We start from the raw sequence: 56361 nt of genomic DNA, 5'->3' as shown, positions 1-56361 counted from the left end.
CTCCTCTCAGTACGACATCATCGCGGTGGCCTTCGCGGACGCGACCACGACGCCGGGCGCCGTCACCTTCAACCTCGACTCGGCCGGGCTGGGCGGCTACACGGTCGACCAGTTCAAGGCGGACATCCGCGCCAAGCAGGCGGCCGGGAAGAAGGTCATCATCTCGGTGGGCGGCGAGAAGGGCACCGTGTCGGTGAACGACTCCGCCTCCGCGACGAACTTCGCGAACTCCGTCCACTCCCTGATGCAGACGTACGGCTTCGACGGCGTCGACATCGACCTGGAGAACGGCCTGAACGCCACGTACATGACGCAGGCCCTGCGGGCGCTGTCGACGAAGGCCGGCCCGTCGATGATCCTCACGATGGCGCCGCAGACGATCGACATGCAGTCGACGTCCAACGCGTACTTCCGGACGGCGCTGAACGTGAAGGACATCCTCACGGTCGTCAACATGCAGTACTACAACAGCGGTTCCATGCTGGGCTGCGACGGCAAGGTCTACTCGCAGGGGACGGTCGACTTCCTCACCGCCCTGGCCTGCATCCAGCTGGAGGGCGGCCTCGACCCCTCCCAGGTGGGCCTCGGCCTTCCCGCCTCGACGCGGGCGGCGGGCGGCGGCTACGTCTCACCGGCCGTGGTGAACAACGCCCTGGACTGTCTGACGAAGGCCACGAACTGCGGCACCTTCAAGCCGTCCAGGACGTACCCCTCCCTGCGGGGCGCGATGACCTGGTCGACGAACTGGGACGCGGCGGCGGGCAACGCCTGGTCGAACACGGTGGGCGCGCACGTGCACGCGCTGCCCTAGCCCCGGCCGAACCGGCTCCGGCCCCTGTCCGCGGTGACGCGGGCAGGGGCCTCGCCCTGTCCCCGCCTCCGTACCAGCGCCCGGAAGGGGAAGGCCGGGCCACCTCCTGTGCACTCCGTATGAAACATTTCCCGCGCCCCACCGCATCAATGAGGTGAAGGCGGCATGAGGGGGGCACACACATGAGGCAGAGGCGGGCCGACGAGTACGCCGAGTTCGCGGCGGCGCGGGCCGGGCATCTCTACCGGTCCGCGTGCCTGCTCACCGCAGGGGACACGCATCTGGCCGAGGATCTCGTGCAGGAGACCCTCGGGCGGCTGTACGTCCGGTGGGGGCGGATGACGCGGGTCGGGAACCCGGCCGGGTATGCCCAGACCGTCCTGACCCGGGCCTTCCTCGCCCACCAGCGGCGGCGCAGCAGCGGTGAGCGGGCCACCGACGTGTTCCCCGACCTGCCCGGGGCCGCCGACGGGGACGCGTCCCTGCGGCTGACCCTGCTGGCCGCGCTCGCCCGGCTGCCCGCCAAGGACCGGGCCGTCATCGTCCTGCGGTACTGGGAGGACCGCTCGGTCGAGCAGACCGCCGACGTGCTGAACGTCAGCTCGGCGGCCGTGCGGACGCGGTGCGTCCGTGCGCTCGGCCGGCTGCGGGAGCTGCTGGGCGAGGACCTCTCGGAGTACGCCAGACCCTGACGCCGCCGCTTCTCGACGCTCTCTCATCTCACACCTTGCGGAAAGGGTGTTCGCCATGCCCGAAAACCAGCCCCACGACGCCTTCGAGGACCGGCTCACCGCCGCCCTCCGCGACACCGGGGACCAGTTCGATGCCGACCGGGCGGCGCTCGTCGCCGGCGGTCACGCCCGTGGGCGGCGGGCCCGGATGCGGCGCCGGGCCGGTGTGCTCGGCGGGGCGGCCGGGATCGCCCTGGTCGGGGTGGGCGGGGCGATGCTCCTGCCCGAAGGCAGCCCGTCCGGCCCCGAGCGCTCCTCCGTGGCCTCCTCGGCCACCGCGCGACCGTCCGCATCGGCCACTTTGGTCCCCTTCTCCGGCGACGACCTCCTCCGGGAGCTCAAGAAGCTCCTTCCGAAGGGCCGGTTCAGCGAGGAGGCGGCCAGTGGTGGGGTCAACGCACCGGGTGCGTACGCGCACCTGGTGTACGACGACGGGAAGGGCGGTGCCGCGATCGGCGTGAGCTTCGCCCGGGTCGAGCCGGGCAGCCGGCAGGTCCGTGAGCTGACGGAGTGCCCGGACGAGACGTTCGTCGAGTACGACGACTGCTCCACCAGCCGGCTGCCCGACGGCTCGCTGCTCAAGCTGTACCGGGGCTACGAGTATCCCGACCGGCGCGTGGACACCAAGTTCTGGTCCGCCGACCTCGTCACGGCCGAGGGGCAGCACGTCACCGTGAGCGAGTGGAACTCCCCCGCGGAGAAGGATGCCCCGATCACCCGGCAGGATCCCCCGTTGTCGACCGCGCAGTTGAAGGAGGTCGTCACGGCCGAGGTGTGGCGCCGGGTGGTGGACTCCTTGCCGGATGACCCGAAGAAGCCGTCGATGTCCGCCGCGCCGGACACCCGGCCGCCGGGCGCTTCGGGCGAGGCGGTCGTCGAGACGCTGGCCGGGCTGCTCCCCGAGAAGCTGAAGGTGGTCACGCGGGGCGGCCAGGAGACCGAGTACGGCTATGTCGTCGTCGACGACAGCAAGGGCAGGAGCCTGGTCCAGATCAACGTCCAGCACGGCATGGCCGACGTCGCCGGTCAGCTCTACGGCAACGGCGAGACCCTTCCCGACGGCACCCGCGTCACGACCCGGCAGGGGCCCGGTGAGAGGGGCGCCGCGGGCGTCGTCATGTGGACGGCCGACACCATGCGGCCCGGCACCGACGGTTTCCGAGTGGTGATCAGCGCTTTCAACACCGGTGCCCAGCACGAGGACGCCACTCGCGACGCCCCCGCGCTGACCGTCGAGCAGCTGAAGGAGATCGCGCTCAGCCCAAAGTGGGACCGGATGCGGTAGGGCGGAGCGTCGGCGTCAGAAGAACTCCGACCACGGCTGGTCCCAGATCTGCTTCACGCACAGGACCAGGAACAGCAGGCCCGCGATGGCGAGCATGGTGTTGCTCAGGGCGCCGTTGCGCCACTCGCGCGGCGTCCGGGCGGAGTTGAGGAGCCAGAGCAGGGTCAGGGCGAGGAAGGGCATGAAGGCCGCGCCCAGGACGCCGTAGATGATGATCAGGCGGAAGGGCTGGCCCTGGAAGAGGAGGACGATGGGCGGGAAGGTGAGCCAGAGGAGGTAGGCGCGGAAGGCCCAGGAGCGCTCCCGGCGTCCCGAGGCCAGCTCGTCGGCCCGCGCCTCCTTCTCGCCCCGCTGCCGGGCGACGAAATCGGCGAACATCAGGCTCACGCCGTGCCACACGCCGATGAGGGAGGTGAAGGAGGTCGCGAAGAAGCCGATCAGGAAGAACTTGGACGTCGCCGTGCCGTACTCCTCGGCGAGGATGTCGCCCAGCTGGATCAGGCCCTTGTCGCCGCTCGCGATCGCGATGTTCGCCGAGTGCAGCAGCTCGGCCCCGACGAAGAGCATCGCCACCACGAAGATGCCGGTCGTGGCGTAGGCGACCCGGTTGTCCAGCCGCATGATCTTCATCCAGCCGGTGTCGGTCCAGCCCTTGGCGTTGACCCAGTAGCCGTATGCGGCAAGCGTGATGGTGCCGCCGACGCCGCCGATCAGGCCGAGGGTGTTGAGGACGGAGTCCTTCTCGTCGGGCAGGACCGGGAGGAGGCCGGCGAAGGCGTCGCCCAGGTTGGGCGTGACCCTGATCGCCAGGTAGACGGTCACCACGAACATGACGCCCACGAGGACCGTCATGACCTTCTCGAAGACCGCGTACTTGTTGAACCAGACGAAGACCAGGCCGACGAGTCCGCAGGCCACGCCCCACCACTTGAGGTCCATCACGTCCGGGAACAGGGCCTGCAGCGGCAGCGCGCTGGACGACATCGCCGCGGCGCCGTAGACGAAGCCCCAGATCACGGTGTAGACGGCGAAGAACCACGTCGTCCAGCGGCCGAGGCTCGCCCAGCCGTCGAAGAGGGTCCGGCCGGTGGACAGGTGCCAGCGGCCGCAGGCCTCGGCGAGGGAGATCTTCACCAGGCAGCCGATGATCGCGGCCCAGAGCAGGGTGTAGCCGAAGTTGCTGCCCGCGATGAGCGTGGCCACGAGGTCACCGGCGCCCACACCGGTCGCGGCGACGACGATGCCGGGACCGATGTAGCGCCAACTGGACTTACGGGGAGCCGAGTCCGGGTCGCGGGGTGCGCCGGTGTCCCTGGTGTTGCCGGTGATGTCCGCCATGAAGGTCAAGAAAGCCCAATGGCGCCGGTGGGACAAGAGGGCGTGCAGGGATCTTCACCGGATTCTGGCGAGGATGCCCCGCGTTCACGCCGGGGAGGAATCGCTTCTCGCGGCCGTGACGCGGAGCGTCGCCGCATCTGCCGGGCCGGGCGCGGAGCGGCCGCACGGCTGCCGGCGGAGCCGGGGGATGCGAACAACCGTCCCATGAGCCGCCCGCCCATCGCCGGCCCCGCCGATGTCGTCGCTGGGGTGAACGTGCGCGACCGCGCACGCTCGGCGTGGGTGGTCGTCACCGCACCCGCACCCTCCCCCTGAACCTCGGGGAGAGGGTGGATGCGACCCGTGACCGTCCCGTCGTAGGGGGCAGTCGGGAGCGCGACGAGGTGTGAACGACCGAGTGCACAAGCTCGGCCGTTCACGGCCAAGAAGGTGACGTGATGTGCCTACTCGGCGCCCTTGCCGGCCTCCTCGGACTCCCCGGCCTCCTCGGACTCCCCGGCGTCCTCGGACTCCCCGGCGTCCTCGGACCGGTCGTCGCCGTCCTCGAAGTACGCGTCCAGGACCTCGTCCAGCGCGGACTCCCAGTCCTTGAAGCGGCTCCTCGCGGGCGCCTCGACCTCGATGGGGTACCAGCGGCGGTCGGTGGTGTGCACGGTGACGGTGAAACGCTTGCCGAAGCGGGCCGTCTCCGTCTCGACCGCCCCGATCTCGTCCCAGCGGAACTCGCACTCCTGGTCGTCGAGGGCGAGTCGGACGCCCTTGTGGTCGGCGACGATCCGGGCGCGGCGGTCGGCCGCCTCGAAGACGGGGCCGTCCTCGTCGTCGGACTCGGCTGCGCCGGTCTCCTCGGTCGCCTCGGCGGCCGCCGCCTTCTCGGGGGCCTCCTCCGCGTCACGGGGCTCCTCGGCCTCGGCCTTCGTCTCCGTCTTCTCCGGCTCCGCGTCCCGCGGTTCACCGGACGCGGGCTTCGTGAGCCCGGGGATGAAGGCCGGGTCGAATCCGGCGCCTTCCAGGGGCTGGCTGCTCGAACCTATGCGCTGCTCCACAGCGGAGCAGTATGGTCGACGATCCTGTGCCGGACACAGCCAGCCCCGACTTCGTTATCAGACTCCTACACGAACAGGCTGATCACCGCCGCGACCGCGAAGCCGCCGAGCGACAGCACGCTCTCCAGCACGGTCCACGTCTTGAGCGTGTCCCGTTCGCTGATGCCGAAGTACTTGGCGACCATCCAGAAGCCGCCGTCGTTGACGTGGGAGGCGAAGATGGAGCCCGCCGAGATGGCCATGATGACCAGGGCGACGAACGCCTGGGAGTGGTCGCCCTCGGCGAGCAGCGGGGCGACGATGCCCGCGGTCGTCACGATGGCCACCGTCGCCGAGCCCTGGGCGACCCGCAGCACGACGGAGATCAGGTAGGACAGGACGATCACCGGCAGGCCGACGTCGTTGAAGGTGTCGGAGAGGGCCTGGGCGACGCCGCTGGCCTTGAGGATGGCGCCGAAGACGCCACCCGCGCCGACGACCAGCAGGATGTTGCCGACCGGCTTGAGCGAGGACGTCGAGACGGTCTCCAGGGACTTGCGGGACCAGCCGCGCCGTACGCCGAGCAGGTAGTAGGCGAGGAACAGCGCGATGGTCAGGGCCACGAAGGGGTTGCCGAAGAACTCGATCACCGAGCGGGTGGTGGAGGGGTCCAGGGCGATGGAGGAGAAGGTCGCGGCGAGGATCAGGACCAGCGGGGTGCCGATGATGCCGAGGACCGTGCCGAGCGGGACGGGTGTCTCCCGCGGCTCCACGCCGGACGCGCGCTGCTCGGCGAGCACGGCCTGCTTGGCCTCCTCGGCGGCCTCCACCATGTCCTGGGGGACGGCGACGAAGATGCGGCGGCCGATCCAGGCCGAGAACGCCCACGCGGCGAGCACCGCGGGGATGCCGCAGACGATGCCCATGAGGATCACCCAGCCGAGGTCCACGTGCAGCAGGCCGGCGGCGGCCACGGGGCCGGGGTGCGGCGGCAGGAAGGCGTGGGTCATGGAGAGGCCGGCCAGCAGGGGCAGGCAGTAGAGCAGGACCGACTTGCCGGAGCGCTTGGCGGCGGCGTAGACGATCGGCGCGAGGACGAAGATGCCGACGTCGAAGAAGACGGGGACGCCGAAGATCAGGCCGGTCAGGCCCATGGCGAGCGGGGCGCGCTTCTCGCCGAACATCCCCAGCAGGCGCGATGCCAGCACTTCCGCGCCGCCGCTGACTTCGAGGATCGCGCCGAGCATGGTGCCGAGGCCGATGATGATCGCGACATGGCCGAGGATGCCGCCCATGCCGGACTCGATGGTGGAGACGGCGTCGGACTTCTGGACGGTGCCGAAGAGTTCGGTGACCGACAGGCCGGCGAGCAGGCCGACGGCTATGGAGACGGCGAGCAGCGCGACGAACGGCTGGAGCCGCACCTTGATGATCAGGAAGAGCAGGAGCGCGATGCCGATCGCGGCGACGGTCAGCAGGCCGGCCGTGCCGTCGATCAGGAGGAGCAGGCCGCCGGTGTGGGGTGGGGTCTCGGCGGGGGCGGATGCGGCGAGCGGGAGGGACAGATGGGACATGCGGGGGTCCTCTGCGTAAACACATACTGCTTTCGGGCAGGGCGGAGCGCGGCACGGCGCCCCAGGGGGGATGAGGGGGCGCCGTGCCGTCTCGGAAGTACGACGTGCGGGGGGGGAGGTGAGGAGCCGTCAGCCCAGTACGGCGAGGGCGTCGATCTCGATGAGGAGACCCGCGGGAAGGCCGACGTAGACGGTCGTGCGTGCGGCGGGCGGCTGGGTGAGGCCCTGCTCCGCGAAGTAGGCGTTGTAGATCTCGTTCATCTCGGCGAAGTGGTCCACGTCGGTGAGGTAGACGCGGATCATCATCACGTCGTCCCAGGAGGCGCCGCCCTCTTCGAGGATCGCCTTGACGTTGGCGAGGGTCTGGAGGGTCTGCTCGCGCAGGGTCGGGCCGGCCGGAGTGGGAGCCTTGCCCTCCTCGTGGGGGAGGAAGCCGACCTGGCCGGCGACCTGGAGGACGTTGCCCTTCTTGACGCCGTGGGAGAACTTCGCCGGCGGGACGGTGTGGGTCGCGGGGGTGAGGGCGATCTTGTCGGTCATGGGGTTTCCTTCTCGGGGTGGTGCAGGGGGTCGGCATGGTGCACGGGGGTCCTGCCGGAGTACTCGCCGCTGATGGCGTCCGCCGTACGGCGCACCAGCGGGAGCAGCGTGAGGAGTTCGTCGGCGGTGACGACGACGTTCGGCGCGGAGACCGACATCGCGGCGACCACGCGGCCGTCGGCGCCCCGGATGGGAGCGGCGACGCAGTTGATGGACTCCTCGTGGCCACCGAGGTCGGTGGCCCAGCCCTGTTCGCGCACCTTGGCCAGCTCCTTCAGGAAGGCCTCGGCGTGGGGCGTCGAACGGGCCGTGTACAGGGGGTAGTCGAGCTTCTCAACGACGGCGCGGCGCTCGTTCTCGGGGAGGTCGGCCAGGAGCAGCTTGGCCACGGCCGCGACGGTGATGGCGACGGGCTTGCCGATCCGGGAGTACATGCGGACCGGGTAGCGGCTCTCGACCTTGTCGATGTAGAGGACCTCGTCCTCCTCGTACACGGCGAGGTGGACGGTGTGTCCGCACTGCTCGTTGAGGCGTACCAGGTGGGGGTGGGCGATCTCGCGGACGTCGAGGTTCTCCATCGCCTCCTGGGCGAGGGCGATCAGCCGGGCGCCGAGGCGGTAGCGCTGGTCGGACTGGCGGTAGACGAAGCCGTGCTCGTGCAGGGTGCGCAGCAGGCGCAGGGCCGTGGACTTGTGCACGCCGAGGCGGTCGGCGACCCGGCCCAGGTCGGCGGGGCCCTCGGCGAGCAGCGGCAGGATGCTGAGCGCGCGGTCGACTGTCTGGCTCATGGCGTGCGTACCTCCTCGTCGGCCCCTTCGTCGGCCTGTGTCCAGCCGGGGCCGAGTCGAAGTCTCCCCCACGCGCCGTCGTCGAGGGCGGCCAGGCGGTCGGCGTGGTGCCGGGCGGGGGGCTCGGCGAGGTCGCCGGCCACGGTGAGGGCGGCGGCGGCCATCAGGTGGCCGTGGCGGAGACGGGCGCGGACGGGCAGTCCGCGCAGGGTGGCGGAGAGGAACCCGGCGGCGAAGGCGTCGCCGGCTCCGACGGCGGCGACGACGTCGACGGTGAGGGCGGGCACGAAGGTGACGTGCGGCCCGTGGAAGACGGTGGCGCCGGTGCCGCCCTGCTTGACGACCAGTACCTCGGGCTCGGGCAGCGCGGCGCGGACGTCGTCGGGGCCGCCGAGTCCCCAGGCCTCGTCCTCGCCGACGAACACGATGTCGGCGCCGCGGGCCAGTTCCAGCAGTACCGCGGAGCCGTCCGCGTCGCGCCACAGGCCCGGCCGGTGGTTCACGTCGAAGGAGACGAGGGGGCGGCCGGGGCGGCGGGCGGTGAGCTCGCGCATCAGCTCCAGGCAGTCGGCGGACAGCGCGGGGGTGATGCCGGAGAGGTGGAGGATCCGCCCGGCCCGCACCGCGTCCAGGTCCAGGTTCCGGGCCGTCATCGCCGAGGCCGCCGAGCCCGCCCGGTAGTACGCCACCTCGTGGGCGTCGGTGGCCCGGTCGCCGGCGGTGCGGAAGTACACGCCCGTCGGGCGGGCGGGGTCCCGGCGCACGGCGGAGACGTCGACGCCGTAGGCGCCGACGGCCTCGACCAGGTGGTCGCCGAAGCCGTCCGCGCCGACCCGGCTGACCCAGCGCGTGGAGTGCCCGGCGGCGGCGAGCACGCAGGCCACGTTGGACTCGGCGCCGCCGATGGCCCGGCCGAAGGAGGGGACGTCGGCGAGCCGGCCGGGGCGGGAGGGCAGGAAGGTGACCATGGACTCGCCGAGCGCGACGACGTCCACGACGTCGGGGGCGGTGGTGCGGGGTCCGTCGGCGGTCACGATGGTCGTAGCTCCTCGTAGGTCTCGCGGGTCGCGGCGGCTTCGTTGACCCCGCGTTGGCCGAGATGTTAGACAGCAGTAAGCGACATACGCAATGGACGTTGCAGATATTGCAACGCACCAGATCAGGAGGCTCCATGGCCCTCGACACCGGAACCGAAGCCCTCGCCCGCCTGGCCGAGGAGCACATCGACCACCGTTTCAAGGGCCTCCCGCCGGACGCCGCCGGACTGACCGTCGCCGAATTGGCCGGCCAGCGCCGCAATCTGTTCACCGGCGGCTTCACCACCCCCGTGCTGGCCCTCTCCGCCGAGCGCCTGGAGCACAACCTGAAGCTCATGGAGACGTACGCCGCCCGGCACGGCCTCGCCTTCGCGCCGCACGGCAAGACCTCGATGGCCCCGCAGCTCTTCCACCGCCAGATCGAGCACGGCGCCTGGGGCATCACGCTCGCGGTGCCGCACCAGGTGCGGGTGGCGCGGGCCTTCGGCGTCCAGCGGGTCTTCCTCGCCAACGAACTGGTCGACGCCTCCGCCCTGCGCTGGGTGTCCGCCGAACTGGACGCCGACCCGGACTTCCGCTTCATCGCCTACGTCGACTCCGTGCGCGGCGTGGAGCTGATGGACGCGGCGCTCCGGGGCGCCGTCCGCCCCGTGGACGTCGTGGTCGAACTGGCCGCCGGCGAGGGCGCCCGCACCGGGGTGCGCACGGAGGCGGAGTGCGCGGCGGTCGCCGACGCCGTGGCCGCCGCACCGACGCTGCGGCTGGCCGGTGTCGCCGGGTACGAGGGCGAGGTGCCGGGGGCCGACCCGGAGAAGGTCCACGCGTGGCTGCGGCGCCTGGTCGCGCTGGCGGCGGACTTCGACAAGGCGGGGCGGTTCGCCGGGCTCGACGAGATCGTGCTGAGCGCGGGCGGCAGCGCCTGGTTCGACGCGGTGGCCGACGTGTTCGCCGAGGTCCCCGAACTCTCCGTGCCGGTGCTGAAGCTGCTGCGCTCGGGCGCGTACGTCTCCCACGACGACGGGCACTACCGGGAGGTGACCCCCTTCAACCGCGTCCCCTCCGAAGGCGCACTGGAGCCCGCGTTCCGCCTGTGGTCCCAGGTGGTCTCCCGCCCCTCGGCGGAGCAGGCGTTCACCAACGCGGGCAAGCGGGACGCGGCGTACGACCTCCACCTGCCCTTCGCCCAGGTGGTACGGCCCGCTGACGGCGGTCCGCAGCGCCCGGCCACCGGCATCGAGGTGACCGGCCTGTCCGACCAGCACACCTGGCTGCGCACGGCCGGGGAGGCGGAGCTGCAGGTCGGCGACTGGCTCGGCATGGGCCTGTCCCACCCGTGCACGTCCTTCGACAAGTGGCAGCTGATCCCGGTCGCGGAGGCGGACGGCACGGTCGTCGACTACATCCGTACGTTCTTCTAGAGGAGGCCCCGTGGAAGAGCTCGTCATCCGGGACGCCGACGTCGTGGACGGCTCCGGCGAGCCGTCGTACCGCGCCGACGTGGTCGTCGACGGCGGCCGGATCGTCTCCGTCGTCAAGGAGGCGGCGGCCGCCGGCTGCCAGCGGCCCAGGGCCCGCCGGGAGCTGGACGCCGAGGGACTGGTCCTCTCCCCCGGCTTCGTCGACATGCACGCCCACAGCGACCTGGCGCTGCTCAGGGACCCCGACCACAGCGCCAAGGCCGCGCAGGGCATCACCCTGGAGGTCATCGGGCAGGACGGGCTCTCCTACGCGCCGGTCGACGACCGCACGCTCGGCGAGGTGCGCCGCGCGATCGCCGGGTGGAACGGACCCGGCGACGACATCGACTTCGACTGGCGGTCGGTCGGCGAGTACCTGGACCGCCTCGACCGGGGCATCGCGGTCAACGCCGCCTACCTGATCCCGCAGGGCACGGTCCGCGCGCTCGCCGTGGGCTGGGAGGACCGGGAGGCGACGGAGGCCGAGCTGGAGCGGATGCGCCGGCTGGTCGCGGAGGGCATGGAGCAGGGCGCCGTCGGCATGTCGTCCGGGCTGACCTACACGCCCGGCATGTACGCCAAGGACGCCGAGCTGACCGAGCTGTGCCGGGTGGTGGCCGAGTACGGCGGCTACTACTGCCCGCACCACCGCTCGTACGGGGCCGGGGCGCTGGCGGCCTACGAGGAGATGGTGGAGCTGACCCGCGAGGCCGGCTGCCCGCTCCACCTCGCCCACGCCACCATGAACTTCGGCGTGAACAAGGGCCGGGCGCCCGAGCTGCTGACCCTGCTCGACGACGCGCTCGCCGCGGGCGCCGACATCACCCTCGACACCTATCCCTACACCCCGGGCTGCACGACCCTCGTGGCGCTGCTGCCGAGCTGGGCGAGCGAGGGCGGCCCGGAGGCGGTCCTGGAACGGCTGGCCGACGAGGCCACCGCCGAGCGGATCCGGCACCACATGGAGAAGATCGGTTCCGACGGCTGCCACGGCGTCCCCGTGGAGTGGGAGACCATCGAGATCTCCGGCGTGACCGACCCGGCGCTCGCGGAGTACGTCGGCCGTACGGTCCTGGAGTCGGCGCGGCTGCGCGGGGAGACGCCCTGGGAGGTCGCCCGGCGCCTGCTGCTGGCGGACCGGCTGGCCCCGACGATCCTCCAGCACGTCGGCCACGAGGAGAACGTCCGCGCGATCATGCGCCACCGGGTCCACACCGGCGGCTCGGACGGCATCCTTCAGGGCAGCAAGCCGCACCCGCGCGCCTACGGCACCTTCCCGCACTACCTGGGTCACTACGTGCGGGAGCTGGGGGTGCTGTCCCTGGAGGAGTGCGTGGCCCATCTCACCGCGCGCCCGGCGGCCCGGCTCAGGCTGCCGGACCGGGGGCTCGTCCGCGAGGGGTACCGGGCCGACATCGTCCTCTTCGACCCGGCGACGGTCGCGGCGGGCTCCACCTTCGAGGAGCCGCGCAGGCTGCCGACCGGCATCCCGTACGTCCTGGTCGACGGCCGGTTCGTCATCGAGGACGGGCGGCGCACGGACGTACTGGCGGGGCGGGCGGTGCGCCGCACGCCGGTGTGATCCGGGCTTGCCACCGGACGCATTCGACCGGCTCCCGGCCGGGATGGGACGCGTCCTACTTCGGCCCCTTGCCGCCCCGCTGCCCCCGGCCGGGGTTGTCCAGGGAGTTGCCCGGGCCGTCCGCCGGTGACGTCGCGGAGTCCGCCGGCGCCGTGGGCGCCGTGTCCGCCGGTGGCGGCGGTGCGGACGAGGCGGCGCCGGACCGCTCCGGGGACGGGCTCCCCGACGGCCCCGGACCCGGGGTGGTCGCACCCGTCCCGGCGGCCGGGGACCGAGCGGGGTCCACCTCGTCCGGTGCGCCCGCCCCGGGTGGCGCCCCGACGTCCGGCGCGGTCGGGCTCACCCCGTCCTTCCCGTTCGCGGACCCGCCCGGGCCCGAGAAGGAGAACCCGGCGATCAGGGCAGCCGCCGACGCCGCGCCCACGGCGCCCACGGCGACGGCCGCCCGCCGGGAACGCCACGCGCTCCGCGGCTTGCGGCGGGCCCCGCGGGACGTCGTCCGGGGGCGGACGTCGGGCGCCTGGCGCACCGGGGGCAGTTCCTCCGTCCGGTCGTAGGCGTTCTGCCATCCGTGGGCCGCCGCCGGGTCGCTGTACTCGTCGTACGCCGGGGGCGGGACGGACTGCGGGACGTACACCGTCGCGGGGGTTTCACCGTTCGCCCCGTCGTCGTACTGAGATGGCCTGGACATGGCGGCGCATTGTAGAGACGGAAGGGACCGGCAGGACAGCCGTCGGCGATAATCACCCAAATCGCCCTGTCTCACGTGGTGGAAAACACGGCCCATGGGTCGTAACCGGGTCGTAAGCTCACGGACATGCAGGTGATCCAGTCGACCAAGCTCGCCAACGTCTGTTACGAGATCCGGGGCCCGGTGCTCGAGGAGGCGATGCGGCTCGAGGCGGCCGGTCACCGCATCCTGAAGCTGAACACGGGCAATCCGGCGGCGTTCGGCTTCGAGTGTCCGCCCGAGATCCTGGAGGACATCCTCCGCAACGTCTCCTCCGCGCACGGCTACGGCGACGCCAAGGGCCTGCTGGCCGCGCGCCGTGCGGTCGTCATGCACAACCAGACCCTCGGCATCGAGACGGACGTCGAGCACGTCTACATCGGCAACGGCGTCTCCGAGCTGATCGTGATGGCGATGCAGGGCCTCCTCGACGACGGCGACGAGGTCCTCGTACCGGCCCCGGACTACCCGCTGTGGACGGCCGCCGTCTCCCTGTCCGGCGGCACGGCGGTGCACTACCGCTGCGACGAGCAGTCCGACTGGATGCCGGACCTCGCGGACGTGGAGCGCAAGGTCACCGACCGCACCAAGGCGATCGTCGTCATCAACCCCAACAACCCGACGGGAGCGGTGTACGACGAGGCGGTGCTGCGCGGGCTGACCGACATCGCGCGCCGCCACAACCTGCTGGTCTGCTCCGACGAGATCTACGACAAGATCCTCTACGACGACGCCGTGCACACCCCCACCGCCGCGATCGCCCCGGACCTGCTGACGCTCACCTTCAACGGCATGTCGAAGGCGTACCGGGTGGCCGGCTACCGGGTCGGCTGGATGTCAATCTCCGGGCCGCGTGCGCACGCCCAGTCCTACATCGAGGGCCTGACGATCCTGGCGAACATGCGGCTGTGCGCGAACATGCCGGGCCAGCACGGCGTGGTCGCGGCGCTCAGCGGGCGGCAGACCATCAACGACCTGGTGCTGCCGGGCGGGCGGCTGCGGGAGCAGCGGGACGCCGCCTACGAGGCGCTGACGCGGATCCCGGGCGTGACGTGTGTGAAGCCGAAGGGGGCGCTGTACCTCTTCCCGCGCCTCGACCCGAAGGTCTTCAAGATCAAGGACGACCGGCGGATGGTCCTTGACCTGCTGCGCCAGGAGAAGATCATGGTCGTCCAGGGCACCGGCTTCAACTGGCCCGAGCCCGACCACTTCCGGGTGGTGACCCTGCCGACGGCCGGGGACCTGCGGGACGCGGTGGGCCGGATCGGGAACTTCCTGGACGGCTACGGCCAGCACTGACCCTCACGGTACGTGTACACGGCGTCCTGATTTGTGAACGACTCAACTTTAGACGGAATCTAAGCTAGGATGGCTTCCTGTAAGCATTCAGGAGGCCATCCATGTACGAACCGATCCGCACCAAGTCGGTCCACAGCACGATGGCCGGCAGCACCTCGGACTTCCCCCACCGGTCCCGTGAGGAAGAGCTGGACATCCAGCTCGCGGGCCATCTCGCGGCACTGCTCGCCGTCACGGACGAGCTGCGCGCGCTGGCGCCCTCGGACGACCTGAACGCCGCGGCCGACCGGCTCGCCGAGCAGGTGGCGCGGCTGCGGGGAGGCGATGCGCCGGTCCGCGTGCCGGTGACCGCGGCCCAGCCCGCGCCGCACCTGGCGGCCCTGCACCGGCGGGCACACACCCTGGCGGGGCGCGCGCTGGTCGTGGCGGCCTCCCGCGCCGACACGGCGGCCGCGATCCTGGCCGCCGAGCGGATGGACGCGCACACCGCGGCCCTGGAGCCGCGCGAACTCGCGTCCCACTGAGCCTTCGGGCTCCCCCGGACGGCCCCGGTCCGCGCGCACCCGCAGCGACGCGCGGACCGGGCGCCATATTCCTACGGATCAGCGCGCGTACGCCGACCCGCCCGCCGTACGGCGGATCTCCGGGAGCGCCGAGTAGAGCGTGGCGCCCGGGCACAGCGTGGCGTAGCCGTCGCGGTGGCCGGAGATCGTGTTCAGGGTGGCGCGTTCCCCGCCCTCGTAGACACCGGTGTCGTCCGCGGCGGTGAGCGTCACCGTCGCCTCCGGGTCGACGCCGTGCAGGCCGAGCTTCCAGGCGGAGAGGTCGGCGATCGCCTGCTTGGCCGCGGCGGTCGGCGTGCCGCCGTTCTCGTAGTCACCGAGGAGCGAGACACCGGACGAGTAGCCGTTGAAGCCGTATGTGTGGGCGCCGCGTACGGGCTTGTCGACACCGCCCGCCCGGCCCTCGAAGAGCGTGCCGCACTTGTCGACGAAGAAGTTGTAGCCGATGTCGCTCCAGCCGTTGGTCTTCACGTGGTACGTGAGGATCGCCCGGATGATGGCCGGCGACTCGGCACAGTCGTAGTCGTTCGTGCCCGCCGTGTGGTGGACGAAGACCGCGTCGACCTTGTTCAGGTAGGAGGGCGGGTCGGTGACGAGCGACTCGTCCGCGCCCCAGTCGGCGCGGCTGACGATCGCCGGCGCGGCGGGGGCGGCCGGTGACGTCGAGCCGGTCGGGTCCGGCTGGGTGCTCGGTTCGGCCGTGGGCTCGGTGGTGGGGGCGGCGGTGGGCTCCGAGGTCGGCTCCTCGCTGGGGGCGGGGGCGCTCGGTTCGTCCGTCGGCTCCTGGGTCGGCTCCTCCGACGGCGCCGGGGCCGTCGGCTCCTCGCTCGGAGTGCCGGGCCCGCCGGTCGGCTCCTCGCTCGGACTGCTGGGCCCGGCGGTCGGCTCCTCGCTCGGGACGGGTGCGCTCGGTTCGCCCGTCGGCTCCTGGGTCGGCTCCTCGGAGGGCGCCGGGGCGTCGGAGGTCGCCGGCTGCCCGGTGGCCGGGGCCTCGGTCGGCTCCGACGACGGCTCGGCCGGCTGCTCGGGGGCGGTGGTCGGCTCGGTGTCCCCGCCGGAGGGCGTCGGGCTCGTGGCGGCCGTCTCTCCGGTGCCGGGCTCGGCGGAGGGCTTGCCGTTGCCCTTGCTGTTCTCGTCCTTGCCGCCGCCCTTGCCCTGTCCCTTGCCGCCCGTCTTCTCACCCGGGTCGATCATGTCGAGGCGGAGCGCGTCCGGGACGGCGGTCTCCTTGCCACCGGCCACCACACGGGCCTCGACCGCGTCCGACGGCCCCACCCACAGCGGCTCCGAGGCACCGCGGACTCCCGAGGCGTCGCCCTCCTCCGTCTCCGGCGCCCGGATTCCGAAGTCGAGGTCGCGCCAGTCGGTCCAGGTGCCGTTCTCCGCGCTGCGGGTACGGATCTGCGCGGTGCCCTCGAAGTCGTCGGCGCTGTCCTCCCAGGAGACGCCGACGAGTGAGAACAGCTGCGTCTCCGTGCGCGGCAGCTCGCGCTTCTTCGGGTCCTTGCCGTCCAGCGTGAGCGTATGGGCCTGAACGGAGCGGGAGTTGTCGTCGGCGCCGGTACCCCCGGAGCCTCCGCTGACGGACACCGCCGTCGCACCGGTGCCCGCCAGCACAACGACCCCGGCCGCCAGCCAGATCGTGCGCTTCGGTATTCGCGCACGCCGTGCGCGGTTTCCCCTCGGACTCATACCCACCCCTTGTGCATTTTCTGTACGTGGTGATCAGTTGTCGTCGGCGGGCGCCTCGCCCGCGCACGTGAAGCGCTCGAACTCGTCGGCAGCCATCGCCCTTCGGACGTGCTCGCCGCGGATCGCCGGCGCGCGGGCCGCCTGTCCGCCCTTCTTCGGCGACATGAACGGGTCCCGGCTTTCGCTGACTCGCATCCGGTCGATGAGGACCAAGGCTGAGATCGAACCGGGCGGTTATACACCACGCAGAGAGCGCCGCGCGACCGAGGGGATGAATTGGGCGAAGCGGCAGCGAGGAAACGGCGATGCCGGGAAAGCCCGCCGGCGGAAACAGGCCGAGGGGAAAGGCGATGTGAAGGCGAAACGGGTCGACGTCGGGAATGTCCGTCGGGTGATCAGGAGTGGAGCAGGGTGTTGTACAGTCCGCGTCCCGTCGTGACGTAAGGAAATGGCTCATGCGAAACCGCTTCAGACGTACCGCCGTTCTCGTCCTCCCGCTCGCCCTCGCACTGGCTGCGTGTGATGCGGAGGCACAGGAGCCGGCCGGGGCGGCGAGCCGGGATTCGCAGGCGAAGGCGTCTCCTGCCCCCTCCGCGCCGCCCGAGTCCGCGGAGGAGTTCCTCGACCTCGCCGAGAAGGCGATGGCCGCGGAGTCCGCCTGGAGTTTCTCCGTGGAGGGCGAGGAGGGGCTCACGCTCCAGGGACAGAAGACCGCCGCGACCTACAAGGGCACCGTCCGCCGCGCCGGCGGACGGGCGGCGCTGCACTCGCAGGGCGTCAGCACCAGCGGCAAGGGCACGAAGAGGGCCGAGGAACTGTACGTCGACGAGGGCGCGGGCTACTTGAAGGAGGACGCCGCCAACTGGAGGGCGGTGGACCCCACCGAACCGGAGATGCAGAACAAGGTCGAGGATCCGGTCGCGGTCGTCGACGAGTTCCGCGGCTACGCGCAGGACTCCGAGGGCGACGTACGAGTGACCCAGGCCGACGGCACGGTCGAACTCCGTGTCACGAGCGGCAAGCAGGAACTGAGCGCGGTGCGGGACCGGGCGTGGGCGGAGAAGGCGAAGCGCGAGTTCGAGCCGACGGCCGAGCAGCTGCGGCAGCTCGGCATACCGGTGCCGGACGCGCAGTGGACGCTGTCCCGTCTGGACGAGGTGCTGGTCCTGGACGCCAAGACCTACCGGATCAGGAGCCACCGCCTCGACTTCGGCCTCCTCATTCCCTACGACGGCCAGGACATCTCCTTCGAGCATCAGGTCTCCCAGAAGAACCAGGGCCCGTCCGAAGAAGCGGTCGAGCTTCCCGCTGAACTGCGCTGACGCACAGACGCGCGGAGTGGCGCGTTCCTGTTGCATACCGGTATGGGTCGGTCACTTCTCGTTCACCCGGGGCGCCCGGGTCGTCGCGGGGCTGTACGGCGCCGGCGCGCTGATCGCCCCGCCGGAGCGGCCCGCGCTGCCGGACTTCCCCGATCCGTCGGCCCAGCTGGACGAGGTGCGCGCCGACTTCGAGAGGCTGCGCGGATATCTGGCGGAGGTGGAGCTGTCCCCGGCGGCCGCGGGCCGGCTCACCGAGCTGACGGACCTGCTGGCCGCGCTGCTGGACCCGGGCTGGGCCGGCCGGCTCCTCGCCGAGCACCCGGAGGGCCTGCACACCCTGTCCCGGGCGGTGCGGCAGGACCTGCCCGAGGCCGTCGACAGTTACGTGCGAGCCCGGTGGTGGACGCGGCCGGCGCCGGGCCAGGAGCCGCCGGAGCGGCATCTGGAGCGGCAGCTCGGTCTGCTCCGGCAGGAGGCGGAGACCCTGGCGGCGGCCCTCCGGGACACGGAGGCCCGCCGCCAGGAGACCCACACCCGGTACCTGGAGGACCGCAGCGGGGGCGAGGGGATCAGCGCGTGACGTCCACCGTCGCCGACGCCGTCGAGCCCTGGTGCAGGTCGTCGCCCGGCCAGCTCACCGTGTAGGTGGTGGCCCGCCGGGTGCGCGGGATGTCGCTGACGGTGAAGGTGCCGTCCGCGGCGACCGTCACCGACGACAGGGTGCCGGTGCCGAGCCGGTCGGTGCGCTCCACCTTCAGCACCGCCCGGTCCGGCAGCGCCTTGCCCTGGGCGGTGAAGGTGCCGGTGATCTCGACGCCGGTGCTCATCGATGCCTCGGCCGGGGCGGTCAGCGCGATCGAGGTGGGCGCCTTGCCGACGGACACGGTGTGGGTGACGTCGGTGGCCGGGCGGTGGGTGAGGTCGCCGAGGTAGGAGACGGTGTAGGTGGCGTCGCCGACCAGGTCCGGCTCGTCGAGGACGGTGTAGGAGCCGTCCTCCTTGACGGTGAAGGTGCCCAGGTCGTGGGTGCCGTTCGCGTCCGTGCGGGTCGCCTTGACCTTCATCGGCTCGGCGGGCGCCGGGCCGTCGTACTCCAGCCGGCCCCGCACCGACAGCGGTTCGCCCGCGACGGCCTGGGCGGGGCTGTGCGTGAACGTCTCGCCGAGGCGGACGTCGTACTGGACGGCCGGGGGCTGGACGATGTGCAGCCAGTACTGGTTGCCGGCCGCGTTGGTGGTGACCGTGAAGAGCCGGGAGCCGTCGGCGGACCACTCCATGCCGCGCGGCGCGACGCGGTCGCCGTCCTGGCTGCCCTCGTAGACGAACTCGAGCGGGGCGGTCGAGTCGGCCGGGTCGGCGGGCTGGACCAGCAGGTCGGGGGTGGCGCCGGTGGCCGAGGCGCCGCGTGCGACGTACTTGCCGTCACCGCTGAAGGCGACGGAACTGGCGGTGGCGCCCGCGGGCAGGGCCTGGTAGCCGTCGGCCGCGTCCGACAGGTCGCTGGTGTTCAGCAGCCGGGTGCCGGCGGAGGCGTCGGCGAGAGCGACCTTCGCGCCGTCCGGGGAGACGGCGACGTCCTTCAGGTTCAGCGCGCCGGCGCCGGTGTCGTCGGCGAACCGGCGGGTGGCGTTCCGTACGGGGGTCTCGCCGCTGCCGTCGAAGACGCTGACGAACGGGTTGGGCGCCGAGGAGTTGAGTGCCTGGCCCATCACGAACGTGTCGTTCGGGCCGCCCTCCAGCAGCAGCTTGCCGAAGTCGTTCCAGCCGGTGCGCTGCCAGCCGCCGTTGGTGATGTTGTCCACGTAGCTCGTCGCCGTGGCGCACTGGGTCAGGTAGTCGGTGTACTGCGAGGTGTAGTACGGCTTGCCGCCGGCGACGACGACCTCGCGCCCGCAGTTGTCGGTGGGTGCGTTGGGCACGCTCTTGAGGGTCAGCGTGGTGGTGTCGTACGCGGAGATCCGGTAGCGCTCGCCGACGTAGAGCGTGCTCGCGTCGGCGCTGAGCGCCAGGCCGGAGACGTGGTACGTGGTGCCGATGGTGGAGATCCGCTCGCCCTGGAAGGTGTAGACGGCGATCTGGCCGTAGTTGGAGCTCGAACCCACGGAGGCGTCGGCGAGGAAGACGCGCTGGTGGACGTTGTCGACGGCCATCGCCGAGTACGAGGTGAACGGCAGCTTGGCCACGTGGTCGGACGCGGCCGCGTGCGCCGCGGGCGCGGCGGCGACGGTGAGCCCGGTCCCGGCGAGCGCGGCGGCGAGGACGGTGGCCGCGAGGCGTCTGGGACGGTGTGCTGTATTCAACTGTGCCCCCCACAGGCTGTGTTGAGGGTCTCACGCGGAAGGTGAGACACCCGTGATGAACATGGAACAACCGTGAAGATCACAGAAGCAAGGGGGACACGCCGGGATTCCGCATCCCGATGTGCGGGTCCACGGTTCGCGACGTCGCGCCTCCCGGTCCTCGGCCGGGGCATGGCGAGGGCCTGTCGCCGTCCCTTCCGCCGGGGCGGGCGGAGGTGGCGGCGACAGGCCCAGGACCCGCACGCCGTTGTACGGGTCTCGCCGGTGTGTTCCGCGGCCGGCCGTGACGATCGCTGGTCAGGGCATCCCAATCCCAACCGGCCGCGGAGTCTGTGCGGGCGTCAGCCCAGGCGCTGCACCAGGGCGCGGTACTCGTCCCACAGCTCCGTGGGCGTGTGGTCGCCGAAGGTGTTGAGGTGGTCGGGGACCAGGGCGGCCTCCTCGCGCCAGACCTCCTTGTCGACGCTGAGCAGGAAGTCCAGGTCGGCGTCGGCGAGTTCGAGACCGTCGGTGTCGAGGGCCTCCTTGGTCGGCAGGACGCCGATCGGGGTCTCGACGCCCTCCGCCTTGCCCTCCAGGCGCTCCACGATCCACTTCAGGACGCGGCTGTTCTCGCCGAAGCCGGGCCAGACGAACTTGCCCTCGTCGTTCTTGCGGAACCAGTTGACGTAGTAGATCTTCGGGAGCTTGGACTGGTCCTTGTCCTTGGCGACGTCGATCCAGTGGCCCATGTAGTCGCCCATGTTGTAGCCGCAGAACGGCAGCATGGCGAAGGGGTCGCGGCGCAGCTCGCCGACCTTGCCCTCGGCGGCGGCGGTCTTCTCGGAGGCCACGTTGGCGCCGAGGAAGACGCCGTGGTTCCAGTCGAAGGACTCCGTCACCAGCGGCACGGCGGTGGCGCGACGGCCGCCGAAGAGGATCGCCGAGATCGGCACGCCCTTGGGGTCCTCCCACTCCGGCGCGATGATCGGGCACTGCGCGGCGGGCGTGGTGAAGCGGGCGTTGGGGTGCGCGGCGGGCGTGCCGGACTCGGGCGTCCAGTCGTTGCCCTTCCAGTCGGTGAGGTGGGCGGGGGTCTCCTCCGTCATGCCCTCCCACCACACGTCGTTGTCGTCGGTGAGGGCGACGTTGGTGAAGACGGAGTTGCCCCACAGCGTCTTCATCGCGTTGGCGTTGGTGTGCTCACCGGTGCCGGGGGCGACGCCGAAGAAGCCGTACTCGGGGTTGATGGCGTACAGGCGGCCGTCCTCGCCGAAGCGCATCCAGGCGATGTCGTCGCCGATCGTCTCGACCGTCCAGCCGGAGATCGTGGGCTCCAGCATGGCGAGGTTGGTCTTGCCGCAGGCCGACGGGAAGGCGGCGGCGACGTACTTGGACTCGCCCTGCGGCGGGGTGAGCTTGAGGATCAGCATGTGCTCGGCGAGCCAGCCCTCGTCCCGGGCCATGACGGAGGCGATGCGCAGGGCGTAGCACTTCTTGCCGAGCAGGGCGTTGCCGCCGTAGCCGGAGCCGTAGGACCAGATCTCGCGGTCCTCGGGGAAGTGCGAGATGTACTTGGTCTGGTTGCAGGGCCAGGGGACGTCCTCCTGGCCGGGCTCCAGCGGGGCGCCCAGGGTGTGCACGGCCTTGACGAAGAAGCCCTCGTCGCCGAGTTCGTCGAGGACGGGCTGTCCCATGCGGGTCATGGTGCGCATGGAGACGGCGACGTAGGCGGAGTCGGTGATCTCGACGCCTATGGCGGACAGCGGCGAGCCGAGGGGGCCCATGCAGAAGGGCACGACGTACATCGTCCGGCCGCGCATGGAGCCGCGGAACAGGCCCTTGTCGCCCTGGAAGATCTCCCGCATCTCGGCGGGGTCCTTCCAGTGGTTGGTCGGGCCGGCGTCCTCCTCCTTGGCGGAGCAGATGAAGGTCCGGTCCTCGACGCGGGCGACGTCGGAGGGGTCGGAGGCCGCGTAGTAGGAGTTGGGGCGCTTGATCGGGTCGAGTTTTTTGAAGGTGCCCTTCGCCACGAGCTCTTCGCACAGTCGCTCGTACTCGGCCTCGGATCCGTCGCACCAGACCACGTTGTCCGGCTGCGTCAGTTCGGCGATCTCGTTGACCCACGAGATCAGCCCCTGGTGCTGGGTGGGGACGACGGGGGGAGCTGCGATGTCGCGCGCCACGATTGCTCCTAAATGAGGGGTTTTTTGTTGGAGGCCCCGTGGGGGCTGCGACCCGGATGCGTCACGGAGGGTAAACGTCGCTCATCCGGTGCCGACCGCACTCATTTGATCATCCGATGAGAGCGCCCATATGTCCAGAGGGCCTCACACCTGAGCGGGGTGAGGATCGCCACGTGCCTCTGCTTCTCCCTGTGATTCTTTGCGTGCACCTGGCCTTCGCCTGAAACTTCCTTTACTCCGGCGATCCGAGAGAGGTGTGCGCCCGAGTACCCCATGAGACGATGGCCACTCGTCACCCGTCATGTGACCGTACTAATACGTAACTTACGGTCGCGTAGGTACGATGCGGCGCATGACTGCGTCCGCCTTCGACGCGCCCAGGGACACGCCGGCCGGCGGCCGCGGTCCCGTCGCGCTCCCCCTGCCGCATCCGGTCAAACCCAAGCTCCGCGGCTGGCTGCACCTCGGCATGTTCCCGGCCGCCCTCGTCGCGGGCCTGGTCCTCACCGCCCTCGCGGACTCGACCAGAGGACGCGTCGCCTGCGGGATCTACGCCCTGACGGCCTGCCTGCTGTTCGGCGTCAGCGCGCTCTACCACCGGGGCAACTGGAGCCCGCGCATGGACGGCGTCCTGCGCCGGCTCGACCACGCGAACATCTTCCTGATCATCGCCGGCACCTACACGCCGCTGACCATGCTGCTGCTGCCGGAGGCCAAGGGCCAGTGGCTGCTGTGGGGCATCTGGGCCGCGGCGGCGGCCGGCATCGTCTTCCGCGTCTTCTGGGTCGGCGCCCCGCGCTGGCTCTACACCCCCTGCTACATCGCCATGGGCTGGGCGGCCGTCTTCTACCTCCCCGACTTCATGCGGACCGGCGGCATCGCGGTGCTCGTCCTGGTGATCGTGGGAGGGCTGCTCTACAGCGCGGGCGGCATCATCTACGGCATCAAGCGCCCCAACCCCTCACCGCGCTGGTTCGGCTTCCACGAGGTCTTCCACTCCTTCACCCTGGCCGCCTTCATCGCCCACTACGTGGGGATCTCACTGGTGGCGTACCAGCACCCCTAGCGCCCACCCCGCCGACACGGCCACGGCTCGGCGAGCCGTGGCCTTTTTGCCAGCCTGTACGACTTGAGAGTTGCTCTCTTTTCGCACCGAGTGCGACTGATCGACCGCTGGTCCTGCGCCGCCGCGCTGGTGACGCACACCGCCCTGGCCCTGCGCGAGCGGCGGACCGCGCGCCCCGTGCTCGACATGGCGCTGCTCGGCCACCGCGACTCCCTGCTCACCGCCGTCGTCGCGGGCCCGGTCCGGCCTGCCGCCGCTGCTGCCGATGACGAACGGCTGCCGGTCACCGTCCCGGCTCGCGCGCGGGCCGTGGCGAGCGCGGGGCGCGTCGTCCCGACCCTCTCCGTGATCGGCGCGTACGTCCGTGGCACGGGCGGCGTACCGCTGGTGTGCGGCGTCGCGTCCGTCGCCGCACACCAGCGGCCGGAGCGCTCCCGGCACGCCGGGGGGCGGCGGTGTCCCGGGCATGGTCACGCCCCCGGCGGATGTCCGACAATGATCCGTATGACGGCCGCACGTTCCCCCCTCTCCCCCGCCGACCGGCCGCAGCTGGGCCTGCGGGAGCGCAAGAAGATCAAGACCCGCGAGGCGATCCGCACCGCGACCTACGGGCTGATCCAGGAGCAGGGGTACGACGCGACGACGGTCGAGCAGATCGCCGACCGCGCCGAGGTGTCGCCGTCGACCGTCTTCCGCTACTTCCCGACCAAGGAGGACATCGTCCTCACGGACGCGTACGACCCGGTCATGGCTGCGGAGCTGGCCGCACGCCCCGGCGACGAGCCGTGGCCGGTCTCCCTGCGCCACGTCCTGCGCAAGGCCATCGGCGTCGGCATCGGCGAGGAACCCGAGGTGACCCGGCTGCGGACACGGCTGATGGCCGAGGTGCCCGCCGTGCGCTCGCGGATGCTGGAGAGCATGTCGGCGACCGGCCGCCTGCTCGCCCACGCCATCGCCGAGCGCACCGGCCTCGACCCCGACGGCCTGGAGGTGCGGGTCCTGTCGATGTCCCTCGTCGCCGGCCTGATGGAGGTCTCGCAGTACTGGGCCGAGCACGGCCACGAGGCGGACCTGGCCGATCTGGTCGACCGCGCCCTGGACGTCATGCAGCACGGCCTGCCACCCGCCGGAAAAGCCTGAGGGCGCGCCTCGGTCCCGTGGCATCCTGGCCGGGTGAACGGTCCAGAGATCCACGTCGAGTTCGCCCCCGAACTGCACCTGTTCCTCCCGCAGGCCCGCCGCACCGGCACCGCCCGGACCGCCACCGACGGCGTCTCCACGCTCGGGCACGTCGTCGAGTCCCTGGGCGTCCCGCTGACCGAGGTCGGCGCGCTCCTCGTGGACGGCCGCGAGGTGCTCCCGGGACATGTGCCGTCGGCCGGCGAGTCGGTGACCGTCCGCGCCGTCGAGCACCCGCAGAAGGTCCCGGGCGCTCCCCTGCGCTTCCTCCTCGACGTGCACCTCGGCACCCTGGCCCGCCGCCTCCGCCTGCTCGGCGTGGACACGGCGTACGAGTCGACGGACATCGGCGACCCGGCGCTGGCGGCCCGGTCGGCGGCCGAGAAACGAGTCATGCTCAGCCGGGACCGGGGCCTGCTGCGCCGCCGCGAGCTGTGGGCGGGCGCCTACGTCTACAGCACCCGCCCCGACGACCAGCTGCAGGGCGTCCTGGACCGCTTCCGCCCCGAACTGCGCCCGTGGACGCGCTGCACGGCATGCAACGGCCTGCTGAAGGAGGCCACCAAGGAGCAGGTGGCCGAGCAGCTCAAGGGCGGCACGCAGCGGTCGTACGACGTGTTCGCGCAGTGCTCGGCGTGCGGGCGCGCGTACTGGAAGGGCGCGCACCACGAGCAGCTGGTCGCCATCGTGGAACGCGCGTTGAGCCGGGGTACTCAAGGCGGTTGAGTACGCGGGCCGATCCACCGGGGCCGGCCGGCGCGGTGGGATGGCCGCATGAACACCGCTCAGCCGCCGCAGCCCACCGCCCGTGCCCTGACCGGCTGCTCCCTGGCCGGTCTCCTCCTGCTCCTGCCGACCGTCGTCGTCGCGTGGATCGCCGTGCTCGCCACCGAGCGCGGCAGCCGCTGCCTGACGTACGGCGAGCAGTGCTCGTCCGTTCCGGGCGGGACGCTGTGGGCCTGTTTCTGGGCCGCCGCGGCGCTCGGTGTACTGGCCCTGGCCTGGCCCCGTGCCCGGTGGGCCCCCGCGCGAGCGGCGGCCGTCGCACTGCAGTGGGGCGTTCAGCTCACGCTGGGCGCGCTGATCCTCAGCGGCGCCTGAGGCCCGCCGCTCAGCCGTTCAGCGCGGTGCGCAGCCGCTCCGGGTCGGTCGTCGGCGCGTCACAGGTGAAGTTGCGGCAGACGTACGCCGCCGGCGCCCCGCCGACCAGCGGCCGGTCGGCGAGCAGCGGGAACTCGTCGCTCCCCTCGGCACCGACGGCGACCACCGCACCGGGGGCGGTGCCCAGAAGAGCCGTGCGGTGCAGCGCCCTTGCGGCGTCGTCACCCTGCTCCGGTCCGACGACGGCGACCTCGCGCGGCCCGTCGAGCAGCGCCTCGGCGACCGCGAGCCCCCAGCCGATGAAGCGGGGGACGCGCGGCCCGAGCGCCTTCACCACGCCGAGGGCCTGCTCGGCGGCGGTGCGGTGGGGCTCGGACCCGGTGTGGGCGGCGTAGCTCAGCAGGGCGCCCGCGGCGGCGGTCCAGCCGGACGGGGTGGCGTTGTCGGTCGGGTCCTGCGGGCGGCGGATCAGCCGCTCGGCGTCGGAGGCCGTGTCGTACAGGGCGCCGGAGCCGTCGCCGAAGCGGGTGAGGACGTGGTCGAGCAGCAGCCCGGCGAAGTCCAGCCAGACGCCCTCCCCGGTGACGGACGCGAGCGCGAGGAAGCCCTCCGCCACGTCGGCGTAGTCCTCCAGCACCCCGGCGTTGGCACCGGCCCTGCCGTCCTTGCTGGTGCGGGCGAGCCGGGCGTGGTCGTCGAGGTGGAGCCGGACCAGCAGGTCGGCGGCGGCGACGGCGGCCTCGACGAGGTCGGGCCGGTCGAAGTAGGCGCCGGTCTCGGCGAGCGCGGCGATCGCGAGGCCGTTCCAGGCGGCGACCACCTTGTCGTCCCGGCCGGGGGCGGGCCGCGCGTCCCGGGCGGCCAGCAGCCGCCGGCGTACGGAGGCGATCCGCTCGGCGTCGAACACGCCCTCGTGCTGCGGGAGCTGCAGCACGGAGGAGCCGTGCTCGAAGGTGCCTTCCTCGGTCACGCCGAAGTACTGGGCGGCGAGTTCGGCGTCCTCGGCGCCGAGGACCTCGGTGAGCTGCGCGGGGGTCCACGCGTAGTAGGCGCCCTCGACGTGCCGGCCGGTTCCGTCGTCGCTGTCGGCGTCCAGCGCGGAGGCGAACCCGCCCTCGGCGGTGCGCAGTTCGCGCACCATGAAGTCGGCCGTCTCCAGCGCGACGCGGCGGGCGAGCGCGGAGCCGGTGGAGCGCCAGAGGTGGGCGTAGACGCGGCACAGCAGCGCGTTGTCGTAGAGCATCTTCTCGAAGTGGGGCACGACCCAGTCCCGGTCGACGGAGTACCGGGCGAAGCCGCCGCCCAGCTGGTCGTAGATGCCCCCGCGCGCCATGCGCTCGCAGGTGTCCTGCGCCATCTGCAGCGCGCCCTCGGCGCCGGTGCGCGCGTGGTGGCGCAGGAGGAACTCGAGCACCATGGACGGCGGGAACTTCGGCGCCCCGCCGAACCCGCCGCGCTGCGGGTCGTACTCCCGGGTCAGACCGAGCAGCGCCTGCCCCAGCTCCGCCGCCCCGGGCGCCTTGGAGTCGCCGTAGGAGATCTCCCGCCCGGCCAGGTCCCGCGCGATCTTGCCCGCCACGTCGGTGACCTCCTCCCGCCGGTCCGCCCAGGCCTGCTGGACGCCCTGGAGGACCTGCCGGAAGGACGGCATGTTGTGGCGGGGCTCGGGCGGGAAGTACGTCCCGAAGTAGAAGGGCTCGGCCTCCGGTGTGAGGAAGACGGTCATCGGCCACCCGCCGTGCCCGGTCGCCGCCTGCACCGCCTCCATGTAGACGGCGTCGACGTCGGGGCGCTCCTCGCGGTCGACCTTGACGCTGACGAAGTGGGCGTTGAGGAGGTCGGCGGTGACCCGGTCCTCGAACGACTCGTGCGCCATCACGTGGCACCAGTGGCAACTGCTGTAACCGACGCTGAGCAGCACGGGCACGTCCCGCCGCCGCGCCTCCTCGAACGCCTCGTCCGACCAGGGCCACCAGTCGACGGGGTTGTCGGCGTGCTGAAGGAGGTACGGGGACGTCTCGTGCGCCAGTCGGTTCGACATGGTGTCCATCCTGCCCCAGTACCCCCGTGTCGCCGGACAGCACACCGCCGCGTACCCCGGGCCGCTCCTCTCCCCAGGCCCTCCCCATCCCAGCACACTTGACCGACGGACAACGGGGGAAGGACCCGGGGAAGGGCCGGGAGAACCCGGGATGCCGACACCGCCGGAGGGGGACGCCACATGCGGGACAGTCATCGGGCGGAGGCCGAGCGACTGCTGATGCGGGCCGTGGAGGAGGAGGTGCGGCGTTCGGGCGGCCGTACCGACGGCAACGTACTGCTGTCACGGGCGCGCGGAGCACTGGACTCGATGGCACGAGCGGCCGACGAGGAGTACGCCGCCTACACCCGCGCGCTGGACGAGGCGGCGGCCGGACAGCTCACGTTCCGCCAGCGCTACGCCCAGGAGGGCGCCGGCACTCCCCTGCTGGTGGCCGCCGTGGCGGCGGTCGCCGCGGTGGTGGCCGACATGGCCCTCGGCACCGGCACGGGCACGGCGGTCGGCGCGGGTCTGGCCGTGGGCGTCGTCGGTGCGGCGGCGACCGTGGTCAAGGTGGTCGGCTCCCATGTGCCCGCCGCCCACCACCGCGCCGGTGCCGTCAGCCAGCCGGGCGGCCCGGAGCAGCTGCGGTTGCAGTGGCTGACGGCGTTGGAGGTGCGGGGCATCCGGCCGTTCCTGGACCAGCAGCGGGTGCTCGCCGCGTCCACCGGTCCGACGAAGGCCGGCCCGAAGCTGCGCGGGGCCGACAAGAGCGCGGCGGCCCGGGGACGCAGCGTGCTGGAGCAGTCGTTCGGGCAGCTCCCTGAGCCGGAGGGCGCGTTCGCGGGCCGGCGGCAGGAGATGGCGCGACTGCGGCAGTGGGTGCAGGCCGCCCGCGCGAGTACGGAGACCCAGCCGACGGTGGTGGTGCTGCACGGCGCGCCGGGCAGCGGCCGTACGACGCTGGCGGTGCGTGCCGCCCACGAGCTGAAGGACTACTTCCGCGGGGCGTGCGTGGTCGATCTGCGCGGGGACAGTCCGCAGGAGCAGCCGCTGGCGACCCGGGACGCCCTGTTGCATCTGCTGAACCGGCTCGGGGCGCCCCGTGAGCAGTTGCTGTTCCGTGAGCGGTCCTCGGCGGACCAGCAGGTCAAGCGGCTGAGCGAGCTGTACCACCAGCATCTGACGGGCGTGCCGGTCACGGTCGTCCTGGACGACGCCTCGGATCCCGAGCAGGTGCGCACGCTGGTGCCCGAGCGGTCGGACAGTCTGGTGCTGGTCACCGCGCGCGAGCCGCTGGAACTGCCCACCGGCCTGCCCGCACGCGTGCATCACCTGCCGGTCGAGCCGCTGGACGCGGCCGGCGCGGAGGAGTTGCTGGCCGCGGCCGCGCAGGATGCGTCGGGGCCGTACGACGCCGAGTCCGCCGACGGGATCCGGCGGCTGTGCGGCGGGCTGCCGCTGGCGCTGCGCATAGCGGGCTCGTCGCTGGGCCCGCGCTCGCCGCGCGCCCTGGCCACGGACCTGGGTGCGTACGGGCCGGTGGAGCCGGTCGAGCGGGCCCTGTGGCTGCGCTACACCGACCAGCCGGAGCCGGGCCGGCGGCTGCTGCGGCGGCTGGCGCTGGCCGGCCGCACCTCGCTGGGCGCCGCTGCCGCCGCCGCGCTGCTGGCCACCGACGAGACGGAGGCGACCCGGCATCTGGCGGCGCTGTCCCGGGCGGGCCTGATCGACCACGTGCGGGGCAACCGCTACCGGCTGCACGACGTCGTGCGCGCCTTCGCCCGGGCCCGCCTCGCCGACGAGGAGGACCCGGCCGAGCGGGCGGCGGCGCAGGAGCGGCTGATCACGAATTACGCCGAGCTGGCCGACTCGGTGCTGCGGCTGGTGGACGGCAACATGTCGACCCGCTCGGACCGGTTCGGACCGCACGGCTTCACGTCACTGGACGAGGCGCTGCGCTGGCTGGACGACGAGTCGAGCTTCATCACGGCGGCGCTCAGACACGCCGAGGGCGTCGAGCAGGGCGCCGTGCTGAACCTGCTGGGCGCGCTGTGCGACTACTGCCTGCTGCGCGGGGACCTGTACCGGCTGGGCGAGATCAGCGAACTGGCCCAGTCCGTCGACCAGGGCCTGCTGGTGCGCTCGGTGCAGTGGCGCACCGGTATCGCGGCCCGGCAGCTCGGCGAGCTGGACAAGGCGCGGACGACCCTCGCCTCGGTCGTCGACCTGTACATGGAGGCCCACCACGACGCGGGTGCGGCCCGCGCGCTGACCTCGCTGGGCATCACGCTGCACCACCAGGGCAACCTGACCGAGGCGGCGGCGAAACTGCGGGAGGCGCTGGATCTGCAGGCCGCGCCCGGGCTGGCCACCGACCGGGCGTGGACGCTGCACGCGCTGGCGGCGGTGCAGCGGGACCGGGCCCGGCTCGCGGAGGCCCTGGACCTGCTCACCGAGTCGCTGGTGCTGCACCGGGCGGGCGAGTCGGTGCACGGCCAGGCGTGGGCCCACTTCCAGCTCGGCCAGCTGCACCTGCGCATGGGCGACGTGCCGCGGGCGGAGGCGGACCTGCGCGCCGCCCTGGAGCTGTACGGCCGTACGCAGGACGCGCGCGGCGAGGCGTGGGCGCTGACCCAGCTGGCGCGGGCGCGGCTGGTGGAGGGGGACGCCGGGGAGGCGGCGGAGGAGCTGCGCAGGGCGGCGGCCCGGCACCGGGAGAACGAGGACGCGCGCGGCGAGGCGTGGACGGTCTACTACCTGGGCCAGGCGCTGGAGGAGACGGGCGACCTCGACCAGGCGGTCCGGGAGCTGGAGCGTTCGCGCACGATGTTCTCGCGCATGCGTGACGTGTACGGGCTGGCCTGTGCCCGGCACCACTCGGCCCGCGCGACCCGCGACCTGCGCGCCGCCCAGACGGGGTCCTTGCGCAACTCGGGCTTCGCACGGCAGCTCCTGGTGGACGCCCGCGCCGACTTCCAGCGCATCGGCGTCGCCCACGGCGAGGCGTGGACGTGCCTGGAGCTGGCGGTGGTGGACGCGGGCAACGCCCGTACGCCGCAGGCGCTGGCGCTGTGCGACGAGGCGGCCGCGCTGTTCGCGTCGTACGGCGACCGCCGGGGCGAGGACTGGGCCCGTTTCCTGCGCTGCACGCTGCTTCCGTACGCGGCCCCCGGTGGGGTGGAGGTCGGTACGGCGGTGGCGCAGGAGGAGCTGGCCCAGCTGGCCCGGACGGGGCATCCGACGCGGGACGAGAAGCTCGACGAGTACGTCGGGGCGTACACGCTGCTGCTGGAGCGGGGCGTGCAGCTGGAGGCGGGCTGGCAGGCGTGGCGGCTCGGGATGGTCCCGAACCGGCACGCGCGCGAGGTGATGGGCGTGGAGGTGACGGCCGGCCGCTGAGCCGCGGCTGCCGTCACGGGTCCCCGGCTCACGGGGGTACGGAGCCGGGGCCGGGGCCCTGGTCGGAGGTCGCCGGTCCGCCTCGGTCCTGCGTGGCCCGCCGTGTGCGGCCGTGTCCGCGTCGGCGGGCGTGGTTCCTCACGCCCGCCGAGGCGCCGGGGACGCGCCCTCAGCCCTGCTGGGGCTCGACCCGGCCGGAGGTCCTGTCGGCCTTGCCGGAGGCCTCCGCCTCCGGGTCCGGGGCCTCCTTGAAGTCGACCTTGCCCATGTGCCGGTTCATGGACTTCATCAGACCCCACACCGCCAGGGCCATCACCGCGAAGACGATGAAGCCGAGGACGCCGGGGGTGACCTTGTCCTCGTCGAGTTCGGCGAGAGTGACGAGGTGCGTCATTGCCAGGCTTGCGCTTGCGCTCATGTCAGGCATTGTCGCGGATGCCCGCGAAGAGGTCGTCCTCGGGGAGGGAGGTGTCGACGAGCGACTTCGCGAGCTCGTACTCCTCGGTGGGCCAGACCTCCTTCTGGAGGTCCATCGGCACCCGGAACCAGCCGCCCTCGGGGTCGATCTGCGTGGCGTGCGCGATCAGCGCCCTGTCGCGGACCTCGAAGAAGTCGGCGCACGGGACGTGCGTGGTGAGCGTGCGCTCCTTGCGCTCGAACTCCTCCCAGCGCTTGAGCCAGTCGCCGTAGGGCGACTCCAGTCCGCGGTCCAGCATCGCCTGGTGCAGGGCCTCGGTGCGGGGGCGGTTGAAGCCCTGGTTGTAGTACACCTTCAGCGGCTGGTACGCCGGGCCGTACTCGGACTCCGGGTACTTCTCGGTGTCCGCCGCGCCCTCGAAGGCCACCATCGTGATCTTGTGGGTCATGATGTGGTCGGGGTGCGGGTAGCCGCCGTTCTCGTCGTAGGTGGTGATGACCTGGGGCCGGAAGGAACGGATCTTCCGCACCAGCTCACCGGCCGCCTTGTCGACGTCCTCCAGGGCGAAACACCCCTCCGGCAGCGGCGGCAGCGGGTCGCCCTCGGGCAGGCCGGAGTCGACGAAGCCGAGCCACTCCTGCTTGACGCCGAGGATCTCCCGGGCCTCGTCCATCTCCTTCTTGCGCACCTCGTGGATGTGCTCCTCGATGTACGCGTCGCCCTGCAGCTTGGGGTTGAGGATGGAGCCGCGCTCCCCGCCCGTGCAGGTCACGACCAGCACGTCCACCCCCTCGGACACGTACTTCGCCATGGTGGCCGCGCCCTTGCTCGACTCGTCGTCGGGGTGGGCGTGGACGGCCATCAGTCGCAGCTGGTCAGTCAAGACTCAATCCTCGGTCGGTCGGCGCCCTGTGTGCGTCGGCGCAGAATCTGGTAGGTGTCGTCCCGCAGGGACGTCGTGCAGGGGTGGCGGTCGGGCGGCGGGCGGGCGGCTTCTATAGTGACCGAATCGGGAGGCGAATAATTCCGGGGCCGGGCTCCGGGGCCCCATTCGGGACATCTCGCACGGCTCCTGCCGAGAGGACGATCATGAGCACGTCGAGCACGCGACTGCCGGAGAGCCGGTACGGCCGCTCCTCGGACGAACGGGCCGACCGCACCCTCAAGATCGTCGGCGGCGTCCTCGGTGCCCTCATGGTGGTGCTGATCGGGTACTTCGGCTACCACTACGTCGGCCAGAACAAGATCAGCGCCGAGGTGATCGGCTTCGACATCTCCGAGGACGCGGTGCAGGTGCACCTGGAGGTCCGCAAGGACGCCGACGCGGCCGGCTACTGCACGCTGCGCTCCCAGGCGGAGGACGGCGGCGAGGTGGGCCGGGCCGACTTCCGCTTCGACGGCGACGACACGCGCATCGACAAGGTCGTCACGCTGCGCACGAAGGCGCGGGGCACCTCGGCCGAGCTGCTCGGCTGTCACGCGGACTGACCCGCCGGGAATGCGTCTGCGCTGACCTGCGTTGACGTAAATCAGGTGGCTTTTGTCCTCCCCCTTTGGCCGCCGAATTGTTAGGCTCGTGGTTTCGCCCTTCCGTGAAGGAACATTCTTCTGGGTAGGGCGTTGCTTTGTATTCCCAGTACCGACGAGGAGCACCTGTGACCCAGACCAGCGAGAACGTCACCTGGCTGACCCAGGAGGCGTACAACAAGCTCAAGGAGGAGCTTGAGTACCTTACTGGTCCCGCGCGCACCGAGATCTCTGCCAAGATCGCGGCGGCCCGCGAGGAGGGGGACCTGCGGGAGAACGGCGGGTACCACGCGGCGAAGGAGGAGCAGGGCAAGCAGGAGCTCCGTGTGCGCCAGCTGACGCAGCTCCTCGAGAGCGCCAAGGTGGGCGAACCGCCGGCGGCGAACGGTGCGGTGGCGCCCGGCATGGTCGTCACGATCGCCTTCGACGGTGACGAGGACGACACGCTGACGTTCCTGCTCGCCTCGCGCGAGTACGCGAGCGCGGACATCGAGACCTATTCGCCGCAGTCCCCCCTGGGCGCGGGCGTCATCGGCCACAAGGTCGGCGAGGACGCGGAGTACGAGCTGCCCAACGGCAAGAAGGCTTGCGTGAAGATCCTCAAGGCCGAGCCCTACAACGGCTGACAGCCGGCCCCGGCCGGCGCGCCCGGCCGACATGTCGTGGACAAGCCCCCGGCGTCCTGGTGACCCCGGGGGCTTCGTCGTGGTCCGCGCGCCTCAGGGCATGACCGTGTAGCCCGCGTCCCGCAGCGCCCGGCCGACCTCCGCGCAGTGCTCCGGGCCCTTGGTCTCCAGGTGCAGCTCGACCTCCGCCTCCGTGAGCCCGAGCCGTGGGTCGGTCCGTACGTGGCTGACGTCCAGCACGTTCGCGTCCACCGCCGACAACACGCCGAGAAGTGTGGCGAGGGCGCCGGGGCGGTCCGTCAGGCGCAGCCGGACCGCCAGGTAGCGGCCCTGCGCGGCCATGCCGTGGCGCAGGACGCCCTGCATCAGCACCGGATCGACGTTGCCGCCGGACAGCACCGCCACCACCGGGCCCTCGAAGGCGCCGGGATCGCTCAGCAGCGCCGCCACCGGGCTGGCCCCGGCCGGCTCGACGACCAGCTTGGCCCGTTCCAGACACAGCAGCAGCGCGGTGGACAGCTCGTCCTCGGTGACCGTACGGACCTCGTCCACCAGGTCGCCGACGATCCCGAACGGCACGTCGCCGGGCCGCCCCACCTTGATGCCGTCGGCCATCGTCGCCGGGTTCTCGACCGACACGGGCCGCCCCGCGGCCAGCGACGGCGGATAGGCCGCCGCGCCCGCCGCCTGCACACCCACGATCCGCACGTCCGGCCGGACCGCCTTCACGGCGACCGCTATGCCGGCGATCAGCCCGCCGCCGCCGATGCCGACCACGACGGTACGGACCTCGGGGCACTGCTCCAGGATCTCCAGCCCGACGGTGCCCTGTCCCGCGATGACGTCGGGGTGGTCGAAGGGGTGGATGAAGACCGCGCCGGTCTCCGCCGCGTACTCCTGGGCGGCGGCCAGCGTCTCGTCCACCACCTGACCGTGCAGGCGCACCTCGGCGCCGTAGTCCCGGGTCGCGCTGATCTTGGGCAGCGGGGCGGACCTCGGCATGAACACCGTCGAGCGCACACCGAGCAGCGACGACGCCAGGGCCACGCCCTGCGCGTGGTTGCCGGCGCTGGCGGCGACCACCCCGGCGGCCCGCTCCTCGGGCAGCAGCCCGGCGATACGGACGTAGGCGCCGCGCAGCTTGAACGAACCCGTCCGCTGGAGGTTCTCGCACTTGAGGTGAACCGGTGCACCGACCAGCTGGGACAGGTACCTGCTGCCCTCCATCGCCGTCACCCGTGCCACGCCCGAGAGCATCTTCTGGGCGCCGCGCACGTCGTCGAGGGTGACCGGCCCCAGGGGGTCGGCCGTGCTGTAGCTCATGACTCCAGCATCGCAGTTCACAGCCGTCGTCTGCCGTTGTGACCAACCTCCGAGACCGGCTTTGGGCAGCGCCGGTACGCCTCGTCCCCCGGCCGCGTACCCTGTCCCCCAACCAGCAGCCCTCCACGAAGTGAGCCCCCGGCCATGCCCACAACACCTGAAATGTCGATGGACATGACGACCGCCGGTGACACCGGTCTCCTCGACACGCTCCAGCACGAGGTGGCGGTGTTCGCCCGACGTGCCGAACAGACCCGGCTCGGCGGGGTCGGGCAGGTGCGCAACTCGATGGACCGTGCCGCGTACCTGCTGCTCAACCGCCTCGACAAAGAGGGTCCGATGGGTGTGAAGGCGCTCGCCGCGAGCATGGGGATCGACTCCTCCACGGTCACCCGGCAGGTGGCTCCGCTCGTCGACAGCGGCCTCGTGAAGCGCACCTCGCACCCCGAGGACGGGCGTGCCGTGGTGCTCCAGCTGTCCCCGCGCGGGGTGTCGCGGCTGCACGAGGTGCGGTCCTCCCGGCGCGAGCTCATGGCCGAGTTGACCCACGACTGGACGCCGGAGGAGCGCGAGTCGTTCTGCACGCTCCTCACACGCTTCAACGGCGCCCTGTCCGCCCGTATGGCCGCACCGGGCGCGTCGGGCCCGGAATCGGCGTCCGCCTCCTGAGCCGCCTTTCCGGGACGGATGCCGCCCGGCTCTTGACCGGCGGGCCGGCCCTGGCCTGATATGAGACCGGGCCCCTGGTGCACACGGTCGCGGTTCCGCGCGCGACGGGGTCTCCTCGCAGAGGCACAGAGGTCACAGAGGCGCAGGGTTCACAGAGGGCCCATGGTCACAGAGGGCCCATCGGTCACGGGGGTCGCCCTCGAAGGCGGGAGGCGCGGTGCGAGAACGGCATGCGTCCCAGGGTGCCCGCCGGGCCCGGGAGTTCGAGGCGTTCGTCGCCGGCGCGGCAGGGCGGCTGCTGCACGCCGCCACCCTGCTCACCGCCGAGGCCCGCGACGACAATCCGCGCGCGCGGCGCCTGCTGGCCCTGTCCCTCGCCCACACCTACGCGTGCTGGGACCAGCTGCGCGGCGAGGACCCGTACGACCGTGCCCGCCAGTACCTCGCCACCCGGTTCGCCCGCGGGGCCTGGCACTACGGCGGCTTCGGCCGGGCCCGCCGGCAGCCCGTCGGCACCCTGGGCGTGCTCACCCCGCAGGAGCGGCTGATCGTGGTGCTCAGGCTGTACGAGGGTGTCGCCGAGGAGCAGGCGGCGGCCCTGCTCGGCCTGCCCGCCGAACGCGTCCGGACGATCTGCGACCGCGCCACGGCGACGCTGCTGCACCCGCCGGACAGGGCCGCACGGCCGGTCGCGAAGGCTGAGGCGGCGACCTCATGAACCGTCCGCAGAGGGAAGCGGCCGTACGGCGGATCATGGAGCAGTCGCCGCCCCGGGTGCCGCCCGACCTGTACGCGGACGCCGTGCGCCGCGGCGGCCGCATGCTGCGGCGCAGGACCGCCGCCCGCCGTCTGATGTGGCTGGTGCTGTGCGCCGCGGCCGTGGCGTTCACGGTGTGGGCGCTGACCGCACGGCCCTGGGTGGAGCCGCCGTCGGAGACGACCCCACCCGTGACGGGCTGGGAGGGCTGGTGAGCCCCGGCTGCTAGCCCAGCGCCTGCTGGAGGTCCTCCAGGAGGTCGTCGGCGTTCTCGATGCCGACCGACAGACGCACCAGGTCGGCGGGCACCTCAAGGGCCGAGCCGGCCGCCGAGGCGTGCGTCATCCGGCCGGGGTGCTCGATCAGCGACTCGACGCCGCCCAGGGACTCGCCGAGCGTGAAGACCTTCGCGCGGTTGCAGACCTCGACGGCCGCCTCCTCGCCGCCCTCGACGCGGAAGGACACCATGCCGCCGAACGCCTTCATCTGCTTGGCGGCGACCTCGTGCCCCGGGTGCTCGGGCAGCCCCGGGTACAGCACGCTCGTCACACGCGCGTGCCGGGTGAGCATCTCGGCGACCTTCGTGGCGTTCTCGCTGTGCCGGTCCATGCGCACCGCCAGCGTCTTGGTGCCGCGCAGCACCAGCCAGGAGTCGAAGGGCCCGGCGACCGCGCCCATCGCGTTCTGGTGGAACGCCAGCTCCTCGCCCAGCTCCTGGTCGTTCACGATCAGCGCGCCGCCCACGACGTCCGAGTGACCGCCCATGTACTTGGTCAGGGAGTGCACGACGACGTCCGCGCCGAGCGCGAGCGGCTGCTGGAGGTACGGCGTGGCGAAGGTGTTGTCGACGACGAGCCGCGCACCGGCGTCCCGGGCGACCTGCGCGACGGCGGCGATGTCGGTGATGCCGAGCAGCGGGTTGGACGGCGTCTCCACCCACACGGCCTTGGTCTCGGGGGTGAGGGCCGCCCGCACGGCCGCGGGGTCGCTGGTGTCCGCCACGGACCACTCCACCCCCCAGCGGGTGGCGACCTTGGCGAACAGCCGGAAGGTCCCGCCGTAGGCGTCGTTGGGGATGACCACGTGGTCGCCGGGACGCAGCAGCGTGCGCAACAGGCAGTCCTCGGCCGCCAGTCCGGACGCGAACGCGAGGCCGCGGCGCCCGCCCTCGAGGGCGGCGAGGTTCTCCTCCAGCGCGGTACGGGTCGGATTCGCGCTGCGGCTGTACTCGTAGCCGCCGCGCAGGCCGCCGACGCCGTCCTGCTTGTAGGTCGACACCTGGTAGATGGGCGGGACGACCGCGCCCGTCAGGGGGTCGGCGGTGTTGCCCGCGTGAATCGCGAGCGTCTCGAAGTGCTGACTGATGTGCCTGTCGCTCATGAGCACCGAGGGTAGTGCCGCCGGGGGCTTCGCGCGTTTTCCACAGGGGCGCGGCGCAGGTTGGCCAATTGTCGCCGCGGTCTGGTTCGCTTGAGGCATGGAGATTCTCTGGGTCCTGATGGCACTGGTCATGATCGGCTTCGTGCTGCTCCCCGTCCTGCGGCGCCGGCGCGGCGCCATCGGCCTGGTGCCGCCCGGCCATCCGGACGCGGCGGACCCCGCCAACTACGGCTTCGCCCGCGAGGAGGAGCTGGACATCCGCATGCCGGGCCCCGACCAGGACCTGCTGGACGTCCTGGACCTGGTGCAGCGCACCCAGGACTACCGAGCGGCGCAGCAGCTCCTCGCCGGCACTGCGGCGGAGGGTGAGCTGCGCTGGCAGCGCGTGCAGGCGTTCGCGGGCGCCGCCTCGCTGGAGCTGCGGCAGCGGCCCGGCGGGGTCGGTGAGACGCCGGGCGGGCAGTGGCTGCGGGTGTGGCGGGCCGAGGCCCCGAAGGACGCGGGCGGCGCGGCGGTGCACGCGGAGTTCCTGGTGCAGCAGGCGTGGCGGACGGCGACGCCCGGCACGGACGAGTTCCGGATCATCATGGAGGAGGCGAAGGCGGCGTGCGGCGAGGCCGCGCTGCTGGCCCCCGGTGACCCGGTCCCGTACATCATCGAGCTCTCGGTGGCGCGGGGCCTGGCCTATACGCGCGAGGACTTCGAGCAGCTGTGGCTGAAGATCCTCGACCGCGCCCCGAACCACATGGGCGCGCACCTGGCCGCGCTGCACTACTGGTGCGAGAAGTGGCACGGCTCCCGCGACCTCGCGTACTCGTTCGCCGAGGCCGCCGCGGCCCGCGCCCCCCAGGGTTCGCTGCTGGCCGCGATGCCGCTCTTCGCGGTGTTCGAGCACCTCCCCGACGTCAACCTGGTCAGCGGCTTCTACCAGAGCGAGGTCGTGACCAAGGCGATCCACGGCGCCCTGCACGCGGTCCACTCGGCCCGCCCCGACGACCCGATGCAGGCGCACGTACGCCACCTGCTGATTCTCTTCCTGGTGCGCGGCGAGCGCTGGGCGGAGGCCATGAACCAGTTGATACGGGTCGACGGCCACGTGGGCGCCCTCCCCTGGACCCTGTCCACCGACCCGGCGGCGGAGTTCGCGGTCTACCGCGCCCTGGCGGTGGCGGGCTACGAGGCGAACGGCGGCAGCCCGGCGACCCTGCCGCACTGAGGGGCCCGGATGCGGCCCGGCCGGATTTCCCGGCCGGGCCGCATGCGGTCAGCTCTCGGCGCGGGAGGGCAGCCGCCATCCCGGGCGCGGGAAGTGGCAGGTGTAGCCCTCGGGGTAACGCTGCAGGTAGTCCTGGTGCTCGGGCTCGGCCTCCCAGAAGGGGCCGACCGGCTCCACCTCCGTGACGACCTTGCCCGGCCACAGTCCGGAGGCGTCCACGTCCGCGATCGTTTCCTCGGCGATCCGCTTCTGCTCGTCGTCCACGTAGTAGATCGCCGAGCGGTAGCTGAGGCCGATGTCGTTGCCCTGGCGGTTCTTGGTGCTCGGGTCGTGGATCTGGAAGAAGAACTCCAGGATCGTGCGGAAGTCGGTCTTCGTGGGGTCGAAGAGGATCTCGATGGCCTCCGCGTGCGTGCCGTGGTTGCGGTACGTCGCGTTCGGCACGTCACCCCCGGTGTATCCGACCCGGGTCGCCGTCACGCCGGGGAGTCGGCGAATCAGCTCCTCCATCCCCCAGAAGCACCCGCCCGCCAGCACGGCCCTCTGCGTCTGCGTAGCCATTGCGGCCCTCCAATCTGTCAGCTCGGTCACGCGGGCCCCCGGCTCGCACGCCGGCCTCCACACGCACCCTTCTCAACGCCCGAGGGTTCCACGCGATTCCGTGCCCGCCCGACCCGCCCTGCGGTCGCAGGCCCGGCGGCTGCGGCAACTGGAATCCGGACGGGAGTGTGAGCGGGGATCCGTCGAGCGGGCGTCAGGCCGTGGGTTGCTGAGCCACCGCGTCCGTGCCCCAGCTCGCCAGCAGGCGCAGGGCCTCGGCCGACGGGGAGCCCGGCTCGGCGTGGTAGGTGATGAGTGACTGGTCCTCGTCGTCGACCATGCGGAACGTCTCGAAGGACAGGGTCAGGTCACCGACGAGCGGGTGCCGCATGCGCTTGACGCCGTACGTCTTCTCCTTGACGTCGTGCGTGGCCCACAGGCGCCGGAACTCCTCGCTCTTCACGGACAGCTCGCCGACCAGCGCCGACAGCCGCAGGTCGTCCGGTCGGCGGCCCGCGTCCATGCGCAGGAAGCTGACGATGTCGGACGCCTTCTGGTCCCAGTCGACGAACAGCTCCCGGCACTGCGGGTCCAGGAACACCAGCCGCGCCCAATTCCGCTCCTGCGCCGGAAGCCGGCCCCAGTCCCCGAAGAGGGCCGCGGCCGTCCGGTTCCAGGCGAGGATGTCCGTACGCCGGCCCGCGACGTACGCCGGGACCGTCTCGATCGCCTCCAGCAACTGCAGCAGCGCCACCCGGACCTGCTGCGGACGCGCCACCGTCTTCTTCTTCGGCCGCGTCGGCTTCGCCAGGTGCATCAGGTGGGCGTGCTCCGCGTCGGACAGCCTCAGCGCGCGGGCGATCGCGTCGAGGACCTCCGCCGACACGTTCCGTCCGTTGCCCTGCTCGAGCCGTGTGTAGTACGCCACGGACATGCCGGCCAGCTGCGCCAGCTCCTCCCGGCGCAGTCCCGGCACCCGGCGGTGCCGCCCGTACGTCGGCAGTCCCACGTCCTCCGGCTTCAGCCGGGCCCGCCGGGTGCGCAGGAACTCGCTCAGCTCGGCACGCCGGTCCAGCTGTCCATCCATGTCCTCCAGTATGTCCTCCGACATTCCTGGTCGTAGGCCCGGAATCCCCGGGAACCTGTCCCTGTCAGTGGTACGCACGCCGGTCGTAGGCAAAGCGGTGGTCTGGGTGAGCGGCGGCCGCGGCGGCAGGCTCGAGGCGCACCACAGATCCTGCTACGAGAATCCCGGAGAACCCGGAAATGACCACTGTCGCCGCGTACGCCGCACCCGCCGCCAAGGCTCCGCTGGAGCGCACCACCATCGAGCGGCGGGCCGTGGGCGAGCACGACGTCCTGATCGACATCAAGTTCGCCGGCATCTGCCACTCCGACATCCACCAGGCCCGCGAGGGCTGGGGCGAGGCCATCTTCCCGATGGTCCCCGGCCACGAGATCGCGGGCATCGTCTCCGAGGTCGGCCCCGGCGTCACCGAGTTCGCCGTGGGCGACCGGGTGGGCGTCGGCTGCATGGTCGACTCCTGCGGCGAGTGCGAGAACTGCAGGAGTGGCCGGGAGCAGTTCTGCACCGGCTCCGGCATGGTCGGCACGTACAACGCCGTCGGCAAGGACGGCGAGCCCACCTACGGCGGCTACTCCCAGAAGATCGTCGTCGACGAGAGGTACGTCGTCCGCATCCCGGACGGCCTGTCCCTGGACGTCGCCGCGCCGCTGCTGTGCGCGGGCATCACCACGTACTCGCCGCTCAAGCACTGGGGCGCGGGACCGGGCAAGAAGGTCGCCGTCATCGGTCTGGGCGGGCTCGGCCACATGGGCGTGAAGATCGCGCACGCGCTCGGCGCCGAGGTGACGGTCCTGTCGCAGTCCCTGCGCAAGAAGGAGGACGGGCTGAAGCTGGGGGCGGACCACTACTACGCCACCAGCGACCCGAAGACCTTCGAGGAGCTGGCCGGAACCTTCGACCTGATCCTCTCCACGGTGTCGGCCCCGCTCGACTTCGGCGCGTACCTGGGCCTGCTGAAGACCGGCGGCGCCCTGGTGAACGTCGGTGCCCCCGAGGAGCCGGTCTCGCTCAACCTCTTCTCGCTGATCGGCGGCAACAAGACGCTCGCCGGCTCGATGATCGGCGGCATCGCCGAGACCCAGGAGATGCTGGACTTCTGCGCAGGGCACGGCATCGGCGCGGAGATCGAGCTGATCGGCGCGGCCGAGATCAACGAGGCGTACGAGCGGGTGCTGTCCAGCGACGTCCGGTACCGCTTCGTGATCGACACGGCGACGATCTGACCCGGGCGGAGATCCCGGCCCGGGTCATGCCGGTCGCGGTGTGAGGGGCCGTCGTCAGCCGGCGTCCGCGCCGTCGAAGGCCCATACGGCGCGGGGGCCCGGGCCGACGACGAGGGCGGAGTGTCCGAGCCGTTCCACGTGCCGGTGCGGCACGGGCCGGTTCAGCGACATCCCGATCTGCTTCAGCCCGGCCCGGTCGCGCGGCACGGCGTCCAGCCGGATCGTCGTGCCGCCGCCCTTCGCGACGACACCGTCGCCGTCCGCCAGGTGCCGCACCGTGAACCCGCCCGCCCGCAGCAGCGGCACGGTGTCGGCGAGGTCTCCCGCGGTGACGCCGAGGCGCAGGTGGGTCACGTCTCGCATCAGGCGGTCGCGGTAGTCGTCGGACAGGTAGCGCTCGCGGCCGACGTCGCCGGGGCGGCTCGCCGGCTCCGTGTTGCTGCGCGGGTCGGCGAAGTACTCCGGCCGGTACTCCATCGCCCATGCCCCGAAGGCGTCGTACTGGCCCGTGGTGAAGACGGCGTCGAACCACGGCACCGGCACCCCGTCGCCGAAGTCGCGGGTCTGCGGGAACTCGACGGGGTCGGTGACGCCCTGGTCCCGCAGCCGCTCGACCACGGTCGCGAGGTCACCGGCGCGCTCGGTGGAGACCCCCATGCCCGCGGCGCCGAGGAGGCCGTCCTGCCCGGGGAGGTCGCCGACCCCGAACAGTTCGACGTAGGTCTCGCGGCCGAGCAGGTAGCGGCCGGTCCAGGTCTGCCCGTCGGCACCGGTCGTGGTGCGGACCTGGAAGTTGGCGAAGTCGCGCAGGTAGGCGGAGTGTTCGACGGCGTCGGCGGTCTCGCGGTCGAGCACCCCGTAGGCGTGGTTGTAGTACAGGACCTGTCCGCCGCCGGGCGCCCGCTCCTCCCCGGCCTGTGCCACGGCACCACCGCCGACGCCTCCCGCGAGGGCCACGGCGAGAACGATCATTACCCGTAATATCCGACGAAGCGTCATGTGGCGAGCGTAGCCACGGATTGTGCCTGGCCGCCGGGGTTCGGGCCGTTCTCCGTGTCCCGCCCGCGGTCACGTCGCCGCGTCCCCCGCGGCCGGCCGCGGGGGCGCCCGCTATCGCCCGTCTCGGCAATCAGAAGTGGGTTCCGCCGTCGATGCGGATCTCGGTGCCGGTGATGAACTTGCCGTCCTCACTGGCGAGCATGGCGACGACGCCCGCCACGGCCTCGGGTCCGGCGAAGCCCTCCCCGAGGGCGGGCGACAGCTTGGCGAACAGGCTCCAGTCGGTGTCCTCGGGCAGGCCGGGGCCCTGGCTCTGCCTGCTCTGTCCCGAGCCGTCGGTCATGCCGGAGGAGATCGAACCGGGCTGCACGGCGGTGAACCGGATGCCCTGCTTGCTGTACTCGGCGGCCAGGGCGTGCGTCATGGACTGGATGCCGCCCTTGCTGGCCGCGTAGGCCGCCATGTACGGGTGGGCGAACAGCGCGGACGTGGAGCTGAAGTTGACCACGGCCGGGGCGTTGCCCTTCAGCAGCGCCGGTATCGCCTCGCGGATCATCAGAAAGGTGCCGGTCAGGTTGACCGCGATCACCTTGGTGAAGTCGGCGAGGGACGTCTCGTGGGTGTGCGAGGAGCGCAGGATGCCGGCCGCGTTGACCAGGACGTCCAGGCCGCCGAGGGTCGTGAGGGCGGAGGCGACGGCCGCGCGGACGGACGCCTCGTCGGAGATGTCCACGGCGACCGTGGTCAGGCGGCCGGCGTCCGCGCCCGCCCGCGCGCAGGTGTCCTTCAGGCCGGCTTCGCTCACGTCGGCGGCGACCACCTGTCCGCCCTCCGCCAGGATGCGCAGCACGGTGGCCTGGCCGATGCCCGAGCCGCCGCCGGTGACCAGCGCGCGACGTCCTTCGTAGCGGTTCATGTCGACTCCCTGTGGTGTGCGTGGTGCCGCGGCCGAGGAGCCGCGCGACGTCCACCGTACGCCGTAGTGACACGTTTTGCCATTACGGCATTCCATGCCTACCTGGCCTGCGGCACGTACGCTTTCCTGCATGAACCAGCCCAGGACGAACCAGGCCCGGACGTCCCGCCCCGCCTCGGCCTCGCTGACCGAGCGCCGCAAGGCCGCGACGCAGCTCGACATCGCCCGTGCGGCGGCGGAGCTGTTCGCCGAGAAGGGGCCCGACGGCACGACCGCCGAGGAGATCGCGGGCCGCGCCGGGGTCGCGCTGCGCACGTTCTACCGGTACTTCCGCAGCAAGCAGGACGCCGTCGGGCCGCTGCTGTCGTCCGGCGGCGACCGCTGGCGCGCGCTGCTCGCCGACGCGGGGCCCGAGGCCGACCTGGGCGAGGCCCTGGAGACCGCGGCGGTCGCCTCCCTCTCGACGCCGGGCGACACCACGGAGGAGGGCCTGCGCTGGACCCGCGGACTGCTGCGCGCGGCCCAGGACGACCCCGCCCTGCGGGCGGTCTGGTACCGGGTGAACCAGGAGTCCGAGGAGCGGCTGCTGCCGGTGGTGACCCGCCTGGCGGGGCCCGGCGCCGATCCCCTGGAGGCACGGCTGCTCGCCGCGGCGGCCACCGACGCGATCCGGGTGGCGCTGGAGCAGTGGGCGACGACGGACGCGGCGACCACCGGGGCCGGTTCCCCGGCGGAACTCGTGGTGCGGTGCCTGCGCGAACTGACGGGCGGGCTGCGGCTGCTGACCCCCGAGGCCGGGGGCGACGGCGCGCGTACCAGCCCTTGACCTCGACCTCGCTCGAGGTACGACAGTGGTCCGCATGAACACCGAAGCCTCAGACATCGAGGCCGTCGCAGAGGTCGTGGCCACCGTCGAACGCACCCAGCGGGCCAAGGACGCCGAGGGCTTCCTCGCGCTCTTCCATCCGGACGCCCTGTGGACGACCGCCCACGGCAGGGTCCTCATCGGCCTGGACGCGATCGCCGAATTCACCCGGGCCGTGCTGCCGAACGCGAGCTGGGACGGCGAGGTCACCTACGAGGCGGTGCACACGCAGTTCCTGCGCCCCGACGTGGCGGCCGTCAAGGTCCGGCAGGTCCACCACGCGCCGGGGGGGGCGACACGGAGGGCGCCCCGCTCTACGTCATGACGAAGCGGGACGACGGGGCCTGGCTGCTGCACGTCTGCCAGAACACCGAGGTCAAGGCAGGCTGAGAACGCGAAGGGCCCGCCGGAAGCCGAAGCTCCGGCGGGCCCGTCCGCACGGACTACTTGCCGTAGTACGCGTTGTAGATCGAGATCGTGGACTTGTTGCCCTTCTTGTCGTCGATCTTGGCGTGGAAGGAGATGCCCTTCCCCTTCGCCGGGTTCTTGACGGTGATCCTGCCGTTCTTGACGGTGACCTTCTTCCAGGTCTTGCCGTAGTCGTACGACACGTACACCGAGAGCGACTTCAGGTTCTTGCCCGCGGCCGCGCCCTCGACGGTGACCGGGACGGTGGCCGTCCTGCCGGCGGCGACCCTGCTGTCCTGGCCCGTGACGGCGAGGAAGCGGGCCGTGGAGGCGGGCAGCTTGGTGAGGTCGGCGGTCTTCTTGGAGCGGAAGGTCCAGCTCGCGTCGATCCGGGTGGAGGCCGCCGCGACCTTGACGGAGCGCTTGACCGACGTCGTCAGCCGGTACTGCGCGTCGCCGGACGGGACCGTGAACTCCTTCTCACCGAACAGCGGGTCGTCGTGCGAGCCGACCTTGGTGCCGTTGCGGTAGAGGGTCGTGGCGGACGAGGTGAAGACCGAGGAGCCCGCGTGGCCCTTGCCGTCGGCGAACAGCGGGACGACGCCGGTGATGGCGTTGCCGTCGCGGAACAGACCGAAGTCCGAGGTGAGGCGCGGCCCGAAGACGGCCGTGTTGAAGGTCGTCGAGTAGCTCTTGCCCGCCTGGTAACGCTGCGGCGCGCCGAGCGTGTAGCCCGCCTCGACGACCGGGAAGCCGTCGGCGTCGACCCCGCCGTACTGCTCGAACTGCACGTCCCAGGTCACTCCGCCCGAGGTGGACAGGTGCAGGGTGCGGGTGCCGGGCAGGGTCTGCGGGATGCCGATCGAGGAGCCGCCGCCGCTGCCGGGCAGCCAGCCCGTCGCGGAGACGGCGCCCTTCTTGCCGCTGGAGGAGGCGCCGAGGCCGGTCTTGAGCGTGGCCAGGTCGCCCGCCTTGTAGTGGCGGGTGTAGCCGGTGGCGAGCTGCTTGACCTTGCCGCCGGCGACGGTGTCGTACTGCTCCGTCGCGCCCTTGGACCAGTGCGCGTCCCACTGCTGGCTCAGCGAGCCGTCGGTGATCTGCGGGCCGAGGTGCCGGGAGCGGAAGTTGTCGTACGAGTCCAGCCACCAGCCGAAGCCGTAGCTGGAGTCGCCCACCTCGACGGTGAAGTCCGCGGAGGCGAACTCGGACTTCGCCTTCTTGTCCGGCACCGTGATGTTCACGGGCTTGGCGGTGCGCGCGTCCAGGGTGACGGTGGTGTTCTTGGTGACGTTCAGCCGGGGCTGGGCGATCCAGTCGGCGCCCTCGTACTTCTCCGGGTCCTGGCTCACGTAGATCGAGGCGTTGAGGACGTAACCGCCCCTGGGCACGCGGACGGTGACGGTGCCGTCGGGGTCGTACGGCGACAGCCACTGCTCCTCGGCGAGGCCGGAGACACCGGTCAGGTCGGCCCCGTAGCTGGAGGCGGGCTTGCCGTCCCGGCCGATGACCTTCAGCGTGACGTCGTACGACTCGACCTCGCGCTCCACGGCGGCGGCCGTACGCACGGACTGGCCGCCGCCGGTCGCCGTGACGTACGCCGAGTAGGCGCCGTCCAGCGTGCCGCCCAGCTTGGTGTTCACGGTCAGCGGGACGGACGCCTTGCCGCCCGCCGGGACGGTGACCTTGCCGGCGCCGAGCTTGAAGAAGCCGGCCGGGGCCGCCTTGCCCTTGGGGTCGGTCGCGGTCGCGGCGAGGGTGAGCGTGACGTCCTTGGTGCCGAGGTTGCGGTACGTCAGCTGCTTGGTGACCGGCTTGTCGTCGGTGTGCGGCCACTGCTGGACGCCGAAGCTCACCGACACCGGGTCGGCGATCACGGTCTGCTTGACGGCCCGGTCGACCTGGACGCGGCCCGAACCCTGCTGGAACGGCGTGTACTTGCCGCCCTTGGTGGACGCGGTGAGGGCGCCCTTCAGCTCGGCGTACGTCCAGTCGGGGTGCTGCTGCTTGAGGATGGCGGCGGCGCCCGCGACGTGCGGGGTGGCCATCGACGTGCCGGAGATCGTGACGTAGCCGGCGGGCTTCTCGCCGACCTCCTGGGCGATGATGCTGCCCTTGGCGGAGGCCGCGGTGATGTCGACGCCGGGTGCGGTGACGTCGGGCTTGACGGCGCCGTCGAGGCCGGGGCCGGTGCTGGAGAACCCGGCCAGCTTGTCGTTGTCGTCGACGGCGCCCACGGTCAGGGCCGCGGCGGCGCTGCCCGGGGAGCCGACGGTGCGGTCGCCGAACTCGCCCTCGTTGCCGGCGGCGATGGCGAAGAGGATGCCCTTCTGCTCGGAGAGCTTGTTGACCTGCGCTTCCAGCGGGTCGATCTCCGGGGTGTCGCCGCCGCCGAGGCTGAGGTTGACGATGTCGGCGCCCTGCTCGGCCGCCCACTCCATGCCGGCGAGGATGCCGGAGTCGTCGCCGAAGCCGTCGTCGCTGAGCACCTTGCCGTTGAGCAGCTTGGCGCCCGGCGCGACTCCCTTGAACTTGCCGCCGCCCTTCGTGCCGGAGCCCGCCGCGATGGAGGCGACGTGCGTGCCGTGGCCGTACTTGTCGCCGGCGTCGGGCGAGACGGAGAAGTTCTTGGACGCGACGACCTGGTTCTTCAGGTCGGGGTGGTTGGTGTCCACGCCGGTGTCCAGGACGGCGATCCTGACGCCCTTGCCGTCGTAGCCGGCGGCCCACGCCTTGGGGGCGCCGATCTGCGGCACGGACTTGTCGAGGCTGGCCTTGCGGACGCCGTCGAGCCAGACGTGCGCGATGCCGGAGGCCGTCTTCTCGCCGTTGGTGACCGCGTCCCACAGGTCGGGCGTGTCCTCGTGCGGGGTCTGCACGGCGTCGGCGTTGAGCGCCTTCAGGGTGCGGCGCAGGGTGCCCGCGTCACGGACGTCGGCCTTGGTGGCCTTGGCGGTGCCCTGGTAGCCGACGATGACCTTCAGGCCGTTCTTCTGGGCCTTGCGGGTGCTGGCCTTGCCCAGTTCGGTGATGTCGAAGAGTCGCTGGTCCAGCTTGCCGGTGGCGACCAGGCGGGCGGCGTCGGCGGGGACGACGAGGGTGTGGCCGTCGGCCCGGCGGATCTGGACGGGTATGTGCTCGCGTCCCTCGGCCCGTTCCAGGCCGACGACGCGCCCCTTGGCGTCGACGGCGACCCGGTCGCCGGTGATCAGCGTGATGCGGTGCTTGGCCGTGCCGGAGGCCGGCGCGGCGTCGGCCGCCCGCTGCCCGTCCGCCGCGGCGGGGCTGGTCATGCCCGCCGCGAGTGCCACGGCCGCCGCCGTGGCGACCGTGGCCGCGCACGCTCTTTTCACTTGTCTGCGCAACTTTCCCCCTTGCGGAAGTACCGGGTGAATTCCCCGTTCACCCGGCCGGGGGTGGTCTCGCACACGCGTGCTCCCCCGGAGCTCGCAGTATGCCGACGGATGATCACCTGCTCAATCGGATGAGAGGAAGGTGAGAAAACCGTCGGCCGGCTGTTACTCCTCCGCCCGAACTCCGTTACGCGGCCGATGGATTACGCCTCCGCGTTCTCCTTGACGGTGATCCGGCCCTTGCGGATCGTCGCCAGACGCGGGGCCTTCCTCGCGATCGCCGAGTCGTGGGTGACCATGACGAAGGTGAGCCCGAGCTCCTTCCACATGCGGTCGAGCACGTCCATGATCTCGTCCCGCATCGACTCGTCGAGGTTTCCCGTGGGTTCGTCGGCGAGCAGCACCTTCGGCTGCTTCACCAAGGCGCGGGCGATGGCGACCCGCTGCTGCTGGCCGCCGGACATCTCGCCGGGCAGATGCCCGAGCCGTTCGCCGAGCCCGACGGACGTCAGCGCCTCGGCGGCCTTCTCGCGCCGCTCCTTCGCCTTCACGCCGAGCGGCACGAGCGCGGTCTCGACGTTCTCCTGCGCGGTCAGCGTCGGGATGAGGTTGAACGACTGGAAGACGAAGCCGATGCTCTCGCTGCGCACCCTGGTCAGCCGGGCCTCGGGCAGCTTGGCCAGGTCCGTGCCGTCGAGGACGACCTCGCCGGAGCTGGGCCGGTCCAGGGCGCCCAGCATCTGCAGCAGGGTGGACTTGCCGCCGCCGGTCGGCCCCTGGATGACCAGCCGGTCGCCGTCCGCGATGGTCAGGTCGACGCCGTCGAGGGCGTGCACGGTGTCCTTGCCGCGGGTGTAGCGCTTGGTGACGCCTCTGAGTTCGTACATGGTGCAACTCCTGGGGAACGTTCGGGAGATGGGGCCCGCGCGGCAGGCCCCGTGGCAGGCCGGTGCGGTGCTCGCTACTCCACGCGGCGCAGGGCGTCCGCCGGACGCAGGCGGGAGGCGCGCCAGCCGCCGAAGCCGCCGGCGACGAGGCCGCCGGCCACGGCGAGGCCGACCGCGAGGGCGATGGTGGTGAGGCTGACGGGCGCGGTGAGCGCGACGTCGAGGGTCTTGGCGGCGGCCTGCCGTCCGGGACCGCCCATGCCGCCACCGCCGAAGCCGCCGCCGGGTCCGCCCGTGCCCCCGCCGAGCTGGGCCTGAAGCGTCGGGCTGACGGCGGTGACGACGTAGGCGCCCGCCAGGCCGAGCGCGATGCCGAGGACGCCGCCGACCAGGCCGTTGACGACGGCCTCGCCGACCACCTGCCGGGTCACCCGGCCGGATCGCCAGCCGAGCGCCTTGAGCGTGCCGAACTCGCGCACCCGGCGGGAGACGGCCGAGGAGGTGAGCAGGCCGGCGACCAGGAACGCGGCCGCCAGCACCACGATCGACAGCCACTTGCCGACGCCGGCGGCGAGCGAGGACGCGGTGGACAGGGAGCCGGAGACGGTGTCGGCGAGGTCGGCGGAGGTGGTGACCGTGGTGCCCGGGACGTTCTTCTGGATCGCGGACTTGACGCCGTCGATCCGCTGCGAGTCGGTCGCCTTGACGTAGATCGTGGTGACCTTGTCCTTCGCGTCGCCGAGGGTCTGGGCCTGCTTCAGCGGTATGTAGAGGTTGGCCGCCGCGTCCCCGCTGTCGGCCGTGGCGATGCCGACGACCTCGAACTTCGTGCCCTTGATGGTGACCGTGCTGCCGGTCCTGAGCTTCTTCTCCTTCGCGTACGCGGAGTCGGCCACGGCGACCTTGGCGTCGGCCTCCGACTCCTTGAAGGTGCGGCCGCTGGTGATCGCCGACGAGGTCAGCGGGCCGAGGGCGGGCTCGGTGACGTCGGTGCCGTAGACGGAGTAGCTGTTGACGTCGAAGTCCGCGCCGCCTCCTTCGACGCGGCCCTGCGGGGCCTGCTGGGCGCCCGGTCCCCCGCCCTGCCCCTGACCGCCCGAGCCGTCCTGCTGGAACTGACCGCGGGTGAACTGGCCGCTGACCTTCACGACTTGCAGGCTCAGTCCGCCGACCGCGTCCGCCACGCCGTCCTGTCCGGCGACCTTGCCGACGGTCGTGCCGGCCAGGGTCTGGAAGCCCTGCACCATGACGCGGTCGGTGCTCTGCTCCTCCTCGGAGCCGTCCTCCTGCGCGTCGAAGCGGAAGCGCGGCCGGTCGGAGGTGCTGGGCGTCGGGGACGCGGCCTTGGTGACCGTCATGTCGGTGCCCAGTCCGTACAGCGACTGCAGGACCTTGTCCTGCGCCCTGCCCATGCCGGAGGAGACGGAGTCGACGACGATGACGAGCGCGATGCCCAGCGCGAGGCCGGAGGCGACGACGAGGGCCGCCTTTCTGCGGCGGCGCAGTTCGCGCCTCAGGTACGTGAAGAACATGGCCGCAAGGTAGGGACGGCCCGTGATGAAGGGATAAGGCCGGCGTAAGAGAACGATGAGAAGGCGGGGAGACGACAGGCGCCCGCCGCCCCTGGTCGAGGGGCGGCGGGCGCCTGCGGCGAAGCGGCGTGCTCCCGTGGGGAGTTCGGCGTCAGACCGCCGAACCGGCCTTCCACTGGGCCCAGTCCATGTTCCAGCCGTTGAGGCCGTTGTCCGGGGCGATGGTCTTGTCGCCGGTGTTCTGGACGACGACCACGTCACCGACGATGGAGTTGTCGTAGAACCAGGAACCCGGCGTGTTCGGGTCGTCGGCGCCCTTGGTGTCGGCCAGACCCACGCAGCCGTGGCTGGTGTTGACGCTGCCGAAGATGGACTTGGCGCCCCAGTAGTTGCCGTGGATGAAGGTGCCGGAGGTCGACAGGCGCATGGCGTGCGGCACGTCCGCGATGTCGTACTCGCCCTTGCCGTCGTCGTCGGTGAACCCGACCGTCGCGCCGTTCATCCGGGTCTCCTTGAACTTCTCGGAGATCACCATCTGGCCTTCGTAGGTCTTGTTCTCGGGCGAGCCGGCGGAGATCGGGATGGTCCGGATCGTCTTGCCGTTCTGCGTGACCTTCATCTGCTTGGTCTTGGCGTCGACGTACGAGACCTGGTTGCGGCCGATCTTGAAGGTGACCGTCTTCTGCTGGACGCCGTAGACGCCCTCGGCGCCCTCGACTCCGTCGAGCGCCAGCTTCAGGGTGACGGTCGAGCCCTCCTGCCAGTAGTTCTCCGGGCGGCAGTCCATGCGGTTGGCGTTGAACCAGTGGCAGGCGACTTCCTGGCCGCTGGTGGTGCTGACCGTGATGCCCTTCTGGACGGCGGCCTTGTTGGTGATCGCCTTGTCGAAGTTGATCGACACGGGCATGCCCACGCCCACCGTGGTGCCGTCGTCCGGGGTGAAGGTGCCGATGAAGCTGTTGGACGGGGAGACCGTGGTGAACGAGGCGTTCTCGTGGGCGGCGCGGCCCTCGGAATCCTGCGCGGTCGCCGTCAGCTTGTACTTGGTGGCCCGCTCCAGCTGCGTGGTGGGCTTCCAGCTCGTCCTGTCCGCGGATATCTGGCCGCTGACCTCGGTGCCGTCGGAGGTGGTCATCTTCACCTCCGTGAGGGTGCCCTTGCTCACGGTGACGGCGGCGGAGTTGTTGATGGAGGCGTTGGTCGAGCCGTCCTTGGGCGTGATCTTGATCTGGGCCTCGGACGTCTCCTTCGCCGCCGCCTCGTCGACCTGGGCCTGCGACGTCTTGTCGTCCCCGCCGCCGGAGGCGCCGGCGTCGCCGCTGGAACATGCCGAGAGCACCAGCACACCGCCGAGCAGTGCGGACGCGGCCACCAGGCCCTTGCGCCGCTTACTGTCCGTCATCACACGCTTCTCCATCGTTGCCGATTCCCGAAACCCCGAGATACCCCGTCAAGAACTTTCAACGCTACGACCGGTTCGTCCCGTTCCACATCGCCGACGGGTGTGGGACACACCACGTTCGCACGGGGCGTCAGGTGGTGTGGGGGCGGTCTGTGCGCCCCCTGAGACGACAGAACCCCGGACGGTGGTTGCCGCCCGGGGTCACGATCTTCCCGTACCGCGTCAGCCGGCCGTCATTTCGTCGTCCTCTGCGTAGTCCTCGTCGCCATCTTGCTCGCCGTCCTCCCAATCGGGCGAGTCGGGGTCGTAGTCGATTCGCTCACTGCTCCAGGACGCCTGGTGGAGCTCGACGCCGGGCACTTCGCTGACCAGGTCGAACGGATCCACGAGGTACGCCAGGGCCTCGGCGGTGTCCTCCGTCACAGCGCTCTCGGTGTGCGTCCGCTCCTCCTCCGGCATGCCGGAGTCGTCGGCGATCGCCTGCAGCGCGGCCCCCGTGACCGCGTCCTCGTCGTCGACCTCGAGGACGAGTTCCACGCGAAGACGTACAAAACGTGATGTCTCTGGAGTGCTCATGTCCGGAGAGTACGGCCGGTCGCTCCCGTGACTTTCCTGTGACCCGCGCCTTTCACTAACATCGCCCCACACGGCCAATTCGCCAGCGCCACAAGGGGATCGATATTCCGTGTCATCCGCTCGCCGTCCGTTGCTGACCGCCGCCGCCGCGGGAGGCCTGCTGTGCGCCCTGTGGTTCGTCCCGTCCGCGAACGCGACGCCCGACGGACCGGCGCACAAGACCCTCTCGGCAAGCCCGTCGCCGCAGGTCACCGAGCAGGCGAGAGTCGTGTCCACGGACACGGCGGCCGCCGGCGAGGGCACCCGGCTGGCCGACACCGGCAGCTTCGACAGCACCCCGTACGTCGTCGGCGGCAGCCTCTGCCTCACCCTCGGTGCGGGCTTCGTCGTGTACTCGGTGCGCCGCGAACGCCTTGGTTTTTGAGTCTCTTGACGTTCTTTTGACAAAGGTTTCACCGGGCCCGGCAGCGTGCCGGACCCGTGATCCGTCCCCACGGGGCCCCGCCGGGCGACGGGGCCCCGGCGGTTTCCCTACCGCAGCGGCCCGGTGACCGTCTCCGCCGCCGCGACCAGGTGCCCGTCGCGCACGAACGCGTCGGCCGCGGCGAGGTCCGGCGCCAGGAACCGGTCCGGACCGGGACCCTCGACACCGGCCGCGCGTACGGCCTCGATGACCGCCCGGGACGCCGGGGCCGGAGTGAGGCCCTCACGGAGCTGGATGGCGCGGGTGGCCGCGTAGAGCTCGACGGCGATCACGCGGGTGAGGTTGTCGACGGCCGTGCGCAGTTTGCGCGCCGCCGACCAGCCCATCGACACGTGGTCCTCCTGCATCGCCGAGGACGGGATCGAGTCGGCCGAGGCCGGCACGGCGAGCCGCTTCAGCTCGCTCACCAGCGCGGCCTGCGTGTACTGGGCGATCATCAGGCCGGAGTCGACACCGGCGTCGTCGGCGAGGAACGGCGGGAGGCCGTGGCTGCGGTTCTTGTCCAGCAGCCGGTCGGTGCGCCGCTCGGCGATGGAGCCGAGGTCGGCGACGGCGACGGCGAGGAAGTCCAGGACGTAGGCGACCGGGGCGCCGTGGAAGTTGCCGTTGGACTCCACGCGTCCGTCGGGCAGTACGACCGGGTTGTCCACCGCCGACGCCAGCTCCCGTTCGGCGACCAGGCGGGCGTGGGCCATGGTGTCGCGTCCGGCGCCGGCTACCTGCGGGGCGCAGCGCACGGAGTAGGCGTCCTGGACGCGGGGCGCGTCGTCCTGGTGGTGGCCGGTCAGGCCCGAGCCCTCGAGCACGGCGAGCATGTTGGCGGCGCTGGCGGCCTGCCCGGGGTGCGGGCGGATGGCGTGCAGCTCGGGGGCGAGCACCTTGTCGGTGCCGAGCAGGGCCTCCAGGGTCAGGGCGGCGGTGACGTCGGCGGACTTGTAGAGGGTCTCGAGGTCGGCCAGGGCCATGACCAGCATGCCGAGCATGCCGTCGGTGCCGTTGAGGAGGGCGAGGCCCTCCTTCTCGCGCAGCTCGACGGGCCGGATCCCGTGCTCGGCGAGGAGTTCGCCGGCCGGCCGTACGGTCCCGTCGGGGCCCTCGGCCTCCCCCTCGCCCATGAGCGTGAGGGCGCAGTGCGACAGCGGCGCGAGGTCGCCCGAGCAGCCGAGGGAGCCGTACTCGTGCACGACCGGGGTGATCCCGGCGTTCAGGACGTCGGCCATGGTCTGCGCGACCTCGGGGCGGACGCCGGTGTGGCCGGAGCAGACGGTCTTCAGGCGCAGGAACATCAGGGCCCGGACGACCTCGCGTTCGACGCGCGGCCCCATCCCGGCGGCGTGCGAGCGGACGATGTTGCGCTGCAACTGCGCCCGCAGGTCCGGGCTGATGTGCCGGGTCGCCAGGGCGCCGAAGCCGGTGCTCACGCCGTACACGGGATCCGGCTTGGCGGCCAGCGCGTCCACGATCTCGCGGGCCGCGGACAGGGCCGCCACCGCTTCCTCGGAGAGCCGGACCCGGGCGCCGGCGCGCGCCACGGCGAGGACGTCGGACGCGGTGACCCCAGAAGTCCCCACCACCACAGTGTGCATATCCATATTCAGGAGCGTACGCAGTGAATTTGAGGATGTCACCAGTGGGCGCCGGGAGCACCCCTTACGTCACTTCCGTCCGCGAACCGCTCACGGGGAATGCCGCCCCCGGAACCGCCGACGCTCCCCGTCCTCTCCGCGGGACGGCTCGTCCGCCAGCCGTACGACGGGATCGTCGGGTCCCTCGCGGCCGGCGACGACCGGCCGGTCCGCCCGTTCGGCCTTGGCCCGGTACTGCGCCGCGTCCGCGAGCCGGAACAGCCGGCGGGCACTGCGGACGGGGCCCACCGGGTCTTCCGTGGACGCCACCCCGCAGGCCACGCCGTCACCGAGCTCCAGCTCACCCGCCCGGCGGCACAGCTCGTCGGCGGCTTTCACGACCTCGTCGGCGGGCGGCCCGACCGCGAGCAGGCAGAACTCGTCCCCGCCGAGCCGGGCGGCGAGCGCCCCCGGCACCATCGCGCCGCACAGCGACAGCACCGACCCGAATCGCTCCAGGAGCCGGTCGCCGACGGCGTGCCCGTGGGTGTCGTTGACCTGCTTGAGCCCGTTGAGGTCGCACACGACGAGGCTGACGACGACGCCCTCGCGGCGATGCCGCTCCACGGCCTCGTCCAGGCGGGCGTCCACCGCCCGGCGGTTGGCCAGGCCGGTGAGCGCGTCGGTGAACGCCAGCCGCCGGACCTCCTCCAGCCGCTCGGTCTGCGCGATCCCGGCGGCGATCACGGAGGCCAGGACGGTGGCGAAGTCGGCGTCGGCCCGCACGAACACGGGCTCCCCCACCGGCCGGGCCACGTACAGCTCGCCCCAGGCACGGCCGTGCAGCACGATCGGCGCGACCACGCAGCAGCCGCGCCCACGGCGGCGCAGCGCGGCGACACGCTGATGGACGTAACCGGGGCGCCCGGCCGCGGGACCCTCCGCGGTCTCCACCCAGGCGTCGGGCTCGCCGCCGCCGGCCCAGCGCTCGTGCAGGAACTCGGTGATCTCCGCGAACTGGTGCACGGGGTAGGACTCGTCCTCCGGGAACTCCTCCTCGTCCTCGGCCCGCTCGCCCACGTTCACCAGCACCCTGAGGCGGCCGAGCTCCCGCTCCCACACCGACAGCGCGGCGAAGCTGCCGCCCAGCGCCCGGCACGCACCGGCGGCCGCCGCCCACCACGCCTCACGCGAGCTGTGCGCGGCGGCCATGCCCTGCGCCAACGCCACGACGGCCGCGAGCCGCCTGTCCTCACCCATCCCTCCAGGCTAGGGAGGTTCAGTGGGAAAAGGGACCCAAGCGGTGCGAACGGGGACATACACTCCACGGACCCTCACCCCACCGCAGCCGCCGATCCCGCCCCGCCCGCACGGTTCTCAAGCGCTCGACACCCCCGTCGGACTTGGCCGTTCGGAAGTCGGGGACACCGGGACCCCGGCGCCGACGGATACCGCCTGCGCCCACCCGCACCACCCCAGCGGCACCGCCCGCAGGCTCGGCCACTTTCGGACGCCGGGAACACCCCCGGAACCCCGGCACCGGCGGGCACCGCCTGCGCCCACCCGCACCACCCCAGCGGCACCGCCCGCAGGCTCGGCCACTT

At 71.9% G+C, this 56361-nt stretch carries 50 protein-coding genes and 1 pseudogene (1 of these 51 only partly in view); 24 read left to right on the top strand and 27 right to left on the bottom strand.

Translation table 11 applies throughout. The annotated features are described in order from the left end of the window. The 3 genes from IE260_RS34530 to IE260_RS34520 form a co-directional block, all read left to right on the top strand. On the top strand, positions 1-811 hold the end of the coding sequence (locus tag IE260_RS34530) for a chitinase (protein WP_189879178.1). The gene continues 890 nt to the left of window position 1, outside the view; 811 of the gene's 1701 nt are visible here — the last part of the coding sequence; its start codon lies off the left edge, out of view; it ends in the stop codon at positions 809-811. A 182-nt stretch (positions 812-993) separates the two neighbouring features. Then, a complete protein-coding gene (locus tag IE260_RS34525) occupies positions 994-1503 on the top strand; it encodes a SigE family RNA polymerase sigma factor (RefSeq protein WP_189879176.1) in 510 nt (169 codons plus the stop codon). Positions 1504-1558: 55 nt separating this feature from the next. After that, complete coding sequence (locus IE260_RS34520) at positions 1559-2827, top strand: hypothetical protein (protein ID WP_189879174.1); 1269 nt, start codon at positions 1559-1561, stop codon at positions 2825-2827. 15 nt (positions 2828-2842) lie between these two features. Here the strand turns inward: IE260_RS34520 and IE260_RS34515 are convergent, their stop codons facing one another. From IE260_RS34515 to IE260_RS34490, 6 genes are all read right to left on the bottom strand, one after another. After that, positions 2843-4165 (bottom strand): Nramp family divalent metal transporter, encoded by a 1323-nt coding sequence (locus IE260_RS34515; RefSeq protein ID WP_189879172.1) that lies wholly within the window; start codon positions 4163-4165, stop codon positions 2843-2845. 443 nt (positions 4166-4608) lie between these two features. Continuing rightward, positions 4609-5211, bottom strand: a complete 603-nt coding sequence (locus IE260_RS34510; protein WP_189879170.1) for a hypothetical protein — start codon at positions 5209-5211, stop codon at positions 4609-4611. A gap of 65 nt (positions 5212-5276) precedes the next feature. Beyond that, complete coding sequence (locus tag IE260_RS34505) at positions 5277-6764, bottom strand: GntP family permease (protein ID WP_189879168.1); 1488 nt, start codon at positions 6762-6764, stop codon at positions 5277-5279. Between the two features lie 129 nt (positions 6765-6893). Continuing rightward, on the bottom strand, positions 6894-7304 hold the full coding sequence (locus tag IE260_RS34500; protein ID WP_189879166.1) for a RidA family protein: 411 nt from the start codon (positions 7302-7304) through the stop codon (positions 6894-6896). Then, positions 7301-8092, bottom strand: a complete 792-nt coding sequence (locus IE260_RS34495) for an IclR family transcriptional regulator (protein WP_189879164.1) — start codon at positions 8090-8092, stop codon at positions 7301-7303. The genes IE260_RS34500 and IE260_RS34495 overlap by 4 nt, the downstream gene beginning before the upstream one ends. Next, positions 8089-9126: a sugar kinase gene (locus IE260_RS34490; protein ID WP_189879162.1), complete on the bottom strand. Its 1038-nt coding sequence runs from the start codon at positions 9124-9126 to the stop codon at positions 8089-8091. The genes IE260_RS34495 and IE260_RS34490 overlap by 4 nt, the downstream gene beginning before the upstream one ends. 137 nt (positions 9127-9263) lie before the next feature. Here IE260_RS34490 and IE260_RS34485 point away from each other — a divergent pair, with 137 nt between their 5' ends. Both IE260_RS34485 and IE260_RS34480 read left to right on the top strand, forming a co-directional pair. Further along, a complete protein-coding gene (locus IE260_RS34485; protein ID WP_189879160.1) occupies positions 9264-10547 on the top strand; it encodes an amino acid deaminase in 1284 nt (427 codons plus the stop codon). 10 nt (positions 10548-10557) lie between these two features. Beyond that, positions 10558-12168, top strand: a complete 1611-nt coding sequence (locus IE260_RS34480; protein WP_189879158.1) for an N-acyl-D-amino-acid deacylase family protein — start codon at positions 10558-10560, stop codon at positions 12166-12168. Positions 12169-12223: 55 nt separating this feature from the next. Here IE260_RS34480 and IE260_RS34475 read toward each other — a convergent pair whose 3' ends face one another. Further along, positions 12224-12859: a hypothetical protein gene (locus tag IE260_RS34475; RefSeq protein ID WP_189879156.1), complete on the bottom strand. Its 636-nt coding sequence runs from the start codon at positions 12857-12859 to the stop codon at positions 12224-12226. A 126-nt stretch (positions 12860-12985) separates the two neighbouring features. Between IE260_RS34475 and IE260_RS34470 the strand changes: the two genes are divergently transcribed. Both IE260_RS34470 and IE260_RS34465 read left to right on the top strand, forming a co-directional pair. Next, complete coding sequence (locus IE260_RS34470; RefSeq protein ID WP_189879154.1) at positions 12986-14197, top strand: pyridoxal phosphate-dependent aminotransferase; 1212 nt, start codon at positions 12986-12988, stop codon at positions 14195-14197. Positions 14198-14298: 101 nt separating this feature from the next. Continuing rightward, complete coding sequence (locus IE260_RS34465) at positions 14299-14721, top strand: SCO4983 family protein (RefSeq protein WP_189879152.1); 423 nt, start codon at positions 14299-14301, stop codon at positions 14719-14721. Positions 14722-14799: 78 nt separating this feature from the next. Here IE260_RS34465 and IE260_RS34460 read toward each other — a convergent pair whose 3' ends face one another. Beyond that, a complete protein-coding gene (locus IE260_RS34460; RefSeq protein WP_229881591.1) occupies positions 14800-16452 on the bottom strand; it encodes a peptidoglycan recognition protein family protein in 1653 nt (550 codons plus the stop codon). Between the two features lie 33 nt (positions 16453-16485). Beyond that, complete coding sequence (locus IE260_RS34455) at positions 16486-16665, bottom strand: hypothetical protein (protein WP_189879150.1); 180 nt, start codon at positions 16663-16665, stop codon at positions 16486-16488. Positions 16666-16907: 242 nt separating this feature from the next. Between IE260_RS34455 and IE260_RS34450 the strand changes: the two genes are divergently transcribed. Together IE260_RS34450 and IE260_RS34445 are read left to right on the top strand one after the other, a co-directional pair. After that, the gene (locus IE260_RS34450; protein ID WP_189879148.1) at positions 16908-17774 is read left to right on the top strand and encodes a hypothetical protein; all 867 of its coding nucleotides are present in this window, start codon (positions 16908-16910) and stop codon (positions 17772-17774) included. Positions 17775-17808: 34 nt separating this feature from the next. Then, on the top strand, positions 17809-18354 hold the full coding sequence (locus IE260_RS34445; protein ID WP_189879258.1) for a hypothetical protein: 546 nt from the start codon (positions 17809-17811) through the stop codon (positions 18352-18354). Here IE260_RS34445 and IE260_RS34440 read toward each other — a convergent pair. Both IE260_RS34440 and IE260_RS34435 read right to left on the bottom strand, forming a co-directional pair. Then, positions 18344-20074, bottom strand: a complete 1731-nt coding sequence (locus IE260_RS34440) for an Ig-like domain repeat protein (protein ID WP_189879145.1) — start codon at positions 20072-20074, stop codon at positions 18344-18346. The two genes, IE260_RS34445 and IE260_RS34440, sit on opposite strands and share 11 nt — an antisense overlap. Before the next feature lie 341 nt (positions 20075-20415). Further along, on the bottom strand, positions 20416-22239 hold the full coding sequence (locus tag IE260_RS34435; protein WP_189879143.1) for a phosphoenolpyruvate carboxykinase (GTP): 1824 nt from the start codon (positions 22237-22239) through the stop codon (positions 20416-20418). A gap of 352 nt (positions 22240-22591) precedes the next feature. On the opposite strand from IE260_RS34435, the gene trhA reads away from it, so the two are divergent. From trhA to IE260_RS34415, 4 genes are all read left to right on the top strand, one after another. Beyond that, positions 22592-23305, top strand: coding sequence for a PAQR family membrane homeostasis protein TrhA (gene trhA, locus IE260_RS34430; protein ID WP_189879141.1), 714 nt, complete (start codon positions 22592-22594; stop codon positions 23303-23305). 504 nt (positions 23306-23809) lie between these two features. Next, on the top strand, positions 23810-24445 hold the full coding sequence (locus IE260_RS34425; protein WP_444545579.1) for a TetR/AcrR family transcriptional regulator: 636 nt from the start codon (positions 23810-23812) through the stop codon (positions 24443-24445). Positions 24446-24478: 33 nt separating this feature from the next. Further along, positions 24479-25210, top strand: a complete 732-nt coding sequence (locus IE260_RS34420; protein ID WP_189879139.1) for a Mut7-C RNAse domain-containing protein — start codon at positions 24479-24481, stop codon at positions 25208-25210. 48 nt (positions 25211-25258) lie between these two features. Continuing rightward, entirely contained in the window at positions 25259-25585 is a 327-nt protein-coding gene (locus IE260_RS34415) for a hypothetical protein (protein ID WP_189879137.1), read from the top strand. A gap of 10 nt (positions 25586-25595) precedes the next feature. Here IE260_RS34415 and IE260_RS34410 read toward each other — a convergent pair whose 3' ends face one another. Next, positions 25596-27626 (bottom strand): thioredoxin domain-containing protein, encoded by a 2031-nt coding sequence (locus IE260_RS34410; RefSeq protein WP_189879135.1) that lies wholly within the window; start codon positions 27624-27626, stop codon positions 25596-25598. A gap of 180 nt (positions 27627-27806) precedes the next feature. Between IE260_RS34410 and IE260_RS34405 the strand changes: the two genes are divergently transcribed. After that, the gene (locus IE260_RS34405) at positions 27807-31007 is read left to right on the top strand and encodes a tetratricopeptide repeat protein (protein ID WP_189879133.1); all 3201 of its coding nucleotides are present in this window, start codon (positions 27807-27809) and stop codon (positions 31005-31007) included. Between the two features lie 169 nt (positions 31008-31176). Here IE260_RS34405 and IE260_RS34400 read toward each other — a convergent pair whose 3' ends face one another. Together IE260_RS34400 and mca are read right to left on the bottom strand one after the other, a co-directional pair. After that, positions 31177-31434, bottom strand: coding sequence for a hypothetical protein (locus IE260_RS34400; RefSeq protein WP_189879131.1), 258 nt, complete (start codon positions 31432-31434; stop codon positions 31177-31179). Further along, positions 31427-32308, bottom strand: coding sequence for a mycothiol conjugate amidase Mca (mca, locus tag IE260_RS34395; RefSeq protein WP_189879128.1), 882 nt, complete (start codon positions 32306-32308; stop codon positions 31427-31429). The genes IE260_RS34400 and mca overlap by 8 nt, the downstream gene beginning before the upstream one ends. Positions 32309-32514: 206 nt before the next feature. Here mca and IE260_RS34390 point away from each other — a divergent pair, with 206 nt between their 5' ends. Together IE260_RS34390 and greA are read left to right on the top strand one after the other, a co-directional pair. After that, a complete protein-coding gene (locus IE260_RS34390) occupies positions 32515-32913 on the top strand; it encodes a DUF4307 domain-containing protein (protein ID WP_189879126.1) in 399 nt (132 codons plus the stop codon). Between the two features lie 167 nt (positions 32914-33080). Next, a complete protein-coding gene (gene greA / locus IE260_RS34385; protein WP_189879124.1) occupies positions 33081-33578 on the top strand; it encodes a transcription elongation factor GreA in 498 nt (165 codons plus the stop codon). Positions 33579-33671: 93 nt separating this feature from the next. On the opposite strand, the gene ilvA is transcribed toward greA, so the two are convergent. Further along, positions 33672-34901, bottom strand: a complete 1230-nt coding sequence (gene ilvA / locus IE260_RS34380) for a threonine ammonia-lyase (protein WP_189879122.1) — start codon at positions 34899-34901, stop codon at positions 33672-33674. Between the two features lie 162 nt (positions 34902-35063). Here ilvA and IE260_RS34375 point away from each other — a divergent pair, with 162 nt between their 5' ends. The 3 genes from IE260_RS34375 (at position 35064) to IE260_RS34365 (ending at position 36542) form a co-directional block, all read left to right on the top strand. After that, on the top strand, positions 35064-35570 hold the full coding sequence (locus IE260_RS34375) for a MarR family winged helix-turn-helix transcriptional regulator (RefSeq protein WP_189879120.1): 507 nt from the start codon (positions 35064-35066) through the stop codon (positions 35568-35570). Between the two features lie 217 nt (positions 35571-35787). Then, positions 35788-36288, top strand: coding sequence for a sigma factor-like helix-turn-helix DNA-binding protein (locus tag IE260_RS34370; protein ID WP_189879118.1), 501 nt, complete (start codon positions 35788-35790; stop codon positions 36286-36288). Then, on the top strand, positions 36285-36542 hold the full coding sequence (locus IE260_RS34365; protein ID WP_189879116.1) for a hypothetical protein: 258 nt from the start codon (positions 36285-36287) through the stop codon (positions 36540-36542). Before IE260_RS34370 ends, IE260_RS34365 begins: the two co-directional genes overlap by 4 nt. Positions 36543-36552: 10 nt before the next feature. Here the strand turns inward: IE260_RS34365 and IE260_RS34360 are convergent, their stop codons facing one another. Then, positions 36553-37707 carry a cystathionine gamma-synthase gene (locus tag IE260_RS34360; RefSeq protein WP_189879114.1) on the bottom strand — a complete coding sequence of 385 codons (1155 nt, stop codon included), beginning with the start codon at positions 37705-37707 and terminating at the stop codon, positions 36553-36555. Between the two features lie 97 nt (positions 37708-37804). On the opposite strand from IE260_RS34360, the gene IE260_RS34355 reads away from it, so the two are divergent. Further along, entirely contained in the window at positions 37805-38923 is a 1119-nt protein-coding gene (locus IE260_RS34355) for a hypothetical protein (protein WP_189879112.1), read from the top strand. Between the two features lie 48 nt (positions 38924-38971). Here the strand turns inward: IE260_RS34355 and msrA are convergent, their stop codons facing one another. Both msrA and IE260_RS34345 read right to left on the bottom strand, forming a co-directional pair. Continuing rightward, positions 38972-39484 carry a peptide-methionine (S)-S-oxide reductase MsrA gene (msrA, locus tag IE260_RS34350; RefSeq protein WP_189879110.1) on the bottom strand — a complete coding sequence of 171 codons (513 nt, stop codon included), beginning with the start codon at positions 39482-39484 and terminating at the stop codon, positions 38972-38974. A 193-nt stretch (positions 39485-39677) separates the two neighbouring features. Then, entirely contained in the window at positions 39678-40550 is an 873-nt protein-coding gene (locus IE260_RS34345) for a helix-turn-helix domain-containing protein (protein ID WP_189879108.1), read from the bottom strand. Positions 40551-40729: 179 nt separating this feature from the next. Between IE260_RS34345 and IE260_RS34340 the strand changes: the two genes are divergently transcribed. Next, entirely contained in the window at positions 40730-41773 is a 1044-nt protein-coding gene (locus IE260_RS34340; protein WP_189879106.1) for an NAD(P)-dependent alcohol dehydrogenase, read from the top strand. Between the two features lie 54 nt (positions 41774-41827). On the opposite strand, the gene IE260_RS34335 is transcribed toward IE260_RS34340, so the two are convergent. Further along, positions 41828-42745 carry a DUF5829 family protein gene (locus IE260_RS34335; RefSeq protein ID WP_229881589.1) on the bottom strand — a complete coding sequence of 306 codons (918 nt, stop codon included), beginning with the start codon at positions 42743-42745 and terminating at the stop codon, positions 41828-41830. Between the two features lie 157 nt (positions 42746-42902). Further along, on the bottom strand, positions 42903-43688 hold the full coding sequence (locus tag IE260_RS34330) for an SDR family NAD(P)-dependent oxidoreductase (protein WP_189879103.1): 786 nt from the start codon (positions 43686-43688) through the stop codon (positions 42903-42905). Between the two features lie 130 nt (positions 43689-43818). Between IE260_RS34330 and IE260_RS34325 the strand changes: the two genes are divergently transcribed. Continuing rightward, entirely contained in the window at positions 43819-44514 is a 696-nt protein-coding gene (locus tag IE260_RS34325) for a TetR/AcrR family transcriptional regulator (RefSeq protein ID WP_189879100.1), read from the top strand. A gap of 34 nt (positions 44515-44548) precedes the next feature. After that, positions 44549-44943, top strand: a pseudogene (locus tag IE260_RS34320) (SgcJ/EcaC family oxidoreductase). Between the two features lie 53 nt (positions 44944-44996). Here IE260_RS34320 and IE260_RS34315 read toward each other — a convergent pair. The 5 genes from IE260_RS34315 to IE260_RS34295 form a co-directional block, all read right to left on the bottom strand. Beyond that, a complete protein-coding gene (locus IE260_RS34315) occupies positions 44997-48311 on the bottom strand; it encodes a S8 family peptidase (RefSeq protein ID WP_229881603.1) in 3315 nt (1104 codons plus the stop codon). A gap of 203 nt (positions 48312-48514) precedes the next feature. Further along, on the bottom strand, positions 48515-49198 hold the full coding sequence (locus IE260_RS34310) for an ABC transporter ATP-binding protein (RefSeq protein ID WP_189879099.1): 684 nt from the start codon (positions 49196-49198) through the stop codon (positions 48515-48517). Between the two features lie 74 nt (positions 49199-49272). Continuing rightward, the gene (locus tag IE260_RS34305) at positions 49273-50730 is read right to left on the bottom strand and encodes an ABC transporter permease (RefSeq protein WP_189879098.1); all 1458 of its coding nucleotides are present in this window, start codon (positions 50728-50730) and stop codon (positions 49273-49275) included. Between the two features lie 151 nt (positions 50731-50881). Beyond that, positions 50882-52132, bottom strand: coding sequence for a L,D-transpeptidase (locus IE260_RS34300; RefSeq protein ID WP_189879096.1), 1251 nt, complete (start codon positions 52130-52132; stop codon positions 50882-50884). A gap of 222 nt (positions 52133-52354) precedes the next feature. Further along, on the bottom strand, positions 52355-52708 hold the full coding sequence (locus IE260_RS34295; protein ID WP_189879094.1) for a hypothetical protein: 354 nt from the start codon (positions 52706-52708) through the stop codon (positions 52355-52357). Between the two features lie 109 nt (positions 52709-52817). On the opposite strand from IE260_RS34295, the gene IE260_RS34290 reads away from it, so the two are divergent. Next, complete coding sequence (locus IE260_RS34290) at positions 52818-53132, top strand: hypothetical protein (protein WP_189879092.1); 315 nt, start codon at positions 52818-52820, stop codon at positions 53130-53132. A 107-nt stretch (positions 53133-53239) separates the two neighbouring features. Here the strand turns inward: IE260_RS34290 and hutH are convergent, their stop codons facing one another. Both hutH and IE260_RS34280 read right to left on the bottom strand, forming a co-directional pair. Then, positions 53240-54778: a histidine ammonia-lyase gene (gene hutH, locus IE260_RS34285; protein ID WP_189879253.1), complete on the bottom strand. Its 1539-nt coding sequence runs from the start codon at positions 54776-54778 to the stop codon at positions 53240-53242. Between the two features lie 90 nt (positions 54779-54868). Continuing rightward, positions 54869-56017 (bottom strand): GGDEF domain-containing protein, encoded by a 1149-nt coding sequence (locus tag IE260_RS34280; RefSeq protein ID WP_189879090.1) that lies wholly within the window; start codon positions 56015-56017, stop codon positions 54869-54871. Between the last annotated feature and the right edge of the window lie 344 nt (positions 56018-56361).

This window comes from Streptomyces viridiviolaceus (genome assembly GCF_014650995.1).
Taxonomy (GTDB): domain Bacteria; phylum Actinomycetota; class Actinomycetes; order Streptomycetales; family Streptomycetaceae; genus Streptomyces; species Streptomyces viridiviolaceus.
The sequence above is the reverse complement of the archived record's forward strand: the minus strand, read 5'-3'. Positions and strand labels throughout refer to the sequence as shown.

What these genes read in the sequence shown, in the direction of transcription:
- IE260_RS34525 (WP_189879176.1), top strand. Translation starts at nt 994, where the DNA reads ATGAGGCAGAGGCGGGCCGACGAGTACGCCGAGTTCGCGGCGGCGCGG.
- IE260_RS34520 (WP_189879174.1), top strand. Translation starts at nt 1,559, where the DNA reads ATGCCCGAAAACCAGCCCCACGACGCCTTCGAGGACCGGCTCACCGCC.
- IE260_RS34515 (WP_189879172.1), bottom strand. Translation starts at nt 4,165, where the DNA reads ATGGCGGACATCACCGGCAACACCAGGGACACCGGCGCACCCCGCGAC.
- IE260_RS34505 (WP_189879168.1), bottom strand. Translation starts at nt 6,764, where the DNA reads ATGTCCCATCTGTCCCTCCCGCTCGCCGCATCCGCCCCCGCCGAGACC.
- IE260_RS34500 (WP_189879166.1), bottom strand. Translation starts at nt 7,304, where the DNA reads ATGACCGACAAGATCGCCCTCACCCCCGCGACCCACACCGTCCCGCCG.
- IE260_RS34495 (WP_189879164.1), bottom strand. Translation starts at nt 8,092, where the DNA reads ATGAGCCAGACAGTCGACCGCGCGCTCAGCATCCTGCCGCTGCTCGCC.
- IE260_RS34485 (WP_189879160.1), top strand. Translation starts at nt 9,264, where the DNA reads ATGGCCCTCGACACCGGAACCGAAGCCCTCGCCCGCCTGGCCGAGGAG.
- IE260_RS34475 (WP_189879156.1), bottom strand. Translation starts at nt 12,859, where the DNA reads ATGTCCAGGCCATCTCAGTACGACGACGGGGCGAACGGTGAAACCCCC.
- IE260_RS34470 (WP_189879154.1), top strand. Translation starts at nt 12,986, where the DNA reads ATGCAGGTGATCCAGTCGACCAAGCTCGCCAACGTCTGTTACGAGATC.
- IE260_RS34465 (WP_189879152.1), top strand. Translation starts at nt 14,299, where the DNA reads ATGTACGAACCGATCCGCACCAAGTCGGTCCACAGCACGATGGCCGGC.
- IE260_RS34460 (WP_229881591.1), bottom strand. Translation starts at nt 16,452, where the DNA reads ATGAGTCCGAGGGGAAACCGCGCACGGCGTGCGCGAATACCGAAGCGC.
- IE260_RS34450 (WP_189879148.1), top strand. Translation starts at nt 16,908, where the DNA reads ATGCGAAACCGCTTCAGACGTACCGCCGTTCTCGTCCTCCCGCTCGCC.
- trhA (WP_189879141.1), top strand. Translation starts at nt 22,592, where the DNA reads ATGACTGCGTCCGCCTTCGACGCGCCCAGGGACACGCCGGCCGGCGGC.
- IE260_RS34425 (WP_444545579.1), top strand. Translation starts at nt 23,810, where the DNA reads ATGACGGCCGCACGTTCCCCCCTCTCCCCCGCCGACCGGCCGCAGCTG.
- IE260_RS34415 (WP_189879137.1), top strand. Translation starts at nt 25,259, where the DNA reads ATGAACACCGCTCAGCCGCCGCAGCCCACCGCCCGTGCCCTGACCGGC.
- IE260_RS34410 (WP_189879135.1), bottom strand. Translation starts at nt 27,626, where the DNA reads ATGTCGAACCGACTGGCGCACGAGACGTCCCCGTACCTCCTTCAGCAC.
- IE260_RS34405 (WP_189879133.1), top strand. Translation starts at nt 27,807, where the DNA reads ATGCGGGACAGTCATCGGGCGGAGGCCGAGCGACTGCTGATGCGGGCC.
- IE260_RS34400 (WP_189879131.1), bottom strand. Translation starts at nt 31,434, where the DNA reads ATGCCTGACATGAGCGCAAGCGCAAGCCTGGCAATGACGCACCTCGTC.
- IE260_RS34390 (WP_189879126.1), top strand. Translation starts at nt 32,515, where the DNA reads ATGAGCACGTCGAGCACGCGACTGCCGGAGAGCCGGTACGGCCGCTCC.
- ilvA (WP_189879122.1), bottom strand. Translation starts at nt 34,901, where the DNA reads ATGAGCTACAGCACGGCCGACCCCCTGGGGCCGGTCACCCTCGACGAC.
- IE260_RS34375 (WP_189879120.1), top strand. Translation starts at nt 35,064, where the DNA reads ATGTCGATGGACATGACGACCGCCGGTGACACCGGTCTCCTCGACACG.
- IE260_RS34365 (WP_189879116.1), top strand. Translation starts at nt 36,285, where the DNA reads ATGAACCGTCCGCAGAGGGAAGCGGCCGTACGGCGGATCATGGAGCAG.
- IE260_RS34360 (WP_189879114.1), bottom strand. Translation starts at nt 37,707, where the DNA reads ATGAGCGACAGGCACATCAGTCAGCACTTCGAGACGCTCGCGATTCAC.
- IE260_RS34355 (WP_189879112.1), top strand. Translation starts at nt 37,805, where the DNA reads ATGGAGATTCTCTGGGTCCTGATGGCACTGGTCATGATCGGCTTCGTG.
- msrA (WP_189879110.1), bottom strand. Translation starts at nt 39,484, where the DNA reads ATGGCTACGCAGACGCAGAGGGCCGTGCTGGCGGGCGGGTGCTTCTGG.
- IE260_RS34345 (WP_189879108.1), bottom strand. Translation starts at nt 40,550, where the DNA reads ATGGATGGACAGCTGGACCGGCGTGCCGAGCTGAGCGAGTTCCTGCGC.
- IE260_RS34340 (WP_189879106.1), top strand. Translation starts at nt 40,730, where the DNA reads ATGACCACTGTCGCCGCGTACGCCGCACCCGCCGCCAAGGCTCCGCTG.
- IE260_RS34335 (WP_229881589.1), bottom strand. Translation starts at nt 42,745, where the DNA reads ATGATCGTTCTCGCCGTGGCCCTCGCGGGAGGCGTCGGCGGTGGTGCC.
- IE260_RS34330 (WP_189879103.1), bottom strand. Translation starts at nt 43,688, where the DNA reads ATGAACCGCTACGAAGGACGTCGCGCGCTGGTCACCGGCGGCGGCTCG.
- IE260_RS34325 (WP_189879100.1), top strand. Translation starts at nt 43,819, where the DNA reads ATGAACCAGCCCAGGACGAACCAGGCCCGGACGTCCCGCCCCGCCTCG.
- IE260_RS34310 (WP_189879099.1), bottom strand. Translation starts at nt 49,198, where the DNA reads ATGTACGAACTCAGAGGCGTCACCAAGCGCTACACCCGCGGCAAGGAC.
- IE260_RS34305 (WP_189879098.1), bottom strand. Translation starts at nt 50,730, where the DNA reads ATGTTCTTCACGTACCTGAGGCGCGAACTGCGCCGCCGCAGAAAGGCG.
- IE260_RS34300 (WP_189879096.1), bottom strand. Translation starts at nt 52,132, where the DNA reads ATGACGGACAGTAAGCGGCGCAAGGGCCTGGTGGCCGCGTCCGCACTG.
- IE260_RS34295 (WP_189879094.1), bottom strand. Translation starts at nt 52,708, where the DNA reads ATGAGCACTCCAGAGACATCACGTTTTGTACGTCTTCGCGTGGAACTC.
- hutH (WP_189879253.1), bottom strand. Translation starts at nt 54,778, where the DNA reads ATGCACACTGTGGTGGTGGGGACTTCTGGGGTCACCGCGTCCGACGTC.
- IE260_RS34280 (WP_189879090.1), bottom strand. Translation starts at nt 56,017, where the DNA reads ATGGGTGAGGACAGGCGGCTCGCGGCCGTCGTGGCGTTGGCGCAGGGC.